The organism is Acinetobacter sp. 'aerobic (ED)' (genome assembly GCF_904886855.1).
Taxonomy (GTDB): domain Bacteria; phylum Pseudomonadota; class Gammaproteobacteria; order Pseudomonadales; family Moraxellaceae; genus Acinetobacter; species Acinetobacter courvalinii.
Genome location: NZ_CAJHGI010000010.1, coordinates 1 through 57,671, shown reverse-complemented (window position 1 = coordinate 57,671; position 57,671 = coordinate 1). Strand labels below are relative to the sequence as shown.

The following is a 57,671-nucleotide window of genomic DNA, read 5'->3' as shown; positions in this document are numbered from 1 at the left end:
ATTAACCTGCATGTGAATATTCCCTGACTGTGCTTATTTATATTGGCGCGGTAAAAATTCCACTTCCGGGTTTTTATCCTTCTTACGCGCAAGACGACTATTCTTACCTAATATGAGTTTAAGTTGCCACAGCTTTTCCAGACGTAATGCTTTTTCCGGTTGGTGTTCCATTGCATCCAGCACGCGTTTTGCAGCCATAATCGCATCGGGTGAACGCTGTAATATTTCTTCGGCAATCAGCTTGGCTTTTGCCAATGGATCGTTGTCTAAATGCGTCACCAGACCGATTTGCTTGGCATATTCGGCATCAAAGATGCGTGCGGTCAGCGTCAGTTCTTTGGCAAGATCAACGCCAATCAGACCTTTCAGGGAACGGGTCAGTCCCATATCCGGTACAAGGCCCCAGCGACTTTCCATAATCGACATTTTAGTGCTTGGTGTTGCGATGCGAATATCTGCGGCAAGTGCCAGTTGCATGCCAGCGCCAAAGCAATAGCCTTCAATGGCTGCAATCACAGGAATCGGCAGCTTCTGCCAGATTAAAAATGCTTTTTGAAACAGGCTCTGGCCCGGCTTGATCAGTTCCCATGCTGCAAATGCGGTATTCTTCGGATTATTTAGATCAGACAGGTCGATGCCAGCACTAAATACATTGGCTTCACCCGTTAAGATGACACAGCGGATTGAACGGTCTTTTTCAATTTTTTTGGCGGTGGCCACCAGTTCTTTTAGCAAGGCAAAGCTCATTGCATTGCGTTTATCTGGTCGGTTTAAAGAAACGGTCGCAATTCCATTGTTCTTTTCAACGCGTAAAAGTGCCATCTGTCTTACTCTTATTGTGTTCGATGAGGCAGCATAACATGAGTGTCAGGGCTGAAACATGACACCCCAGTCACCTTAACTGTCGTGCGCATGCAAGATCAAATGTGCTGCCTGTCTGACCTGTTCAATCGCTGTATTGAGCTCACTGAAACGATGATTGGTTTCACGGATAAATTGATCATCTGCTTTACGGCGCTCTTTACGTAAGGTCGAGACAAACTGTTCAAACTCACCTGAGACCTGTTGCAGATTCGGTGTACCGACATAGCGGGTTGCGCCATACAGACGGTGCAACACATGCTCAAGCTGTGGAAAATCTTCCATTTCAATCAACTGCTGCATTTCTGCAAGTTCGGTATCGAAACTGTCGACCAGCATATTCAACAGGTCTTGCGCCAAATCTTCTTTGTTCGCAGCCAACTGCACGCTTTGTTGCCAGTTCAGAATATGAGGGTCAATGGACTCGACTGGACGCTTTTGTTCAATATTGACTGGCTGGGCACTAAAGTTATTCTTGGTCCAGTGCGTCAAGATCTGGATGATCTGTTCCATCTGAATCGGTTTGGTGACATAGTCATTCATCCCCACTTTAAGTAACTTCTGCTTTTCATCTGCCAGTGCGTGTGCGGTGAGGGCAATGATAGGCAGTTGCATGCCATTATCAAGCGTCGATTCCAGAGAGCGGATGGCGCGCGTGGTATCAATCCCTGACATGACCGGCATTTGAATGTCCATAAATACCAGATCAAATGGTGGTGATTTTTGCTCGATACGCTCCTGAATAATATCAATGGCTTTTTGTCCGCTGAGTGCTTTGGTGGTGGTGACATTGAGTTCACCCAGTAACGCTTCAAGTACAATCAGGTTGGGTAGATGATCGTCAACTGCCAGAACGTGTAGACCTTGACCATTAAAGTCTTCAGGTTCCTGTTCAAAAATAGGCTGGTTACCGAGCAACTGAACCAGTTCGCGACGACTAAGTGGTTGATACAGCGGACGCGCGCGATATTCATTCAGCATATTCGGATCAAGGCTCATCTGGTAACCATACACCGCAAGGTTACCGTGATAACGCTGACGAATTTCTTTTAACAGGGCTTCGGTATCGCCGCTATGGTCCACAATCAGCCAGGTGCTTTCTTGCTGATTGAGATGATTTAAACGGCTAAACAAGTCCAGAATGGATTGGGTTTCGATATGGGAAACCCGATAATTTTCCAGATAGGAGCGTAACACGCTGGCCGTCGCAGGGTGGGCCAGATAAGACACCACCTGTAAATGGTCAAAATGAGGATGCTCGACAAACTCATCCTGTTCTTCCACTTTAAAGGATGCGGTAAACCAGAAGGTCGAGCCTTTCTCTGTAGGTGCGCGCTCCTGATTATCCTCAAAGCCAATCTGGCCATGCATCAGGTGTACCAATTGCTTGGAAATGGCCAGACCGAGTCCGGTTCCGCCAAATTGACGGGTAACCGAAGCATCCCCTTGGGAAAAGGATTCAAATAATTTTTTACGGTCAGTGCCGCTTAAGCCAATGCCGCTGTCCTGTACGCTGAAATGCAATAAACATTGTCCAATTTCATCATCTTCCATCCGCACCCGCACGATGATCTCACCGTCAGGGGTGAACTTGATCGCATTGGAAATCAGGTTGGTCAGAATCTGTTTGAAGCGTAGCGCATCACCGACCACATGCTGTGGTATGTTTTCAGCATAATAGAAGGCCATATTGATATGCTTTTGTGCCGCCAGCGGCGAGAGCATATCCATCACATCAAAGATGGCTTCTTCAAGATCAAACGGGGCGGTTTCGAGTTCCAGTTTACCTGCATCAATTTTAGAAAAGTCCAGTACATCATTAATCAGTGCCAATAAATGCGCTGAGGATTTTCGAATGGTTTGCAGATACAGGTTTTGTTCATTACTCAGGTTTTGTTGACGTAAGAGCAAATGAATAAAGCCATCAATACTGTTGAGTGGCGTTCTGAGCTCATGACTGATATTGGCTAGGAAAACCGACTTGGACTGATTGGATGAAATCGCCTGATCACGTGCTTGACGATAGGTAATGTTCTGAACTTCCAAGGTATCTAGAGTCCGGCGTAAATCTTCTTCGGTCTGTTCGGTATGTTCTTTTAATTCGAGAAAGCTAAAGTGCAGGCGTTTGACCACGTTGGCAATGTCACGCTGTAGTAACCGCAGTTCACCGGTACTGTTCACCACAATGTGCTGATCGAGGGTGTCGGCATTGAGTCGTTGCATCTGCATACGAATCTCGTAGATCGGGGCCAGCCAGCGACGGGAGAACACATTCAGGCAGAACAGTAAAATCAGGATGGTCAATAAACCGGTGACCACCAATGAAAGTAAGACTTTATAGCGGGCCAGTTCCAGTGGTTGATTGTCCAGTTCAATCATCAGCCAGACCGAATCAGGATTACCATTGTCCAGTTTTGCGCCGTAAATATTGTTGTGGTTATGCGAAATCGGGCCGAAAAAATTACTGTTATTGGGGAAGTTAGGCCAGAAGCGGTTGTTTTGATAACCGACACTTAAATAGGTCTGTCCTTTATTATCAATCAGCACGGCACGTTGTAAATTCTTTTCATCAAACATTTTTTGCATGATGTTTTGCGCACGGTCATATTGATCGGGCTGCTCTTGCACCAGCTTTAATAAATCATTCGCGGTTTGATGATAACGCGCCAGAATCGCCGAGGCATCTGAGCGCTGTTGCTGTTTGGCTGAGTTGGTGGTTTCGGCTAAAACCCAGAGAATTCCTACACTTGTCAAAATTGCAATTGGCACAAGAATCAGTGCAATCAACTGCCCATAAGCATGATTGAGGCGTAAACGTTTCGATATGGTCTTATTGAAATTTGACATAGTTCGGTCAGATTTATCATTCTGCGCAATATCTTAGCATGCTTTCTGATAAGCGCAGCGATCTGCTTGCCAATAAAAAGCAGAGTGAAATGGTGCAGTATTTCTGTTTTTTTCATACAATAGTCGCCACCTTAATATCGGTGTCGATCATGACGAATACGCAAACTGATTTTTTAGCAGATGAATTTTTACTGGATGAGTATGTCGGTAAAACCCCTTTAGTACGTTTGCAGCGTTTAGCGTGTCATACCCAGGCCACGGTATTAGCCAAATTAGAAGGTAACAATCCGGCAGGCTCGGTCAAGGATCGTCCTGCCTATAACATGATTGTACAGGCCGAAAAACGTGGACAGATCCAGCCAGGCGATACCTTGATTGAAGCGACCAGTGGTAATACCGGTATTGCTTTGGCGATGGTTGCGGCCATGCGCGGCTATAAAATGAAGCTGATCATGCCGAACAACATGAGTCAGGAACGTAAAGATGCCATGCTGGCTTATGGTGCGGAGTTGATTGAAGTGACTCAGCAGCAAGGCATGGAAGGCGCGCGTGATCTGGCGATGCAGATGCAGGCAGAAGGCAAGGGTTTTGTACTGAACCAGTTTGGTAACCCGGACAATGTCGAGGCCCATTACCTGACCACAGGACCTGAAATCTGGAAGCAAACAGGCGGCAAGATTACCCATTTCGTTAGCTCGATGGGCACCACAGGTACGATCATGGGGGTTTCTAAATATTTGAAGGAACAAAACCCTGATATTCAGATTGTCGGTTTACAACCTTCGGACGGTTCCAGCATCGCGGGGATTCGCCGTTGGCCTGAAGAATATTTGCCAACCATTTTTGATCGAAGTCGTGTCGACCGTATTATTGATATTCCCCAGATTGAAGCAGAAAAAACCATGCGTAAGCTGGCACGTACCGAGGGGATCAGCGCGGGTACTTCTTCTGGTGGTGCAGTTTGGGCATCGGTTAAACTTGCTGAAGAAACTCCTGATGCCGTGATTGTCTGCATTATCTGCGACCGCGGTGACCGTTATTTATCAACGGGTTTATTTTCAGTTCAAGATGAAGACTAATCTCCCGTCGGGCGCTGTTATAATGACAGCTCACCCTTGGTTCAAGGGAGCTGTTTCGCTCCGTAAGGGAATTCTGAAATGAATTTACGCTTTCCGATTTTAGTGTTTGATATTGAGACCCTGACTGATCTCAAGGCCGGGGCACATCTCCATGATCTGGACTTGCCAGCAGCCGATGTAGAACAGGCGCTGACCAAGATTCGCCGCCAGGAATCAGGTGTAGAATTTCAGCGTCTGCCTTTACATGAGATTGTCTGTATTTCTGGATTATGGATTGATGAAAAAGGCTTTCGCCTGTTTTCATTCAGTCAGGAGCAGAATAGCGAAGCAGAAATGCTGGCCAAGTTTCTGTCTATTTTTGACAAGAAACAGCCGACACTAGTGAGCTGGAATGGTTCGCAATTTGACTTGCCTGTGATTCTGTTCCGTGCCATGTACCACGGCCTGTCTGCGCCGAGCCTGTTTGATCAGGGCGAAATTGACCAGCAGAAGCGCTACAACAATTATCAGAATCGCTATCACCATCGTCATGTTGACCTGATGGATGTGATGGCCATGTTTAATGGTCGTAATTTCCAGAAGCTGGATGATATTGCCTGTTTGCTGGGTTTTCCGGGCAAACGTGGTGAAGTTGGCTATCGTGTGCCAGACTATGTCCGTACTGAACAATGGTTAAAACTGACCAGTTATTGTGAAGGCGATGTGCTGAATACATGGCTGGTCTATATCCGCTGGTTGTTGCTAAAAGGTCAGCTCAATCAAAAGGATCATCAACAGTTGATTCAGGCAACGATTGATTATTTACAAACTCAAACGCAACAAACTGAATTTTTACAGGTATGGCAACAAACATCGCAATATACTGTATTTACCGCACCCACTTTTGCGCCAAAAAATTAGGTTCATCTTTTGAAACACAAAGCGAAACATCGCCCCGCCCAATATCCAACCTATACCTTTCAAATCGAAGCGTTTTCTCATGAAGGGCGCGGCATCGCGCATTATGGAACGCATCCTGATCATCCTAAAGAAAAGCATGGCAAGAAAGTCTTTATTCGCTATGGTCTCGTCGGTGAAACGGTACAGGCAAAGATTACCAACCAGACTTCTCGTCTGGAAGAAGCCGACATGATCAAGCTGGAAGGTGAGGCGGCTGAAGGTCGTGTCGATCCGATCTGTCCTCATTTTGGGGTATGTGGTGGCTGTAGCCTGCAACATATTCATCCTGACCAGCAGATTTTGTTGAAACAGAATGTGTTGAAGTCGCATTTACAACATTTTGCTGGTTTAGAGCCTGAGCAATGGCTGGCACCGATCCGTTCGGTAAAAACCGATTATCGCCGTCGTGCCCGTATCGGGGTGCGCTATATTGCCAAACAGAACCGTTTGGTGATGGGTTTTCGTGAGCATCATAGTAATCACCTCACTGCCATCCAGCAGTGCAATGTATTGGATCAAACTTTGTCCGAAAGCTTGCCTGAACTTAGAAAATTACTCGAAAGTCTTACAGGCAAAGCCCATATCGGTCATATAGAATTGGCCATGGGCGATACCGAGGTGGCATTGCTGATTCGTCATCTTGATGAATTAAATGTGTCGGATGTCAACCAATTACGTCAGTTTACGTTACTCAAGGGATGGCAGTTGTATTTGCAGCCCAAAGGGGCAGAGAGTTTACATCGTGTAGATGATGCTCAGGCACCGATGCGCTTGCATTACAGTCTGGATGATTTTGCAGTCAAATTTGCATTTTCACCTTTAGACTTTACCCAGGTGAACAGCGCTGTAAATGCACAGATGATTCACTTGGCATGTGAATTGCTTCAGTTACAGCAAGGGGAGAGAGTGCTTGACCTGTTCTGTGGATTAGGCAATTTCTCGCTCCCGATTGCACGTCGTGTGGGTGAAACGGGTCAAGTGGTGGGTGTTGAAGCAAGTGACGAGATGGTGCAACGGGCAACTGAAAATGCGAAAGCCAATCAGTTGTCACAAGCGATGTTCTTTTCACAAGATTTAACAAAAGACTTTTCGCATCATTCTTGGGCGAAACAGGGATTTGATGCATTATTAATTGATCCTCCACGATCGGGTGCGTTTGAAGTCATGCAATATGTACCTAATTTTGGAGCGAAAAGAATCGTTTATGTATCATGTAACCCATCAACACTGGCAAGGGATGCAGGTGTACTGGCACAATATGGCTATCGGTTAAAGAAAGCTGCGGTGATGGACATGTTTACGCATACTGAACATGTTGAATCGATTGCCCTGTTTGAGAAAATTGAGAAGCTGGAAAAAATCGAAGAGATAAACGATTAAAAAATGAGTTACATATCCAGAGGAGAAAGGTATGGTCACAGTACGTGAACAGTTACCTGGACGACTCCAAGAGTTGTCTGAGGAAGCGACTGTAGAACATGCCGCTGAAGCGCAAAGTAGTCTGGTCTCCTGGCTAGATCGGGTGCGTGGTATTTTGGATGGGGCTGAGCTGAAACAACTTCAAAAAGTTGCCGAGCTGACCTTAGCAAAAGAGTTGCAAGCGACGGATCATCGTATCAATACCTTTAGTACAGGTATTGGTATGGCAGATATTTTGGCCCATTTGCATGTCGACGAAGACACGCTTTCAGCGGCAGTGTTATATCGTAGTGTACGTGAAGGTCTGATTACTTTAGAGGACATTCAACAGCAGTTTGGCGAGCAGGTTCTGGCTTTGGTAAAAGGCACACTTGCAATGGGTAAACTGTCGGAGTTGATTGAAAAGAATAAGCGTTTAGAAGACCATTTTAATAATAATCAACGTGAACATCTAAACGGCATTTATAAAATGCTGATTTCAGTGACGGAAGATGTTCGGGTTGTGCTGATCAAGCTGGCAGAACGTACCTATGCCTTACGTGAGTTGGCAACCGCCAGTAAAGAGCGCCAAGAGCGTGTGGCACGTGAGATTCTGACCATTTACTCGCCGCTTGCGCATCGTTTGGGGATTGCCCAGCTCAAATGGGAGCTGGAGGATCTGGCCTTCCGTTATCTGGCCCCGGAACGCTATAAAGAAATTGCGTCTTTGCTGAATGAAAAGCGTCTGGAGCGTGAGCAATATATTCAGTTTGTGATTGATAAGCTGAAAACCGAACTGGCTGCATATGATATTCAGGCGGAAATCACTGGGCGCGTGAAGCACATTTATTCGATTTATCGAAAAATGAAAAGCAAGAACCTGAGCTTCGATCAGCTGTATGATATTCGGGCAGTGCGTGTACTGGTCAAGAGCGTTCCAGATTGCTATCACGCTCTAGGCATCGTGCATCAGATCTGGCGCCATATTCCGAACCAGTTCGATGACTATGTCACCAATCCGAAAGCCAATGGCTATCGTTCATTGCATACCGCGGTAATTGCTGAGAACAAGTCATTGGAAGTACAGATTCGTACTTTTGAAATGCATAACGAAGCTGAGCTTGGGGTGTGTTCGCACTTTAACTATAAAGAAGGCGCCAAGAATACCGATCATTCCTTTAATGACCGTTTGCATTCATTACGTGCGGTCCTTGAGCATTATCAGGAACGCACTGAAACCACGCCACATGCTGAAGATGAAGAATCGAATGGCATTGATCAGATTCAGGATTTTGAGAATTTTGAAAAGATCTATGTGTTTAGCCGTGATGGGGATATCAAGGAATTACCACGTGGTTCCACTGTTCTAGACTTTGCCTACCATGTGCATACCGAGGTTGGAAACAAGTGCTATGCAGCACGAGTGAACCAGCGTTATGTGCCTTTGACCTATATGTTAAAGACCGGTGAGCAGGTTGAGATTTTAACCAAGAAAGATCGTGAACCGAACCGTGACTGGTTAGTGAATTCGCTGGGTTATATCAAGACTGCACGTGCACGTGACAAGTTACGTCACTGGTTTAGGCAGCAAGACCGTAGCAAGAATGTCGAAGTCGGGCGTGAGCTACTCACTAAAGAGCTGGCGCGTTTAGCCATTCATCCCAAGAGTATTGACCTGAAGGATTATTCATCTCATTTCAACCTGAAATCGGGTGATGATATTCTGGTGGCTTTGGTCAGTGGTGATATCAGCCTGCATGCCCTGATGAATCAGGTCAACCGACAGATGCATCTGGATCAGGATGAACCTGAACTGGTGCTGAAACCGGCGTTAAATCCGCGTGCCAGCCATACGCTATCTGCGCATGGCATCTTGATTGATGGGCTGGACAATGTCGAGCTGCATATTGCGCAATGTTGTCAGCCAGTCCATGGTGAATCGATTGGCGGTTATATCACCTTGAATCGTGGTGTCAGTATCCATAAGGTTGCATGTCCAGATTACCTGCGCATGACTACACAAGAGCCTGAACGCGCGGTTGAAGCGGACTGGGAAATGCAGCCAACCCGTGGTCAGAGTGTTCAGATCGTGGTGGAAGCGTATGATCGTCGTGGTTTGCTCAAGGATTTGACCCAAGTGATTTTCTCAGACCAGATCAATATCCGTCAGGTCAATACCATTTCTGAGGCAGATGGTATTGCCAATATGAAGTTATTGATTGAAGTCAAAGGTTTGGCACAGTTGTCCAGATTGCTGGCTCGTCTGGAGCAGCAGCCCGGGATTATCAGTGCCAGACGTCTGGTACAAGGCAGTTAAGCTGGTCAACGTAAAAAGCTGCATTTCGATGCAGCTTTTTTATGCCTAACGTTTGGATAAAAACAGATTGGTCCAGCGATTCAGGAACTGCGGACTAATGCTGGATAACTGATAGAGCAGTCTGGTTTTTATGCCGACAGGCGTATGTGTGGGGAGCAAGGCATGATCTTTGTGTCGTGCCAAATCTAGAACCTGTTTTGCGACATCGGCAGGAGTCAAATCCACACCCATATTCTGGATACTGCCTGCATCCATATTTTTCACCATGTTGGTTTGTACAAATAAAGGCATCACATCCAGAACACGAATTTTATATTTTTGCCATTCGACATCCAGAGCCTCGGTTAAACCGCGCACCGCAAATTTACTGGCGGAGTAAGATGCCAGATCAGCTTGACCATAAATCGCTGAGGCAGAGGAGAGGTTGATGACACGGGCAAAACCGGCCTGTTGCAGGTGCGCTAACGCGGCATGGCAGCCATTGAGCATGCCTTTGATATTGATATCAATAATGCGGTGATGCGATTGAATATCCGTATTTTCAAACGCCCCTGAATAAAGAATGCCGGCATTGTTAATGAGCAAGTTAAGTTCACCAGCCCAGTGAGTAAATTCCTGCAATGCTGTTTGCCATTGTTGGTAATCGCTGACATCCAGATAACCGGCTTTGGCATACATGCCCAGTTCTGCAGCTAAAGCCTGTGCCTGCTGTTGATTGATGTCATAGATCCCCACTTTGAAACCTTGCTGGTAGAAGAGGCGGGCGATTTCAGCACCGATACCTTGGGCAGCCCCACTAATAAAAACACTCTGTTGCATTGCCTTCCCTTGCTTTATATTGATAGTTTTTGCGTGCGTGTATATTACGCATAAGCGTATTCGGGCTGCAACACGTTGCTTCGATCAAGTGTGGAGATCATCATGGAAAAGTTATTGGCAATCATGCAAGAGTTAAGACAAAAGTGTCCATGGGATCAACAGCAAACACCAGAAAGCTTAACCCGTTATGCCATTGAAGAAGCTTATGAAGTCGAGGCAGCAATCCGTTCGGGAGACATCGACGAAATCCGCAATGAACTGGGGGATTTACTGTTGCAAGTGGTTTTCCAGTCGCAAATGTTTGATGAAAAAGGATTATTTGATTTTCAGGATGTGATAAATGCAATCAGTGAAAAATTAATTCGCCGTCATCCTCATGTTTTTGAGGCGGAAAAATATCAAAATTTGAGTGCTGAGCAAGTCAGTGCATTATGGAAACAGATTAAAAAACAGGAAAAACAGGGTAAAGTACAGTCTCGGTTAGATGAGATCAAGCATGCACCTGCACTGGTACAGGCACATGAAATTCAAAAAAAGGCAGCACAGCTGGGTTTTGATTTTGAATGTGTTGAAGACGCTTATGGCAAACTGGATGAGGAACTCGAAGAGTTACAGCAGGCGATCAAAAGCCACAATAGCGATGATATTCAGGAAGAGTTTGGAGATTGCTTATTCTCACTGATCAATGTGGGAAGAAAGCTTGGCGTGTCGAGTGAGAGCGCCTTATTGGCGACGATCCATAAATTTAGAAGCCGTTTTGCTTTTATTGAGCAGCAGGCACAACGACAACATAAAGACTTGCAAGACATGAGTTTGGCTGAAATGGATGAGCTCTGGGAGCAAGCAAAACGACAATTAAAAGCTCAGGAGAGCCACCATGATATTGCAGCAAGTATGCCGCAAACATAAGTTTTTTCTATTCATTATTTTGTGCTTGGGGTGTGTATCACCTCTTAAGGCACAGCAGTTTGACCAGGCCTATCAGCAATGGAAAACTCAGCAACAGCTACGTGACCAGCAGTTAGCGAATCAGGCAAATAATAATTATTATTTATCCCGGCCCACTCAGCAGGCGCCACAGCGGCTTTCATCTTCTGTAAATATTCCGGGCGATAAGATTAGCTTGAATCAGGCCAGTTTGCAGCAACTCCAGATGTTAAATGGGGTAGGTGAGAAAAAAGCGCAAGCAATTATGGAATATCGGCAAAAAAATGGCGGTTTTAAAAGCGTCGATGAGTTGATGAATATCAAGGGAATCGGGCCAAAATTGTTAGAGAAAAACAAAGCAAGGCTGATGTTATAAACCTGATATTGTCATAAAGTGATGAATGAGGCAGACAGATCTGTTGAAACTTGCAACAGAATAAATTGCCCTTTGTGTGTGTTAGAGCTATGATTAGCGACAAATTGTTATTTACGTCCTGACGTAGGAGACAGTGTCTTTTGCAAACTTTGCGTGCGTCAAAATGTGGTTTGTCCACAACTCAACTTCCTTCCTCAATTCTAGATGTGATTGATAGTCTGACTAAAGCAGGCTACGAGGCATATATTGTGGGCGGTGGTGTTCGAGATATGATGTTAGGTCTTAATCCAAAGGATTTTGACGCGGTTACTAATGCTACACCAGCTCAGGTGAAAGAAGTATTTGGTCGACGTTGCCGGATTATCGGACGACGTTTTGAGCTGGCACATGTTTATTCCGGTCGTGAACTGATTGAAGTGGCGACCTTCCGTGCCCCACCGAAAAAAGCGGTCACCAGTGCTTCCGGGATGATTCTTCGTGATAATAACTGGGGAACGATTGAGCAGGATTTTGCTCGCCGAGATTTTTCGATCAATACCCTGTATTACCAGCCACGAAAAGGGATCGTACTTGATTTCTGCTATGCGGTAGAGGATATCAAGACCCGCACCTTACGTTTTCTGGGTGAGCCGGCACAGCGTTTTGAAGAAGATCCTGTACGGATGTTACGTGCATTGCGTTTTGCTGCAAAACTGAACTTCCAGATTGATCAATCCATTCTCGATGTGTTTAATGTTGAAATGACGCAATTATTGCGTGATGTCTCACCCCATCGTTTATATGATGAATCACAAAAACTGTTCACCATGGGGCATTTGACCCGTGTCTTGCCGATGTTGATCGAGTTTGGTGTGTGGAAGCAGCTGTTTGCCGAAATTCAGCCTAATATCACGGCATTTATTGACCGTGCGGCACGAAATACCGATCAGCGTATTCAAGTGGGCAAAACCATCAACCCGGCATTTTTCTATGCAGTCCTGTTATGGAAACCATTTTTAGAACGTTGTGATTTCTATCTGAACAAAGGGGTGGTGCCCGCGGAAGCACGTGCACAAGCTGGACTTGATGTATTAAAACGTCAGGCGACCCGGACCATTATTCCGCGTTTTGCGGAAACCTTTATCCGTGAAGTCTGGGAAATGCAGACCCGTTTACTCAATCCAAAGCCGCAACAGATTGAGGCTTTAGCAGGTCATGCCCGTTTTCGTGCCGGTTTTGACTTCTTGCTGTTACGTGAGAAGTCTGGCGATAGTAGTACCGAAGGGATGGGCGTCTGGTGGGAAAGCTATCAGGAAATGACCACGGATCAAAAAGAAGCGGCAATCCGTCAATACAATCGTCAACGCAGCAAGACACGTCGTAAGGCGGTCGAAGCAGATGAGCCGAAGACGACTGAAATTGAGCCTTTGGTCAATGTCCCTGAGCCAAGAAGCCGTCGTGGTAAAAAAGAACGGGTTAGAGCGGATGAGTCTGCGAGCCGTTTTATTGAAAAAGCGACGACGGGTTCGGTTAATGCGGATCACCCGATCCTTAAGCGTAAACGCGTACAACGTGATTTAAGCCAAGTGGTTTTTGGGCCAACGCAATGACGATTCGTAGCTATATCGGTCTTGGCAGTAATTTAGGCGATTCGCAGCAGATTCTGAGTGAAGCTGTTGCGAAGCTGACAACACTAGGCGCTGTACAGGTCTCCCGACTTTATCAAAGTCCACCGATGGGGCCGCAAGACCAGCCGAATTACCTCAATGCAGTTGTGCAACTGGATACCGACCTTGCACCGCTTGCGCTGTTAGATCAATTACAACAATTTGAGCAAGAAGCAGGGCGTGTCCGTTTACGACGCTGGGGAGAGCGCACGCTTGATCTGGATTTGTTGATCTATGGTCAGGAGCAGATCTGCAATGAACGCTTAACCGTGCCACATGTGGGTATTTTAGAGCGTAATTTCGTCGTTATTCCCTTATTAGACCTAGATGCCCATTTACAATTAAATGGTCATTCTTTAAAAGATTTAGAACTGGTACAGCAAGCAAACTTGACTGTAATAGCAGACCAGTCTTGGGCAATCGCTTAAGACTGTTTCGTTCTGGAAACGCCTGTAGAGGACATCATCATGATTAGTCTAAGTGACTTAAGAAAATTTAAAGCCGAAGGACGCAAGTTCTCATGTCTTACTTGTTACGATGCAAGTATGGCTAAAGGGATGGAGTTGGCTGAAATTGATACGATTTTAATCGGTGACTCTCTTGGAATGGCGATTCAAGGCAGAGACTCTACACTTCCTGTGACGGTTGAAGATATGGCTTACCATACGGCTGCTGTACGTCGTGGTAATGCGCATGCCCTGATTATGACTGACTTGCCATTTATGAGCTATGCCACGCTTGAAGATGGTTTGAAAAATGCAAAAACTGTCATGCAAGCTGGCGCACAAATGGTCAAGATCGAAGGCGGTGCCTGGCTCAGCGAACTGGTTACCGTGTTGACCCGTAATGGTATTCCTGTGTGTGTACATTTAGGTTTAACGCCACAATCTGTAAATGTGTTAGGCGGCTACAAATTGCAAGCAAAAACACGTGAAGCCGCGGATCAGCTGATTGCCGACTGTCAGGCGGTGATTGATGCCGGTGCAGCAGTATTGGTACTTGAATGTGTGCCTGCACAACTGGGTAAAGAAATTGCAGAATTGTTCCCGAATACACCCGTAATCGGAATTGGTGCAGGGCATGAAACAGATGGGCAGGTATTGGTGGTTCAGGACATGCTTGGTCTGACCTTTGGTCGTGTTGCGCGTTTCGTTCGTAACTTCATGAAAGAGCAATCTGGCGAAACTGCCATTGTCGATGCGTTTAAAGCCTATCATGCTGCTGTGCAGGACCAGTCGTTCCCAGCCAAAGAACATACTTTTCAGGTTGAGCTTTAATCCATGAAAACTGAAACAACGATACAAGGCTTAACTGCGTCACTTTCTCCTGCGCGTAGTTCAAAGAAACTGATTGGTTTTGTACCGACCATGGGCAATCTGCATGAAGGTCATTTGACCTTGGTTCGTGAAGCAAAAAAACTGTGTGATGTGGTGGTGGTCAGTATTTTCGTCAATCCAATCCAGTTTGGTGCCGGTGAGGATTTTGATAGTTATCCACGTACATTAGAGCAAGACAGCCGCTTATTGGCGGATGTGGGCTGCGATATTATTTTTGCACCCACTGTTGAGCAAATGTACGGTACACAGCCGCGTTTGACCAATATCAGTGTGGGTCAGATTACCGATGACCTGTGTGGAAAATCACGTCCAGGACATTTTGATGGCGTTGCAGTTGTGGTGACCAAGCTATTCAATATTGTACAGCCTGATTTTGCATTCTTTGGCCAAAAGGACTATCAGCAACTGGCTGTCATTCGTCAGCTGGTACAAGACCTGAACATGCCGCTTGAAGTGATTGGTGTGCCGATTGTACGCGCCGAAGATGGTTTGGCTTTAAGTTCTCGTAATGGTTATTTAACCGAAGAGCAACGGGCAATTGCACCGACCATTTATCAATCGCTCAAACAGGCTGAACAGCAGTTGCATGAAGGGCAGGCACTCAACCAAGTGTTAGCAAATATCTCGACGCAATTGACACAGGCTGGCTTTGTTGTGGATTATGTGGAAGCTCGTCAGACCAACTTGCAACCGATTGCGCAATTTGATCAGGACCTTGTTGTTTTTGTTGCTGCAAAACTGGGTGCAACCCGTTTGATTGATAATCTACAAGTTGACTTTAAAACATAAAAAATGAAGGGCAAAATGCCATGAAGCGTATTCTTATCGTGACAGGACAATCAGGCTCAGGCAAATCATCTGCATTACAAGTGCTTGAAGACTTGGGCTATTATTGTATAGATAACTTACCTTTGGCATTATTGCCTGAAATTGTGGCGAAACTGGATCACGAGAATAATCTTGAACAGTTGGCACTGGGCGTAGACATCCGCAGTACCCGTGCCGATATGCAAGAGTTCGATCATGTGTTTGAGCAATTACAACGCCATGGTTCGGTGGATATTATTTATCTGACCACACAGGATCAGGATTTGATTGCACGTTTTAGTGCATCACGTCGACCGCATCCGTTGGCTAGCCGCTTCAATAGCCTGTTGCAATGTATTCAGGAAGAGAAGCAACTGCTGATTCCGATCCAGTTTCGTTCTACCGTCCATATTGATACCACGGATAAAAGTGTCCATGATTTAAAACATATCCTATTGTCTAAACTAGGGCAGTCGGATAACTTAATTGTAATTTTACAGTCTTTTGGCTATAAGCACGGTATTCCACTCGATGCGGATTATGTATTTGACGTACGCCATTTACCAAATCCACATTGGGACTTAGAATTACGCCGTTTTTCAGGTTTAGATGAACCTGTGCGCCGCTTTTTAGAAGGCAGTCAACAAACCAATGAAATGTTTGAAGATATTTATGGCTTTCTTGATAAGTGGTTACCCGCTTTTGCTGAAGGACATCGCCATTACATGACCATTTCCGTGGGATGTACGGGCGGGCAGCATCGTTCGGTTTATATCGTGGATAGACTCAAACAGGCCCTTGAGGCAAAATGGGCTGTCCAAATCTTACATAGAGAAATGAAGCACTGGTCATGATAGACACAACAATTGATGTAATTAATAAACTCGGCTTACACGCTCGCGCATCTGGTAAACTGATTGAAGTGACGACAAAATTTCGTTCTTCTATTCAGATTGGTAAGGGCGATAAGTTAGTTGATGCAAAAAATATTATGTCATTGTTGATGTTGGGTGCAGGTAAAGGCACCACATTAAGACTGGTGATTGAGGGTGCTGATGAAGACAAGGCACTGGAAGAAATTCAAACGCTGTTCGCAGCAAAATTTTACGAGGCAGAGTAATAGTGGCACGTGGTCCCCAACGTTATACAGATGAAGATTTTGAGTCATTAGAAGGGCGTGCGAGTCGAACTGAGCAAAAAAAGGCAGTTCAGCGCATGGCCGCTTTGGGTGAGCAGTTGGCTCAACTGAATCCAAAGCAGATTCAAAAACTTCCTGTCGATGAGCGTTTAATTGATGCCTTGCTTGAAGTGCAGAAAATTAGCTCATTTGAAGCGCGTCGTCGTCAGTTCCAACGCGTTGGTAAGTTATTGCGTAATGAAGATGAGAGCACAATTTTATCTTATCTTACACCGCAACAGGGCGCTAAAAAACAAATGCAATTGATGCGTTGGGTTGATCGTATGATTGATCAGGGCGACCCAATTATTAATGAGTTTAGTAAAGTATTTAACGCTTCTGAACGCCATACCTTGCGTCAGCATGTATTACGTATTCATCGTGATATCAAGCAGCAAGTCAGTGAAGAAGAGCTTGAAGCCTCGAAACGTAAGTTCGTCAATTATGTTCAACAGGTCGCGCTGTTATCTGAGCAGTAAGGTTTAAAATAAAAAAGAAGTTTCCCCGGAAACTTCTTTTTTTTATCTGCTGTATTAATTTCCGAATTCGCCAGTGGCTCGTTGTTTGGCCCATTCCCTTAAAATAAATTTCTGCAATTTTCCGGTCGAGGTTTTTGGAATCTCGGCGATCACCAGATCTTTTGGAACTTTAAAGCGGGCCAGTTGTTGCTGACAATGCGCAATAATCTCTTCAGGGGTTGCGGTTGCTCCCTGTTTGAGTTCAATAAAGGCACAAGGCACTTCCTGCCAGCGTTGATCCGGTTTTGCCACGACTGCAGCAGTCAATACAGCAGGGTGGCGGTAGAGTACATCTTCCACTTCGAGCGATGAAATATTCTCTCCGCCTGAAATAATAATATCTTTTGAGCGATCTGTGATCTTGGCATAACCATCGGGATGGCTCACCGCCAGATCTCCGGTATGGAACCAGCCGTCTTTAAAGGCTTCCTGCGTGGCTTCGGGATTTTTTAAATAGCCTTTCATGACAATATTGCCACGGAACATGATTTCACCCATGGTTTGTCCATCATTGGGAACCGGTTGCATGGTTTCTGGATCAAGTACCCGCATACTGTCCTGTAAGGGATACGGCACGCCTTGACGTGAATGCAGTTGTGCCTGTTCCTGAATGGATAAATCATTCCAGCCTGCCTGTGAGGCACATAAGGCCGAAGGACCATAGGTTTCAGTCAGACCATAAACGTGATTTACATTGATGCCGAGATGATGCATCCCTTCAATAATCGCCACGGGTGGAGCAGCGCCAGCCACCATGACTTCGACATGATGATCAAATGAAGTTCGCTGTTCTGAGGGAGCATTAATCAGCATGGACAGTACAATTGGTGCGCCACAGAAGTAATCAACTTTATATTGCGCAATATATTTAAAAATCAGGACAGGATCAACGCGACGCAGACAGATATTGGTCCCGCCACTGGCCGCGATAGACCAGGCAAAGCACCAGCCATTGCAATGAAACAGCGGCAGGGTCCATAAATAGACTGCACGCGGTTTCATGCCGCAGGCCAGAATGTTGCTGGCTGCATTCAGGTAAGCACCACGGTGATGATAGACCACGCCTTTAGGATTGCCAGTGGTGCCTGAGGTATAGTTGAGACTGATCGCATCCCATTCATCTTGCGGCAGTAACCATTCAAATTCAGGATTTCCTTGAGCAAGCCATGACTCATATTCATATTGTCCGATGGCAATCTGCTCGCCTTCAAACTCGGAATCAAATACATCAACCACCACGATTTCTTGCGGCACCAGTTTAAGTGCTTCTGCCGCGACTTTACGAAATTCAGGATCAACCAGAAGTACCTTGGATTCAGCATGTTCCAGCATAAAGGCAATGGTTTTGGCATCAAGGCGGGTATTTAAGGTATTGAGTACGGCACCCGCCATTGGCACGGCAAAATGTGCTTCGATCATGGCAGGAATATTGGGCAGCAACACGGACACAGTATCGTTTTTTTGAATTCCCAGTTTTGCCAGTTGATGTGCAAACTGGCGGCAGCGTTGATAGGTGTGTTGCCATGTGATTTGACGGTCGCCATGAATAATTGCAGCTTGACGTGGGTAAATATAAGCTGCACGTTCTAAATAACGTAACGGGGACAGGGCTACAAAATTGGCAGCTGTTCGTGGTAATTCGTCGTATGCACTGACCATGTGTATTGCTCCATTTTATGTTGTTTTCATTATTGACTAAACTATTCTGTCATCGAGTCTAAATCATTTAGGCTTTAGTCGGAGGGGAATCGTAAGAGATATCGGGTTTTTCTGGTCCAAAGGTTTCATCCACAGCTAAACCCGTGTAAAATCTTGGATACTTTTTTATCCGCCGTTTTTTATCTTTTGAGGCCTCGCCTCAATACATAATCTCGCGGTGATATGCTCCTTCGTATAGGGCATCACTCCTTAAGGATTTTTTATATGCCAATCATTACTTTACCAAATGGTGATCAGAAACAGTTTGATCAGCCAATTTCCGTGATGGAACTTGCTCAGAGCATTGGTCCGGGTCTTGCAAAAAATACAGTTGCTGGCCGTATCAATGATCGCTTGGTGGATGCTTGTGATTTAATCACAGAAGATGCGACAGTTCAGATTATTACCCCGAAAGATGAAGAGGGTTTAGAAATCATTCGTCACTCTTGTGCGCATTTGGTCGGACATGCGGTTAAGCAGTTGTTCCCGGAAGCGAAAATGGTGATCGGTCCTGTGATCGAAGAGGGTTTCTACTACGACATCTGGATGCCACGTCCATTTACCCTGGATGATATGGCAGCAATCGAAGAGCGCATGAAAAAGCTCATCGATCAGGATTATGACGTTGTTAAAAAGATGACACCGCGTGAAGATGTGATTGCAGAATTCACAGCACGTGGCGAAGAATATAAGTTACGCTTGATTGCAGACATGCCGAATGAAACTCAAATGGGCTTGTACTACCATCAAGATTATTTAGATATGTGCCGTGGTCCACACGTACCGAATACCAAATTCTTAAAATCATTCAAGCTCACTAAAATCTCTGGTGCATACTGGCGTGGTGATGCGAAAAATGAACAATTACAACGTATTTACGGTACAGCATGGGCTGACAAAAAACAGTTAGCGGCTTATATCAAACGTATTGAAGAAGCTGAAAAGCGTGATCACCGTAAAATTGGTAAAGCGCTAGATTTGTTCCATATGCAAGAAGAAGCACCAGGTATGGTGTTCTGGCATCCGAACGGCTGGACCATTTATCAAGTCCTTGAACAATACATGCGTAAAGTTCAGCAAGACAATGGTTATCAGGAAATCAAGACACCGCAAATCGTAGATTTTACGCTTTGGGAAAAGTCTGGTCATGCGGCAAACTACGCTGAAAACATGTTTACGACTCATTCGGAAAGTCGTAACTATGCAGTTAAGCCAATGAACTGCCCATGTCACGTACAGGTCTTTAACCAGGGATTGAAATCTTACCGTGATTTACCAATCCGTTTAGCTGAGTTTGGTTCTTGTCACCGTAACGAGCCATCAGGTTCTTTACACGGTATTATGCGTGTTCGTGGCTTTACCCAAGATGATGCCCATATTTTCTGTACCAAAGAACAGATTGGTAAAGAAGTTGCAGATTTTATTAAGCTGACTTTAGACGTTTATAAAGACTTCGGTTTTGAAGACGTACAAATGAAGCTCTCTACACGTCCAGAAAAACGTGTGGGTGATGATGCACTTTGGGATCTGGCAGAAAAATCTTTGGCAGATGCGCTTGATGATGCTGGCTTGGCATGGGACTTGCAACCTGGTGAAGGTGCGTTCTATGGTCCGAAAATTGAATTTTCATTGAAAGACTGCTTAGGCCGTATTTGGCAGTGCGGTACCATTCAATGTGACTTCAACTTGCCGATCCGTTTAGATGCTTCTTATGTGACAGAAGACAATGAGCGTGACCAACCTGTGATGCTGCATCGTGCAATTCTTGGCAGTTTCGAGCGTTTTATTGGTATACTAATTGAACACTATGCGGGTTTCATGCCACCGTGGCTTACACCAATTCAAGCGTGTGTCATGAACATTACTGATTCACAAGCAGAAGCAAGTGAACAGGTGGTCGCAAAACTCAAAGAAAATGGCCTTCGTGCTATTTCCGACTTGAGAAATGAAAAAATCGGATTTAAGATTCGTGAGCGTACCCTAGAGCGTATTCCTTACCTTCTAGTTCTTGGTGACCGAGAAGTTGAAGAAGGTACAGTTAATGTGCGTACTCGCTCAGGAAAAAATTTAGGTACTATGTCAGTAGATGCATTTATTGACTTAGTGAAATCTGCCGTTGCCGAACGTGGCCGGTACATTGTGGAGTAATAAAGATTAAACAGCCTGACCGTAACCAACAACAAGGTGCTAAAAGTAACCGTCCTGCAATCAACGATGAGATCCGTGCGAAAGAAGTACGCCTCGTCGCTGCAGATGGGGAGCAAAAAGGTGTTGTTTCATTAAATGAAGCATTGCGTGCTGCAGAAGAAGCCAATCTTGACCTTGTTGAGATTGTTGCTAATGCAGAACCGCCTGTTTGTAAAATCATGGACTACAACAAGCACTTATTTGACTTGAAACAAAAGCAAAAAGATGCGAAGAAAAAACAGCATCAAGTGCAAGTGAAAGAAATCAAGTTACGTCCTGCGACGGATGTAGGTGATTATCAGGTAAAATTGCGTGCAATTTTACGTTTCCTTGAAGAAGGAAACAAAGTGAAAATTACCTTGCGTTTCCGTGGTCGTGAGATGGCACATCAACAGCTTGGTTTGGCTCAATTACAAAAAATTGAAGCTGACGTTGCTGAGTTTGGTGTTGTTGAACAAGCGCCGAAGATGGAAGGCCGTCAGATGGGCATGTTACTTGGTCCGAAAAAGAAAAAGTAATTTTTTCTTGATAAAAAAGCACCGCAACAGGCGGTGCTTTTTTATGTCTGAATCGGCAATGGTTTGTTAAAAATCTGCTTAGTCTCATTCCCCGGCGTAAAAACAGGATATGATAAGATTGCTTGATAATTACACGATATAAAAACTGGAAAAATTCATGTCTACAATTAAAGGTACTCAAGAACTCTCGGAAGTTAATCAAAAAGTGGTACAGGGGGGAGAGGTTCTGCCACAAGTGAAGCTGAAAGATGGTAGCCGTGTCCAGACAGGTACCGTGGCAACCATGCTACACAATATCAATCTTTATAATGCAGGTGTGCGTGGGGCGATTGAAGAAGAGCTGGCCTTGGCGGTCCCAACGTTATTTAAAGTCGGTATGTTCGATCTGTTTTCGGTAGAAGAGTGGATTAATGGCACAAATGCGGGGAGAAAATTTGTTGGTGAAAGGGCTCGGGAATTCCAGCAAAAGCAAAACGAATTGTCTGATCGTTAGCTTTAAAACACGGCACGATTGTTTCTTTTCGTGCTTATGTGCTGATCAAGATAAGCCAAGTGTGCTATAACGCAACAACAGTCAAGATAACGATCAAACAGGACAACATAAATGATTGACTTATACTACTGGGGTACGCCCAATGGACATAAAATAACAATTGCCTTAGAAGAAATGCAGCTGGAATATCAAATTTTTCCCATCAATATTCTTGAAAACGACCAGTTTCAGCCAGATTTTCTGAGAATCTCTCCAAATAATAAAATCCCTGCAATTGTTGACCAAAATGGCCCACGTGGCGAACCGATTTCCGTATTTGAGTCGGGTGCGATCTTGCAGTATTTAGGTAGAAAAACTGGATTATTTTATCCAACTGACGAGCAGGAACGGGTTGAAGTTGAACAATGGTTGATGTGGCAAATGGGTGGCTTTGGGCCAATGCTGGGACAGAATCATCATTTCAATAAGTTTGCGGCTGAAAAAATTCCCTATGCGATTGACCGTTATGTAAATGAAACCAAACGTCTTTACAATGTCTTAAACAAGCAGTTGATTGGACAGAAGTTCGTGGCTGGTGAATATTCCATTGCAGATATGGCGATCTTGCCTTGGGCATTACGTTATGAATGGCAGGGCATTCAACTTGAAGATTATCCGTATGTAAAAGATTATATTGAACGCTTAACCGCCCGCCCTGCGATACAGAAAGCCTTGTCGATCAAGGTGGGATGAGCTATTGGCTGGACAGCAGTACTATTTAAAACATTGGATCATTGCGATGGGATTGTTGCTAGTGACAGCAATCCTTTGCGCTCAGTTGCAAATGCTTTATTCAGAAAGTCATTTAGCCGGTTTAGTATTTGCTTTCATTACCATTCTAGGGCTTTTCTTTGCTACACTTTTTTCTTGGCTACAGCTTGAGACCAGAAACTCATATTTGAGCACGTGGTTTTTTACTGGGTTTTTAAGCCTCTCATTAGTTTTATGCAGTTATCTTGACCATCAGGTTTATATGGATTTGGCCGCAGTTTCAAATACGGCGTTACAACTGAGTCTATATCAGAAGATTGTAAGTTCTGATCTTACATTCTGGCTCTTATTTCTTTTTCCCTTTCTCCTTTCCATCTTACATTTCTTGATTCGATCTAGAACAGTGAAAACTAAGCATTAATCGTTGGCGTAATTATCTTCTTATTGCTATAAGCAGGACTCTTTTATAATTGTGTAATTTTTCATCTTGTCTTGGCACGATCAAGTTACGATGATCTAAACTCATCAAAAATAAAGATTATGCAATCAACAATTTCAGCGGATTATTTAAGAAAGCTTGGTTTTGAAGGTGATTTTTCACCTACTTTGGCTCATCTAAACACCTTATTGAGTCTGCATGTGCAGAAAATTCCTTTTGCTAATTTTTCTTCTTTTTTGGGTGGAGAGGTTTTATTGGAATCTGATCAACTTGCTCAGAAGTTATTGAGAAATGATCAAGGGGGGTATTGTCTAGAGCACAGTACCTTAACCAGAATTGCGTTAACCGAACTGGGATATGAGGCTTATAACGTGTTAGGACGGGTTTATTACCAAGGCACACCTACTCGTACGCCAGTACGGACTCATTTGGTCACATTGGTGCATATTGATCAGCAATTGTTTTTATATGATCCCGGGTTTGGTGGTATGACACCAACGATGGTTTTAACGCTTGACCAAATCGGCGAAACACAGCAGACACCATTAGAGCCTTTTAGGTTTGTTGAAGTTGCCCAGAGTGGTTTGGATACGACTGTACTGACAGAAATGAAATATATGCTGCAAGTCTGTATTCATGATCAATGGGTCAATGTCTATGCAATTAACCCCGAACAGCAGATTGCACATGCTGATACACAGGTCGCAAACTACTACATTTCGACCTCACCAGACTCCTTGTTTACTCAGCACCTAATGTTATCGACTGCCAATAGCGAAATGCGGGTCACGTTAAAAGATCGGGTCTTAAAAATGCATGGCAAAGGGGATTCTAATAAAAAACAGTTAAGCAATTTTGATGAATTTGAATGCACCATTAAGACCGTTTTTCAAATGAATATCAGTGATGAGCAATTACAGGCTACCTGGCAAAAACTGGCACTGACTCAATAATTTCAGCTTATAGTGATATAGGCTGCTATGCTTTAATTGATATTGTGTGATCCCTTTAAATTGATGTCTTATTTTTTACTATTTCTCTCGGCTTTTGGTGCCGCGACGTTATTACCCCTACAGTCTGAAGCGGTACTAATGACCTTACTGGTACAAGGTTTATCTAATCCGTTTTATCTGATCTTGGTTGCGACCATTGGTAATGTATTGGGTTCCTGTGTGAACTGGTGGCTTGGCCTGAAAATCGAACACTTTAAAGATAAAAAGTGGTTTCCTGTTTCTGAGCAGCGTTTAAAACAAGCCCAGCAGATTTATCATAAATATGGTTTCTATTCGCTGTTGCTGAGTTGGACACCTGTGATTGGCGACCCGATTACCCTGATTGCAGGCTTGATGAAAGAGAACCTTTGGCGATTCTTCTTGATTGTCACAATCGCCAAAGGTGGGCGTTATTTAACTTTATATGCTTTGTATGTTGGCATCTTTTAAAAATAAGGAGGAAGACAAATGCTTCCTCTCAGCTCTATTGATCTGAACCTTTGGTAATATCGACCTTGAATAAGTCACTGGTTTTAAACCAGCAATAACTCACCACGGCAAGGGTCATACAACCGCCAAAAATGGTGGCGGTGATGGTACCGAGATATTTGGCTGCCAGACCGGATTCAAATGCGCCCAGCTCATTGCTTGAAGAAACGAACATCCCATTCACAGCAGCGACGCGACCTCGCATATTTTCAGGAGGAAAGATTTGCAGCACGGTTTGACGAACCACCACCGAAACACTGTCACAGGCACCGGTCATGGCAAGGGCAAAGAGTGACAGCCACATATTGTTGGAGAAGGCGAACAGAATGGTAAAAATACCAAAGCCAGCGACGGCTAACAGCATATTGCGCCAGGCATGGTGCATTGGCGGGAACTTGGTCAGTACAATCATGGTAATCAGTGCACCGATAGAAGGTGCCGCACGTAAGTAGCCTAAGCCTTCGGGGCCAACTTTTAAAATCTCTTCCGCAAAAATCGGCAATAGCGCAATCACACCGCCAAATAGTACCGAGATCAGATCCAGTGAGATGGCCCATAACACAATCTTGGTTTTCCAGATAAAACGGAAACCATCGGTCAGGCTTTGTAGCACATTCTCGGTTTCCATTTTCGGAAAAGTTCGCTTCGCTAGACAGTTAATTAAAATGAAGCAAACCGCCAATAATGCGGATACCGCAAACAGACTGGTTTCACGACCTAAAAAAGCCAGCATAAACCCACCGAGCATGGGGCCAATAATGACCCCGCTTTGCCAGCCAATCGTGGTCCAGGTTGCACCATTGGCATACAGGTCACGTGGAATCAGAAAAGGCTTGAGTGAAGTTGCGGAGGGATTGTAAAAGCCGCGAATGGTACCCAAGGCGAAAATGACGGCATAAATGCCCCAAGAGAGTGTGGTAGTGCCAATTTTTTCTAAACCATGTAAATGGAACAGTGCCCAAAGTACCAACGGCAGGGGGATAGAAAAGAACAAACAGACTTTCATGATGCTCTGTTTATTCAGTTTATCTGCAAAATAACCGCCCCATAAAGACAGGGTAATGAAAGGGATTGCCTCTGCCAGACCAATAAAGCCGAGCGTAAGCGGATCACGGGTAATCTGATACAGTGAATAGGCAACGATGATTTCCTGAATCAGGATAGCCAGTGTCAAGCAGAACTGATTAACAGTCACGATAGAGAAATCCCGATACCGCAAGGCGGCAAAAGCATCATTCTGTATATTCATATGGATGGGTGTTTAAGAATTTGATTCTATTATAGGCGCTGATTTTGTGTATGTTTCTCATAATTTGAGAATTAATTATGGAAAATAACGTTTGCGGAAAACATCTCTATTTCTATCAAAAAATGAGCATTTTACTTTTGTTTTAGCGATAGATGCTATATCATACTGCCTTCCTTACCTGCAGGTCGATTTGCAATCGTGCAAACGTGCCGAACAGGTGCCCAAAAGAGGTTACTATGGCTAAGTTAAAAACTCGCCGTGGTGCAGCTAAACGCTTTAAAGCGACTGCAAACGGTTTCAAGCGCAAACAAGCATTCAAGCGCCACATTTTGACCAAAAAATCTGCTAAGCGTATCCGTCAATTGCGCGGTTGTGTAATGGTTCACGTAAGTGACGTTGCATCAGTTCGTGCTATGTGCCCATACATCTAAGGAGATTATAAATGGCTCGTGTAAAACGTGGTGTAGTGGCTCATCGTCGTCACAAAAAAATTCTTGCTCGCGCTAAAGGTTACTATGGTGCTCGTTCACGCGTTTATCGCGTAGCGTTCCAAGCGGTAATCAAAGCTGGTCAATACGCATACCGTGACCGCCGTCAAAAGAAACGTCAATTCCGTGCTTTATGGATTGCGCGTATCAATGCTGGTGCTCGTCAAAACGGTTTGTCTTACAGCCGTATGATCGATGGCTTGAAAAAAGCTCAAGTGATCATCGACCGTCGCGTATTAGCTGACATCGCTATGCATGATGCAATCGCATTTGCTGCTTTAGCTGAAAAAGCTAAAGGCGCATTAGCTGCATAAGCTTAGAGATTCAAAAGAAGGCCGCTTTTTAGCGGTCTTTTTTATATTTATAACTTTTCACTTCTATCAATCACTAGAGACAGGAGTTTGCTTCTATTCCTCCTATAAGCGTTTGAGTGATTGATGGAAGTTTAATAATTTAGGAGCTACTATTATGGGCTTCTTTGTCAGCTAAGTTTTTAAGTACTTTATAGATTGCATAAAACAGTGCAAGAATCAGAATAAAAAGATTGCCCCAATGAACTGCAAAATAAGCTAAGGTCCATAAAGCACAATAACACCATAACATTGACCATAAAAATTTCACGATCCCTAACCAACGAAAGTGTGGTTGCGGTTCGATAGGTGAGGTCGTTTCATGTTCGGTAAGTGGAGTTGTGATAGGGGAGAAATCGGCTGAGTTTTGGGTTTTTGGAGTGAATTTAAAAGCAGTGAGTTGTTCTTGATGATTATTGATGTTGGAGCTCTGATATTGATTGGCAGCGTATTTTAGGATAAGTACATGGAATTCGTCGAGTATATTACGCACAGTGTCAAATTCTAATCTTTCATTTTCAGTCATTTGCCAGTAATCACCATTATCATTTTTAATATGGGATTCATTATCCAACTGATTTTTTAAACGAGCAGCGTTGAGCATGAGAATACTGGCATAATTTTTTTTGAGGTTATAAGGCAAAACTGGAAACTGTTCTTCTAGTCTATACATGTCACCTTCATAACAATTATTATCAGTTAAAGGAATAGGGTAGCTACCAAAGCGTTGGGCTACAGCAAAATTATAAATTTTTTCTTGGTATTCATTGAAAAAGCTTTGCCAAGAGATCGGTTTTAAGTCTTCAGTAATATAAGATACAACCTCTACAGGAAGATCTTTCAATACATAATTTTCAACACTATCGTGATAATTATTATAGTCTGAATACAATGGATATCCATCGTTGTCGTAGCTTTGCCAAGATGGTTTTTCTTCACAAGGTAGGAGCACTTTCAATTGTTGCTGGGAAAAATGGCAAATAATGCAAAACTCATCCTCAGCTTGAAAGAAATTAAAAAGTTCTGATTCTCCGAGATAATTCGCAATTATTGAGGTTGAATGTAAACTGATTTTCTCTAGGCCTAGACGTTTAAGATAACTTAAAAAATGTGAGGCAGAGCCTGCGAGTAAATTACCCTGATCAATATTTCTTAAAATAGGAAAGTGAGTAAAGAGTAAGGGGTGGCGGTCTAAAAGTTCGGAATCTACACCTCCTGTTAAAAATTCGTTTCCATAACTGACTAACGCGATTTGACGGTATATTCTTGGTAAATACATCTATGCTGTTCTTCCTATTATAATCATTGTAAATAATAGATAGATTGAACAAAAACGCATGAGAAAACAATATCACTTTAGACAAGTGGGTCATGATACTTATATTTGGGATGTACATCATCTGGTTGAGCTAACCAAAACTTTTGTGATCAAGAAAGTTACACTTGCTGATATTCGAGAACTCAACGAAGCCTATTGGTTTCCAGATCAATTTCCGACGACACAGCAAATCATAGAACATTTTCAATTGGTTCAAGACGCTGATCTGAGTTATCCCATTATTTTATGTGCCGAAGGTCGGGTCATGGATGGCATGCATCGTGTTGCCAAAGCAAGTTTATTGAGACATAGCCATATTCTTGCCGTGCAATTTGAACAAACACCTGAATCCGATTTTATCAATGTGGATGAAGAGGAGCTGGATTATGATGATTAAATCAATCTTTTGATTTAATTCAAGATTACATAACCCAAACATGTTGCAATAGACTTTTCTCCCTGAATCTTTTTACAGTAAAGAAAACAAGATCGGGATAAAAAGTATGCGAGTGAGTGTAGAAGGTTTAGAACAAGGCGCGATTGAAACAGAATTAAGTATTTTGCCTAGAAAAGGTGAAACTATCCGGATCTTCTATGGTCCTGATGCGGAAGTAGAGGGCGAAATTGAAAATATCCATCATATTGTCAATCAGCATGATGGCGGGCATAAAGTTGTTATCAAAATCAGGCCAACTTTTTAAATTGATAAAAACCTAGATCAAGTGATCTAGGTTTTTTTATTTAATCTATCGCTATAAGCCAAAATAATACGCACACACGCAGATGATAAGGGTGAGTAGAATCAATTTGATCACACCTGAAGCACCAACTTTGTGATGTTGCTGGGTATTGTTAAGTCGTTGTGGAATTTCCATGGTCCGGTCGATGATTTCGGGTTCTTCCGCTGTCAATTGAGCGCTTTGATAATGATTGGCGGTTTTCACAATCAATTTGGCAAATAGGTCATCCGCTTTTTGCAAAAAGTTGCGCACATTAATTTGCTCTTCGGGGCTTAGCAATTCACCAGCTGTAGTGTAAGGGTGCTTCTTTTGCTGTTCCAAATGCTCTACCAATGCCTGGGTGCGGTGCAATAAGCGGTGTGCACAATCTGCTGGATAGTCGGTCGGGATCAAGGCCAGTTGCTGACTAGAAAGGTCGTCTGGATCGACTGCATAACCGTAGAAAGGAAGGTCCTGCTGTTCAGGTTCTATAAAGTTGTCCGCATATTTGCTATTAAATAATTCTCTTTCCAGAAAAATAGCAACTTCATTCCAGTTGACTTTTTTGAGATCTGCATCGATTTTCTTGGCGAACTTATCATTTAGCTGGTAACGCCAAAGATCTTCTTGACGTAGCGTTGATTGCTGAGAGGCGGGTGTTTGAAATTCACTGTCGCTATTGTCCCATTCCGCCAGTTCATGTCCACAGATCCAGGCCGTTTTTTTGTTGGCTTGATGGCTTACGATAAAATGTGTGAAGGGAAGCAGTTCAACATTGGCATTTGGATTCTGTTCGTCATTGAGCAGGCTAGATAAATGTAGACTCAGCTTTTTCACGCCTTGTTTTTTTAAGCCTTCAAGCCAGATCTGGAAATGTTGAGCCAGTAGATGCTGTGACAGTAAATCTCTGAAGATCAGGCGATTCTGAGCAAAAACCGGATGTTCAATCCAGCGATTGAAATTGAGATTTCCTGCAAGGTATTCATTGCCATAGGTGACAAGGGCAAGTTGCTGTTTCCAGATTTGATCGAGCGCCATCGTTATTCTTTCTCATTGACGAATTAGGGTTTATTGATATTTCACAGATGCTTGCGACAGTGGACATTTTTTTGATGCTACAAGGCATGTCTTATGTAATTTAGTCATTCTAAATAAATAAGATATAACGCAGTAGCGGCAAAAAATGTCCCTGTCCCATAGGGTTATGGCTAAAACTTCCCTAAACTGTGTTATGAAACTTGACAAGGGGTTTGCCATTGTCTGCGTTTCATGCCTTGTTTATGTCGTTTTAGCCGATAACGCAAGGCATGGTTGAAATGTCAATAGACCCTAGTATCTTATCCATTTTATTCAATTATTGATCATTTTTTTCAAAAATTAATCAACCTGTTTCATTCTCCTGTGCTTTTATCCTCAACTTGCTGCACAAAAAAACAGAAGATTTAAAGCTGGGTTTTGCTTCATAAAATGGATGAAAAGCTGATAAACTATAGCGTTTTCTTATATTTCTATATTTTGTTGCTTTGAGAGTTACTATGTCACTGGAAGCCCTGACCACTGAAGCGCTTGCTGCCATTGCAGCGGCTCAAGACCTTGCTGCACTCGACCAAGTACGTGTGCAATTTACAGGGAAAAAAAGCCAGCTTGCAGAGCAGTCGAAAGCACTTGGAAAGATGGATCCTGAACAACGAAAAGTACAAGGTGCTGCCATCCATGCTGTTCGTGAAGCAATCAATAGCGCTTTGACCGAGCGTCAACAGTCATTACAACAAGCGGAACTTGCAAAGAAACTGGCAAGTGAAACCATTGATATTACCTTGCCAGGCCGCGGTCAGCGCATGGGTAGTATTCACCCTGTTACTCAGGTTCAGGAGCGTATTTGCCAGTTCTTTACCAAAGCCGGTTTCCAAGTTGCACATGGTCCTGAGGTTGAAGATGACTATCACAACTTCGAAGCCTTAAATATTCCTGGGCATCACCCGGCACGTGCCATGCACGATACCTTCTATTTCGACGCAACACATTTGCTGCGTACCCATACATCGGGTGTGCAGATTCGTATCATGGAAACCAGTCAGCCACCGATTCGTATTGTGTGTCCAGGCCGTGTTTACCGTTGTGACTCGGATCAAACCCATTCGCCGATGTTCCATCAGATCGAAGGTTTATATGTTGCAGAGAACACTAGCTTTGCCGAGTTAAAAGGTTTGTTAATTAACTTGCTTAATGAATTCTTTGAAAAAGATTTGAAAGTACGTTTCCGTCCGTCTTATTTCCCATTCACAGAGCCAAGTGCCGAAGTGGATATCATGGATGAGCGTGGTCGTTGGTTAGAGGTTTTAGGTTGTGGCATGGTACATCCAAATGTACTCCGTGCTGCAGGCATTGATCCTGATAAATACAAAGGTTTTGCCTTTGGTTTAGGGGTGGAGCGTTTTGCAATGTTGCGTTATGGCATCAATGATTTGCGTATGTTCTATCAAAATGATGTGCGTTTCTTACGCCAGTTTGCCTAGACAGATTTGGACCTCTCCCTAACCTCTCCTAAAAGGAGGGGGAACAAAAGTAGATTTATAGGTTTTTAATAAAATGAAAATTAGTGAAAATTGGTTACGCACCTGGGTCAATCCAGCAATTGATAGCGATACATTGTCTGATCAGTTAACTATGCTTGGTCTGGAAGTGGATGATTTGGCACCTGTGGCGAAACCCTTTACTGGTGTGGTTGTGGGTGAGGTACTCACAGTTGAACAGCATCCAGATGCAGATCGTTTACGTGTGACCACGGTGAATATTGGTTCAGGTGAGCCATTACAAATCGTTTGTGGTGCACCGAATGTCCGCGTGGGCATGAAAGCGCCTGTTGCCACTGTTGGGGCGGTATTGCCAGGTGATTTTAAAATTAAAAAAGGCAAACTGCGTGGTGTTGAATCACATGGCATGTTATGCGGTGCTTCTGAAATTGATTTAGAAGACAAGATTGACGGTTTATTGGAATTACCTGCTGATGCGCCAGTGGGGATCAATATCCGTGAATATTTAAAACTTGATGACAATGTGATTGATATCAGTATTACCCCAAACCGTGGTGACTGTTTCAGTATCCGTGGTATTGCACGTGAAATTGCAGTCATCAATCAGTTAAAGATGAATGAGCCTGAAATTCAGTCAGTTGCTGCAACCATCACTGATGAAAAAGCAGTGACGATCACGACTGAGGGTACGCCACGTTATTTGGGTCGTATTGTTAAAAATGTCAATGTCAAAGCGGCAACACCAGACTGGATGGAACAAGCACTAGCGCGTTCAGGTATCCGTACGCATAGCATTCTGGTGGATATTACTAACTACGTATTACTTGAGTTAGGTCAACCGATGCATGCTTTTGATCTGGCGAAAATCGAAGGTTCAATCCAGGTCCGTCAAGCGCAGCCTAAAGAAAAATTGATGTTGCTCAATGATCAGGAAGTTGAGCTACAAGATGACATCATGGTGATTGCTGATGATCAGAAAGCCTTGGCCATTGCCGGTATCATGGGCGGTCTGGACTCATCGGTAACCGATGATACGCAAGATATCTTCCTTGAAAGCGCTTTCTTTGCGCCGTTAGCGATTGCTGGCCGTGCACGTCGTTTTGGCTTGCATACCGATTCATCTCAACGTTATGAACGTGGGGTTGATTTTGAACTGCCAATGATTGCCATGCACCGTGCTTCTGAATTGATTCAGGCCTTTGCTGGCGGTGAATTTGGCCCGATCACGATTGCTGAGCAAGCGGCTTTATTGCCAAAACGTGAAGCGATTGTATTGCAACAGGCGCAAGTTGATCAGTTACTTGGATATCAAGTAGCGGGTGATTTTATTGCTGATGCATTAACACGCTTGGGTTGTGTGGTGACCGCAATCGCTGAAGGTGAGTGGAGTGTTGTCCCACCTTCGCATCGTTATGATATGGCGATTTATCAAGACTTGATTGAAGAAGTGGTACGTATTGATGGTTATGACAATATTCAAATCAGTTTGCCAAAAATTGATGTCAAGTTAGAGAAATATCAAGACCGTTTTGAAATTGCGCAATTACGTCAAACGATTGCAACATTGGGCTATCAAGAAGCGATCAGCTTTAGCTTTGCCGATGCAAAACTGGAAAAACAGCTGAATCCAGCGGTACAGCCATTGATGCTGGCAAACCCGATTTCAAGTGATCTGGCTGCAATGCGCAGTACCTTGCTATCGAGTCTGATTCCTTGTGTACAGTACAACCTAAACCGTCAACAGCCACGTGTACGTTTCTTTGAGTTAGGTTTGCGTTTTGACTATCAGAATGCCCAAAGTATTCATGATCTTAAACAGATCCCGACGTTGGCCTTGATTGCGGTTGGTCCACGTACGCCTGAATCCTGGCACGCCAAACCTCAGGCCATAGATTTCTTTGACTTTAAAGGTGAGGTTGAAGAGATTCTGGCAGCAGGCCGTATTGCTGTTGAGTTTGCCCGTAGTGAACGTGCATGGTTACATCCAGGGCAGTCTGCGGAAATTTTAGTCGCTGGTCAATCGATTGGATATCTCGGTCGTTTGCATCCATCACTGGAAAGTGAACTCGATTTGGGCACAACTTGGGTGGCAGAACTGGATCAGCAGGCTGTTTTGCAATCTTATGTATCTAATTTTACAGAATTATCACGTTTTCCATCGGTTAGACGTGATATTGCGCTTTTAATCTCTGATAATATTGAGGTAAGAGATATTCAGCGGTTAATTGAGCAAACTGGTGGAGAGTTACTCGACTCGACATGGTTGTTCGATGTGTATACGGGGCAAGGAGTTGAACAAGGCAAACGCTCTCTCGCTTTTGCAGTGTTATGGCAACATCCAACTCGTACGCTTGAAGATGCTGAAATTAAATCTGGTATGGATAACATTATTCAAGTGTTGGAAGACACTTACCAAGCGACATTGAGGGCCTCATGACAGCATTAACAAAAGCAGATATGGCGGACCATTTAAGTGAGCTGACTAGCTTAAATCGCCGCGAAGCAAAACAAATGGTCGAGTTATTTTTTGACGAAATCAGCCAGGCATTGATTGCGGGTGAGCAGGTCAAACTTTCTGGGTTCGGTAATTTTGAGTTGCGTGACAAACGTGAACGTCCAGGACGTAATCCTAAGACGGGTGAAGAAATTCCGATTTCTGCCCGTCGTGTAGTAACGTTCCGAGCGGGTCAAAAATTTAGACAACGTGTTGGAAATGAGCAGATCGATTGATCTGCTTTTTTTATCTTTGTATTTTGTTTGAACTTTAAAATATTTAGGCATAAAAAAAAGAGAACCGATAGGTTCTCTTTTTTTCGATAATCTAAAACTAGATTATTGTGCAGCAGAAGCTGGAGCAGAAGCAGCAGCTGGAGCAGCTTCAGAAGCAGCAGTTGCTTCAACAGCAGCAGTAGTCGCTTCAGAAGCAGCAACAGTTGCTTCAGAAGCAGCAGCTACAGCTTCAGAAGCAGCAGCGTTAGCGTCAGCAGCTGGAGCTTCTTCTTTCTTAGAGCAACCAACGAAAGCTAAAGTAGTAGCAATAGCAGCAACAACAGCGAATTTTTTGAATAACATGGCATCACTCTCATAAAATTGTGAGATTAAAAAAAACCTTAAGTTAGTCTGTTTGTGCTTTTATTATTCCTAAACGCTTTAGGTAACAACGCAGGGAGCAGCCTAACTGGTCTGAGGCTATCCTATCAAAGCAATTCATGAATTACTACTGTTCTGTCCAACAAAACGACAAAAATGGGCAAAATTTGGCTGTTTTTTGATAGAAAATAACTATGGATTATAAATTTTAAATCGGTAAGTTGCGGAAATTAAATAAGTTATTTTATAAATATATAAATAAATCAATAGAATAGTGTTTTTAGTAACTTTTTTAAAAAAATGTAAATGTTATGTAAGTTTGTCAACCAAATAAAAAAAGCTACCATTGAGGTAGCTTTTTATTCGACTTTAGGTCGAGGCTTTTCTTTTCATCTGATCGAAGAAATCATCATTGGTTTTGGTTTCTTTCATACGATCCAGTAAGAATTCCATGGCCGCAAGCTCATCCATTGGGTGTAGGAGTTTACGCAGAATCCAGACTTTACGCAGATTTTCTTCGCTCATGAGGCGTTCTTCACGGCGAGTACCTGATTTCTTGATGTTCATTGCCGGGAATACACGTTTCTCTGCAATACGACGATCAAGCGTGATTTCCTGGTTACCTGTACCTTTGAATTCTTCGTAGATCACGTCATCCATCTTACTGCCAGTTTCAATCAACGCAGTTGAGATAATGGTGAGTGAACCACCTTCTTCAATATTACGTGCCGCACCAAAGAAACGTTTTGGACGTTCTAAAGCATGCGCATCCACACCACCAGTTAATACCTTACCTGAGGATGGAATCACGGTGTTGTAGGCACGGGCAAGACGGGTAATCGAATCGAGCAGAATCACTACATCTTTCTTGTGCTCAACCAGACGCTTGGCCTTTTCAATCACCATTTCGGCGACTTGCACATGGCGGGCAGGGGCTTCATCGAAGGTTGATGCCACAACTTCACCACGAACAGTACGTTCCATCTCGGTTACTTCTTCCGGACGTTCGTCAATCAGAAGCACGATCAAGAACACTTCCGGGTTGTTACGGACAATGGATTGCGCGATATTTTGCAATAACATTGTTTTACCCGCTTTCGGCGGTGCCACAATGATTGAACGTTGACCTTTACCAATCGGGGCAACCAGATCGACTACACGGGCAGTTAAGTCTTCAGTTGTACCATTCCCGAGTTCCATAATCAGTTGTTCGGTCGGGAAAAGTGGGGTCAAGTTTTCAAATAAAATCTTGTTGCGCGAATTTTCAGGGGTATCGTAGTTAATCTGGTTAACTTTTAATAGGGCAAAATAACGTTCACCTTCTTTCGGTGGACGAATTGTACCGGTAATGGTGTCACCGGTACGTAAGTTAAAGCGACGGATTTGTGATGGACTGACATAGATGTCATCTGGTCCAGCTAAATATGAACCAGCCGCAGAGCGTAGGAAGCCAAAACCATCAGAAAGAATTTCGAGAACACCATCACCAAAGATTTCTTCGCCATTCATGGCATGGCGCTTTAAAATGGCAAAAATAATATCTTGTTTACGGTTACGTGCCATGCCTTCAAGGCCCATAAACTCCGCAATCTTAATGAGTTCGCCAATGGGTTTTTTCTTGAGTTCAGTTAAGTTCATAAGTGGTCAGACAGAATGGAATAAGTGGAGGACTACGTTAGGGAAAGAATAAAAATCGACCGCATACATACATGCTGATGTAATTGTATTTACACAACCACAATTCAGTAGTCTGGTTCATTGTTTCAGAGAGAAATGTGAAAACAATTGTTTATTGCCGAGCGGCGATCTTATGTTTTGTGTCTTGTAAGAAGCGCAATGAAGTAGATTCCATTCAAAGCTTCTTGATCCAGAAATATAGATGAAATCAGGGGATTTGTCAATTTTTAACTGGAAATACACGATTCAGTTGAGCGTGTATTTCCAGTACTGACAATTCAACAGTCTTATTAGATGTTTTGGTCAATAAATGCTGCAAGTTTTGAACGTGGTGCTGCGCCAACCTGTTGAGCAACAACTTCACCATCTTTAAACATCAATAATGCTGGAATATTACGGATATTATATTTCACCGCAGTGTCTTCGCATGAAGTCACATCAACTTTAACGATTTTCACTTTACCCGCGTATTCGTTTGAAAGTTCTTCAAGAACAGGGGCAATTGCTTTACATGGTGCACACCAGCCAGCCCAGAAATCTACAAGTACAGGCGTTTCAGCATCTAAAACATCTGCTTGGAAGTTTTCATCAGTAGTATTAACAATAGTCGCAGACATAAGGTTGCTCCAAATTTAAGAAATAAAGTGCGAATTTAAACATCATCACGATGAATATTACATTGCCGCTTTATTCAATGTAAGGGTTTGTTCCGATTATTCAAGTTTGAAAATGAAAAGTCTAATGGATGCTCACGATGTTGATCATCGACTTCTACAATGATTTAGGCATGAAAAGCATAAATAGCTCACTTTTATTGATGAAAATGACTTTAAAATTGTAAGCATGTGAATTACTCTAATGCGTGAATTGAGCATGGGTTTATATGAATAATGTCTGATTTTCTGATTGATGAAGAATTACTTGCTGCGATTGATATGGGATCGAACAGTTTCCATCTAGCGATTGCTCGTGTTGATCATGGCGAGGTTAAAAAAGTCGCTTCAATGTCAGAAAAAGTTCAGTTAGCCGCCGGACTGGATGAAAACAAGAATTTAACAGAAGCAGCACAACAACGCGGACTGGCATGTTTAGCCCGTTTTGTCGGGCGTTTGAGTTCGGTACAACCGAACCGTTTAAGAATTGTAGCGACCAATGCCTTAAGACAGGCGAAGAATGGTCATGAATTTATCCAGAAAGCAGCTGAAATTTTACCCAAACCGATTGAAATCATTGCCGGTCGAGAAGAAGCACGCCTGATTTACCTAGGTGTTTCGCATACCATGGCCAATGGCGGTCGCCGTCTGGTGGTGGACATTGGTGGTGGATCAACAGAATTTATTATCGGCGAAGAGTTTGAGCCACTGCATACCGAATCTTTACAGATGGGATGTGTGGCCTATAGCAAAACCTATTTCGCTGACGGCGAGATTACCAACAAGGCATTTGACAAGGCGGTTGTTGCAGCGCGTAAAGAGATGTCAGGCATTGCCAACACTTACAAATCTGTCGGTTGGGATACGGTTGTTGGTTCGAGTGGAACGATCAAGGCCTGTCGTCAGATTGCAGTTAATCTTGGGTTGAGCGACGAACAGGAAAACCTGACCCGTGATGGCCTGTATAAGTTAAAAGACCGGTTACTGAAATTTAAACATATCTCTGAAATTGATTTTGAAGGTCTGCGTGAAGATCGTCGAGCAGTTTTGCCAGCTGGTCTTGCAATTTTATTCGCCATTTTTGAAGTTTTAGATATCGATAAATTGGCATATTCTGACGGTGCGTTACGTGAAGGGGTCATGTATGACTTACTTGGACGTTTCAAACATGAAGACATTCGTGACCGCAGTGTGCAAGCCTTGATGGGCCGTTACAATGCCGATCCGAAACAGGCCGAGCGTGTCGTTAATACGGCTCAGCAATTGTTTGATGGCGTAGCACAAGCGCTGAATTTAACTACTGAAGACAGTGACTTACTGCGTCGTGCCGCTTATTTGCATGAAATTGGTCTGGCGATTAGTCATGGCGGTTATCATCGTCATGGTGCTTATTTATTGCAGCATTCCGACATCCCTGGTTTCTCGCAAATTGATCAAAACCATTTGTCTCATCTGGTTTCACATCACCGTCGCAAGTTGCGCGCAGATGCAAAAAATGACGTTTTAAAGGTCGGTGGCAGTCATTTACTTGATCTCTGTTTATTACTGCGTCTGGCGGTTTTGCTGAACCATAGTCGTAGTGATCAGATGCTTCCTGCCATTGAACTCAGTGTTGTAAATGATCAACAATGGCAACTAAGCGTATCTGGCGATGCTAAACAATGGCCTTTATTGGTTGCTGACCTGCATGATGAACAAGTGCAGTTCAAGCATTGGGACATTGAGTTAAATATTCAGTCAGACAAATTTGTTGATTAACCATATTATTATGGACCATTCTTGACTTATGAAAAATAAAGCGACTCAGTCCAAGGCTTGGGCTACGGTTCAAATTGCACGACATCCTGAACGTCCGCAATTTCTAGATTATGTCAGTGAAATCTTTACTGAATTTGATGCACTTCATGGTGACCGTTTATTTGGTGATGACGGTGCCATGATTGGTGGCCTGGCACGTTTTGACGGACAGCCCGTGATGGTAGTGGGTCAACATCGTGGTCGCAGTACCCGTGAAAAGTTACAACACAACTTCGGTATGTGTAACCCGGAAGGCTATCGTAAATCACAGCGTTTATTGGATATGGCTGAGCGTTTCAATTTACCTGTCTTTACTTTTGTGGATACCATGGGTGCTTATCCGGGTGTTGGGGCAGAAGAACGTGGTCAGGCTGAAGCGATTGCAACCAGCTTGGCGCAACTTTCAAGCTTAAAAGTTCCTGTCATTGCCACTGTACTAGGTGAAGGCGGTTCAGGTGGGGCATTGGGTATTGGTGTGGCTGATCGTGTGATTATGCTGTCGCACAGTATTTATTCCGTGATTTCACCAGAAGGTTGTGCCTCTATTTTGTGGAAAACTGCTGACAAAGCGGCGCAAGCAAGTGAGGCACTGGCTTTAACCGCAGACAAGCTCAAAGCTTTGGGTATTGTGGAATATGTGGTGGATGAAGGTGAGGGTGCACATTTGCAACCTGAAAAAGTCATGCATGATTTGAAAGATGTGTTAAAACAAGCACTAGATGAATTGCAACCGATGGATGCCCAGGAACGATGCGACGCACGTTATCAACGTTTAATGAAGTTTGGCAGCAGCAATTTAGGCATCGCGTCTTAGCACAAACACAGCATTTTTCTGAACAAACCCGATTCCTGATCGGGTGTAGCGGCGGCATGGATTCCATGCTGTTGCTGTATCTGATGGCTGAAATATTTCCACATCGAGTTCGTGCCATTTATGTCGATCACCAGCTGCAAACGTTAAGTGCTGGCTGGGGAATGTTCGTCCAACAACAAGCTGAAGCACTTAATATTCCCTCTATTCTGCAAAAAGTCACGGTTGAAACTGGCAATCTCGAGCAGCAGGCGCGACAGGCCCGTTATCAAGCTTATCAGCAGCATTTACAGTCCAACGAAATTCTTGTTTTAGCCCACCATCAGCAAGATCAGGCTGAAACGCTGTTATTGCGTTTATTTTCTGGAGCGGGAGTCACTGGGCTCGCTGCCATGCAACAGCTTGATATCCGTCAGGATATGACCATCTGGCGACCATTCTTGGATTTGAGTCGGGAACAGATTGAGCAGTGGTCACAACAACTGGCCTTGGACTATGTTACTGATCCAACCAATCACGATACCCATTATGATCGGGCATGGTGTCGGGAACAATTATGGCCGATGCTCGAACAGCGCTTCCCTAAAATGCAGGCCGCTGTGGCACGCAGCAGTTATCTGATGCAAGATGCAGCGGAAATCCTCAATGATGTGTTGCAACAAGACTGGCAAGATTGCGCAACAGATCGTGAACTCGATTTAATCCAACTGGCTCAGCTCTCAACTGCGCGGCAACGGCAGCTTTTATCTACCTGGATTAAAGGCACAGATCAATATCGACCAAGTTACGCTATGGTGCAGCGCCTGCAAAATGAGGTCATTCTGGCCAAAGCGGATGCACAGGCAAGCTTGCATATTCACCCGCATTATTATGTGCGCTATCAGAAAAAATTATATCGTTTAAGCCATGATGAGCTGTATGCACAACAGCAGAAGTCGGTTGCCAATGTCATACTACAACACTATGCAATTGGGCAAACTGTCGAGGTCGCAGCAGGGCAATTTAAAATCCAATCCCAGACAATAGGGCTTTCTACACAACTGTTAGGGCGGGAGTTGAGCTTGCTTAAACGTCAGGGTGGAGAAAAAATCCATCTTTATGGGCGTGTTGGACATTGGCCTCTGAAAAAAGCCATTCAGGAAGCACAGATTTTGCCTTGGTTACGTCATACAATTCAAATATTAGTCGTGGATAATGTTATGCTTGGGGTTTTTAGCCCAAAAGGTTTTTGGTTGGCGCAATCTGAGTATGTAGAGCAAGGTGGTTGGCAACCAAGTTTAATTTCTGACTGTAGTTTTCAGCAGTCTTTTTGATATGACGAGTAGGACATGGCGACAGCATTGAATAAAAATATTTGTTTTATTGGCGGCGGTAATATGGCCCAGGCCTTGATTGGTGGCTTACTTTCTCGTGGATTACCGACCACACGCATTACCGTTTCTGATCCTGTAGAGCAAATTCGTCACGTATTAGAAGAAAAAGGAATTCAGACTACGACTGAGAATGTTGACGCAATCAAGCATGCCGATGTCGTGGTGTTGGCGGTAAAGCCGCAAGTACTGGCAACGGTATTACAACCATTAAAGGGCCTATTGTCAGATAAACTGGTAATCTCGATTATTGCAGGGGCTGAAATTCAGACCATTTCAGATTTGATTGGCGGTAGTCAGCGTATTGTCCGTGTTATGCCGAATACGCCAGCGCTGGTGCAGACGGGTGCCCATGGGATTTATGCACCTGCAGCAGTTGATGCCCAAGACCGTGAATTGACCAGTCAGATTCTTGCAGCGACAGGTTTGACCCTCTGGGTAGAAAATGAAGCACAGATTGATGCAGTAACTGCAGTATCGGGTTCTGGTCCTGCATATTTCTTCTATTTGATGGAAAGCATGATTCGCGCTGGTAAAAACCTAGGGCTGGATGAAAAGGTTGCAACTGCATTAACCTTGCAAACAGCTTTAGGTGCGGCACAAATGGCAATTACCAGTTCAAATTCTCCCGCAGAATTACGTAAAAATGTGACCTCTCCCAACGGCACAACCCAAGCAGCTTTAGAGGTGTTTGACCGTGCCCAGATTTCACAAAATATTCAAGCAGCGCTTGCAGCAGCTCAAAAGCGTAGCCAAGAGCTTGCGCAAGAGCTGAGTGACAAGACTAAATCGGTTTAAGTAGGATAAGACAATTATGGGTGCAAGTTCTGCGCTAATTTTTGGTGTTTTGATCAATGTTGCAATTTTATTGGTCTTTTTCCGTTTTTTAATGCAATTGGCGGCAGTGAGTCCATACAATCCGGTGGTGCTTTCGACAGTGAAAGCAACCAAGATTGTAGATATTTTTAGTCGTATTTTTCCAACAGTAGGTAAAGGTCGTGTCAATTTAGCGGCAGTAGCTTTGTTGCTGGTGCTATATTTACTGAAAATGTTCGGCCTGATGTATTTATCAGGGCAGATGCCACACAGCGCCGTGTATCTGGTGGTGACCACCTTTGTGACCATGATTCAGGACCTGATCCGTTTCTGTCGTTATTTGATTTTTGCCACCATTATTTTAAGTTGGGTGGTGATGTTTACCCAGTCACGCTCGCCATATATCGAAGTGATTCAGGAGCTGGCTGAGCCTTTACTTGCACCTTTCCGTCGTATCATGCCGAATATGGGAATGATTGACCTTTCTCCAATTCTGGCATTTCTGGCGCTGTATGTGGCTGAGATCCTGATGAATGAAGCAGCTAAAGTCCTGTTAACGGGCCTTTAAGCGAGTTTGATTCAATAAAAAATGGGCGTCATGTCCATTTTTTATTTCTTGATCAAGCGTTGTCGTATGGCTCGATTTAAGGGATTGGAAAAGTAGCGCGCAATCAAGGCACCTAATCCAATGGCGAGGATAAGATAGACTAATAATAACACCAGTTTAATATTACCCTCGGTCAGTGCTGGTGTATAAAACAGTTTGAAAAAACCTAAAATAATCAGATGGAATAAATAAATTTCATAACTGTTCTTACCAATCTCTTGCAGCCACTTCAAGCGCTGGACCTGTATAACCTGCTCATGTGCGACATTCGCAAGAATGACGATTGCTGTTGCCAGTGCAAATAGACTGATACCCCAGATACAGTTTTGTTTAATCGGGGCAGAAAAGTAGATGATAAACATGGTCGCAATCGCCATATATTTCAGGACTAACCAGTTTTTGGCTTGCAGCTTCAGTTGCGGTGCTAGCAGCGCAGCCACACAGCCAAAAGCAATCCCGTCAAAGCTTGAAAAATAATGGTATAGGTAAGCACCACTTTCTTCACCATAGTGCAAAGATCTAAAATAGGGTGCAAATAGAATTAAGGCGAAACATGCCAATAGAAAGTAGGGTTTTCTCTTAAACAGCAGCGCGGTCAGCGGAAACAGCAAATAAAAGACTTCTTCCACAGATAATGACCATAACACGCCAAGTGCATAGTTGACCCAGCCATTTTCGATAATCAGCAGATTCATCCAGAAGGTCAGTGCTGCCAGATTGACGGTGGATTGAGCCACGACGATGCCATTTGGGGCTTGCGTCATAAAAGGCTTGAGCTCAAATGCACCGAGAAGATTGACCACACAAATCAGCAGAATCAGGGTCGGCATGATGCGTGCAAATCGTGATATATAAAAGTCGCGGGTATTGATCTGCTGCAATGCTCCCCAACGCTTGATGGTATGGGAGGTGATGAGATAGCCGGAGATCACGAAAAACATGGTAACGCCGTAGTTACCATTGCGGGCTAAAAGCGTGGTGATGTTTTCGCCAAAAACCTGAAAGTTAATGGAAGTATCAAATAGTTTGTAAGGAATATTGAAGTGATGCAGTAACACCAGAAAGATTGAAATACAGCGTAATGAATCAATAGAGTGAAAACGCTTGAATTGGACTTGATTAAAGGACATGTTGCATTCCTTTCTCCTATACGAATTAATTGTTATCGGCTATTCTTTATTATTGTGTTCTTGTAGCGCAGGGGAGTTTATCCCCTGTCTGCAAGAAACATTTTGTTTTTGTGCAATCAGGCTAGCTTAATGCGCAGCATCCCAGTTTAGACCCTGTCCGACTTCCACCACAAATGGCACCGAAATCTCTAGTACCGATTGCATCACTTCCGCAATTTGTTTGGAAAGCTCATCGGCGATTGCCACATCTGCTTCAAATACAAGTTCATCGTGGACCTGTAATAACAGCTTGGCCTGATCTTTCGGCAGCATTTTATCGACGGCGATCATGGCCAGCTTAATAATATCTGCCGCACTGCCTTGTAACGGGGCATTGATTGCTGCACGTTCAGCCGCCTGTTTGATCATCTTGTTGCTCGCCATAATGTCAGGCGTATACAAACGTCGACCTAAAATGGTTTCCACAAAGCCTTGCTCACGTGCGATCTGGCGGGTACGTTCCATATAATCCAGTACCCCTGGGTAGCGTTGGAAGTAACGTGCGATATAGCTACGCGATTCTTCACGGCTAAAGCCAAGCTGACGGGTTAAACCGAATTCAGACATCCCATAGAGCAGACCGAAGTTGACCGCTTTGGCCTGACGACGTTGGTCATTGGTAACATCTTCAATAGCAATACCTAGTACTTCGGAAGCGGTACGGCGGTGTACGTCCTGACCTTGCTGGAAAGCATGCACCAATGCATCATCTTGCGAGAAATGCGCCATCAAACGTAATTCGATTTGTGAATAATCGGCAGCGAGTAACACGCGACCTTCAGGCGCAATAAAGGCTTTACGGATCTGACGGCCAATCGGAGTACGGATTGGAATGTTTTGCAGGTTTGGATCGGTTGAAGACAAACGACCTGTTGCGGTTAAGGCCTGGTGATAGCTGGTATGTACCCGGTGGGTTGCATCATTTGACTGCACAATCAGGCGATCGGTATAGGTATTTTTCAGTTTCGCCAAACCGCGATGCTCTAAAATCACTTCAGCCAATGGATGTTCAATTTTCTCAAGAATACTTTCACTGGTGCTGTATTGACCGGTTGCCGTCTTCTTGCCACCTTTAAGTCCAAGCTTTTCAAACAGCACTTCACCGACCTGTTTTGGAGATGCGACATTAAACGCTTCACCTGCGAGTTCGGCTGCCTGTGCTTCAAGAGTCTGAATGGTTTCGGAAAACTCTACGCTGAGTTGATCAAGGAAAGCATGATCCAGTTTAATCCCATCTTCTTCCATACCCGTGAGCACGCGCGCAACAGGCATTTCAATGTTATGCAGGATATTCACCAGTTCCGGATGGTCTTTCAGTTTTGCTGCAAGCACTTCGTATAAACGATAGGTAACGTGCGCATCTTCAGCGGCATAATGCGCTGCCACTTCAAGCTCAATCTGGTTAAAGGTTTTCTGTTTGGCGCCTTTACCGGCAATCTGTTCAAAAGTCGTGGTCAAATGACTGAGATAAAGACGGGCAACATCATCCATGCCATGTCGTGTTGCTGCTGCATTAAATACATAAGACGCCAGCATGGTATCGAAATACCAGCCTTGAATGCTGATACCGTGATTGGCAAAGATGTGGGCATCATATTTTAGATGATGACCAATTTTCTTGACCTGTTCATTTTCAAGAATCGGTTTGATCTGGGCCAGAAGCTGTTCACGATTCAGTTGTTCTGGCGCACCTTCATAATCATGGGCAACCGGAACATAGTACGCATCATTGGCATCAAAGGCGACCGAGAACCCGACCAGCTCAGCAAAGCGGTAGTCTAGATTGGTAGTTTCAGTATCAATCGCAAAATGATCTGCTTGCTGCATACGTTGCAATAATGTATCCCAATCCTGCTGGCTTAGCACGGTATGGTAGGTCGCTGTACCCAGTTGATCATCCTGACTCGACAGACTGGCATGATCTTCAATCATCACCTGCTCAGTTTTTTGTTCTGCTTTGGCAATACTTTGTGCAGCCTGTTGATAAGCAGGGCTATTCGGGTTGTTGGGATGATCCAGCGACTGTAACTGGTTACGGAATTCAAGCTCGGTATACAGGTGACGTAACTGATCTACATTTGGATTGGTGAGTTTCAGGTCATGCCAGTCTAAAGCCAGATCAAGATCACAAACAATGCTTGCCAATTGATGGTCAATCTTGATGTTGTCTAGATTATCTTTAATGTTCTGGCTGATTTTGCCTTTCAACTGATCGGCATTGGCAATGATATTGCTCAAGGTGCCGTATTCATTTAACAACTTGGCTGCTGTTTTTGCACCCACACCCGGCACACCCATGATGCCGTCAGACGCATCTCCCATCAGGGTCAGGTAATCGATGATCTGGTTGGGATGAACTCCAAATTTCTCGAAAACACCTGCTTCATCTAAAACACGTTCTTTGAAGCTATCTTCCAGTTTGACGTGTTCATTGACCAGCTGCGCCATGTCCTTGTCACCGGTGGAAATCAGGACATGGTGACCTTCCGAAAGCGCACGTTTGGTGAGTGTGCCAATGATATCATCCGCTTCCGCCCCTGGAAGGCTATACAACGGAATACCCTGTGCTCTGATCAATGCATGTAAATAAGGAATTTGCTGAGACAACTCCTCAGGCATACTTGGTCGATCACCTTTATAGATCGGTGATAACTTATGGCGGAAAGTCGGTTCCGGCGTATCGAAAATCACTGCCATATGAGTCGGTTGGGTACGACGCATCAATTTCTGGATTGCTGAAATTGCACCACGTATTGCATTGGTATGTAAGCCAGTAGACGTCGTTAATGGCGGTAAAGCGTGAAAAGCACGAAATAAGAAATAAGACCCGTCAACCAAGACAAAAGGTGGCATTGCGCAAATCCTAATTATAAATTAGTCGGTATTTTACGTGAAAAAGCGGTGGCTGTCTTATCTGAACTGGAATCTGTAGCAGGGGAACTGTGGTTTAAGATTTGCAGTATTTTGTATGTGAAAATACCTGCTTATGCAGTGATCAAGTAAGATACCAGCAATGAAGCTGTCATAATTGATATAAGTCTATGTATAAAAAAGACAAACAGGGAATAGTCGTTGTCCTGATTGCTTTGACGGTGTTGCTTGCTTGTGCGGTTGCATTCAAATGGCATGCGACTGTTATTGCCGCGACAATCGGGCTGACCGTTGTTATTGTGCACATTCTGTCTGAGATTCATCAGCGTTTGCTACAACTTGAACAAGCAAGCGGGAATGGTTTTGTGCCGGCTACAGGGATGGCTGTCCAGAAAATTGTGATTTATAGCGCGGCATTGGTGGCCCTGTTTGCCTATGCCAATACTTGGATGTGGCTGGCGGGCGGGGCTTTATTGGTGTTGCTGTTGTGCTTGATCCAAACGATTAGTGCATTTCAGACCCGTTTATTGCATCTGGAACAGCATGCGATTCAACACCATCAGATTCAGGTCGAGCGCGCCGCTCAAGCCCAGTCAACTCCGCTGGATCAGCAGCTTGAACACACAACTACAGCTTCCTCTAATCCTCTTGACCCCGTGCAGCATCCGGCATGGATGCTGCAAACAACTGAATCCGTTGCAGCACCAGTTGAGCAGACCTCGACGCCAGTGACTCAAGTCACCAAGCCGAATACACCAAGTTGGTGGCAGCCCGCACTGGACTGGATGATACACGGCAATCCGATTCTGCGTGTCGCTGTCGCGGTACTGATGGTCGGTGTGGTTTTACTCTTACGTTTTGCCAGTGAACATTGGCAACTCAGTCTGGGTGTAAAACTGGGCTTTATTGCCAGTGCCGGTATCGCGACGACTGTGGCGGGGTATTGGCTGCAACGGAAAAATCAGCTCTTTGCCGTCGTGTTGCAAGGCGTAGGGCTGGCAGTCGTGTTCCTGACCTTGATTTTCTCTCATCATTTTGCCGTGATTGCCAGCTTAAGCACAGCCAGTATTTTATTTGTGATTTTATTATCGGCTACGGTTTATCTGAGTTTAAAGCAACACGCCCTGTATTTGGCCATGTTGGCATTGACCATGGCTTATCTTGCACCGTTGGTGATTCCACAAAATCATCCGGATGTAATTTTTCTGTTTGGCTATTACTTTGTCATTAACTTGGCTGTGGCAGCGCTAAACTTTATTCAACCCTGGAAAATCCTGCATCAGATTGCGTTCTTTGCCACCATGTTTATTGGTGGTTCTAGCATCGGGGTGTATGCCAAGACGTCGCAGTTCGATACTTTGGATGTGATCCTGTGGTTGCATATCGCTTTATTTATCTGGCTGAGTATCCGTTATAGCCAGTTAATGCTACGCGCTCAAAATCAGCAACCAACCGATCAGTCATCTGAGCGCTTACAGCCGATTCTGGATGTCGGCCTGATCTTTAGTGTGCCTGTGCTGGGCTTTTCCTTGCATGCCTATTTAATGCATAACTCGACCTCAGCACTGACATGGGGAGCCGTTGCACTTGCCGCGACTTACATTGCCTTAAATCTTTGGATTAAACGCCAGTATCCGCAACTTTCAATTTTAGCCAAAAGCTTTTTTATCCTTGCGGTGGTATTCGTTGCATTAATTTTCCCACTGGCCAAAGGGGCGCACTGGACCTCAACCGGCTGGGTGATTCAGGGCACGGCATTAATCGTTTGGGGTGTCACCGAGCGATACCGTTTAAGTCGTTATGTGGGCGTCGCCCTGGTCTTGCTCAGTTCGGTAGCATTGCTGTTTCAGGTCTGGTCAAATGATCATTTTCCGATTTTAAGCACCGCGATTTTTGCATTAGCACAATTTATTTCGGCTTTTTATTTGTTGCATTATCAGGAAGTCGAAAAATATTTCAGTGCGCGCATGCTCAGCGGCGTGTTTTTAGCACTTGGATTATATTCTGGAGCGATTGCTGCGGTTGAATTGATGCAATGGCAACAACATGGGCTGAGTCCATATCTCGCGGTCGCAGCTATCTTGCTGGCTTTGTTTAGTCTGGCCGTACAGCTTAAATCTCGATTGCAATGGGGCAGTGTACAACTCATCTTGTTGGCTGGCTTATTAGCATTGCTCTACGTGGAAAGTTTTGCTCAAAATGTGTATTCGGTTTGGCATTGGTCGAGTAGCTTAAATCAGGTCAGCTTTGCTGTAGCGTCGATTGCCATGACCTTGATCCTGATGTTCTTGAGTGATAACAGATCTAAAGCATCGCTCATGCTGTGGTCAGGTTTGCTCTGGCTTAGTCTTGCTAGTATTGGATTGGCTATTTTTCCAATCATGCCGCTTGTTGCACTTGCGATTGTCCCTGCGGTTTATAGTCTTTGGCAATTTATATCGAAGAACACCCAATTGCTACATCAGGTTCCGATCTGGTGCTTAACCCTGTTCTGGTTGGTATTGATCAGTCTGGACCCTTATTCTGCGCAGCAATATTATGTACTACCGCTATTTAACCTGACCGATATTCTGTCTGTATTGATGTTCTTTGGCCTGATCTGGATGATTTATCATCATGATTTTAGTGCTGAACGGTCGATTGAATGGAGCTTTAAAGTCACCACGATTTTAATTGGGCTATTGGTGCTGAGTAGTGTGGTGGTGCGCGCCATGCATCATTATCTGGGTACGCCATTTTGGGGCACAGCCATCTGGTCGAATGGTGATGTACAATTGAGTTTAACGCTGCTGTGGGTGATTCTGGCGTTTATTCTGATGACCTTTTCCAGTCGCCGTCACATTCGTCAAATCTGGTTTGTCGGTGCGGCTTTATTGGGAATCGTGGTGCTGAAACTCCTGTTATTAGACTTATCGCAAAGTGGCACCTTAACCCGTGTGATTTCGTTTATCGGTTCGGGAGCGGTGATGCTGGTGATTGCTTATTTGGCACCGTTGCCACCTGCGCTAAGTGGAACAGAGAAAGAAAGCTAATTATCTTTCTTTCTCGTCTTTTTTCAGTTCTTTCTGATTGGCATATTGATCGATTTCATCATTTTCCAAGGGGAGAGGTCGATCAATCAGGCCCATTTTCGGCACAGGAATCTCGATTTCATTTTCCAGAAAGCCATTACGAATCCGTTCCTGCATTTCATCGCGGACTTTGAGTGAGTTTTCCTGACGGCACCACACTGCAAATAACAGCTCAATGGAAGACTCCCTGAACGCTGTTACCGTCACTGTTGCTTTCGGATCATCCATCACCAGTGGATATTTCGCTGCAACATCTAACAAGACTTGCCGAACTTTGATGATATCTTCATGGAAGTTAATCGCCAACGTAATCGGGATCCGCCGTATCGGATATTTGGATAAGTTCATCACGGGCGTTCGAATCAGCTGTTCGTTCGGCAAGCGAATATAAACATTGTCCAGCGTCAAAAGTTTGACTGAGAGTAAGTCAATCGAAATCACTTCACCTTCAATGGTTTGCCCCCGAATCAAGGTAATCTGAATGGTATCGCCGACTTCAAAGGAACCTTCGCCAATCAGGAACAAACCGCTGATCAAGTTGGTTGCTGAAGTCTGAGAAGCGAAACCCAAGGCCACGGTCAAGATCCCCGCTGCTCCGAGAAAGACACTCAGTTTAAAACCTGCTTCCCTTAAACTGGTCATGATGAACAGCAAGAAAATAAAGTAAAAAATACCTCGACGCCATAATAAGCGTTGATGGGCATTAAAACGGCTGCCAATGGTGCGGATAAAGGCATTGGATACCAGTCGCGCAATCAGGAAGCCGATAAAACATAAAATAATGGCGACCACGATTTCGCTGAGGCGCTCAAAATTAATGTTGGTAAAAACACTGGTCAGGCTGCCAGCAACATCTTTTGGAATATTTGAATTCGGCATGGCAACCCCTTAGAAAAATGAATCAAACATATTGAATAAGGTGCTACCTGGGGCTCGAGGGGGATGTACATAGGTGACTTCACCAGCCTGAGTCGGGGTTTTGTTTTCGATGCGAATACGGGCCGGATGATCGGTTCCTTCGTAATAGACCTTGATTTGCGAGGTCCATAAGCGTCCTGTACTTTCACTATAAAATAATGGCAGGGCAGGCACCGGTACATTCATACGGTCAAAACGCAATTGATGATGACTGGTATTGTGAAACTCAATTGGCGTGACTGCTCGGAAAGCACGTGGTTTTAGCAGATTCAAATCAATACGCCCGTCGACTGAGGTGGCGTAGCAAATCTCACCATTTTGCGGGTCTTTACCAAACCAGGTGTCTTTCGGTTGAATCACGGGAATATCAAAAAGCGGTTCAGAAAGACCATCTACCAGACCAGCGATCCACAATGGCGTACTGATATATAAGGTGCCACGCTGACCCGCGGGAATATAAATCGGATCCACAGGACGAATCACCACCGAGCGATCAGCTAGCCGTGGCATCAAATGAAAGGTACTGTTGGTTTTATGGAACATGTAGCGTTCAATTTTTGCTGGAGGCGGCATAGCAAATTCGATATCGTTCAATATCCGCCATTGTTGTTCGTAGTCATACTGAAATTGAGGACGATGATATTCCAGCCGCCATTCTTTGATGCCGCGAGTCAGACGAAAGAGCAATGAACCGAATTGCCAAGCTTTGGCCTGTTGAAGTTCGAATTGTTGTTCGCCCCACCATTTCAATGTATTGGAAGGCGGTGGTTCAAATTGATTATTTTGAGACAAGATGCAAAATTCCTTTGTGAGTATGCTAAACAGACTTCACGCTGTAATCTGCTTAGAGTACACTCAATACTTTCTCTTATCATTATTTGTGTGATGCAAATACTTAAACAAATACAAATTCCTTATAGTTTTGCGAAGCGACATGGCGTTTTATTGCGCTATGAAGGTGATCAAATTTTTATTGTACGACGCAAGGACACTGCGCGTATTGCGTTGCAGGAAGCGCGTCGAATTTTGGGGAAATCTGCCCACGATCAATTGTGTAGTGATCAGGAATTTCATGCCTTACTCAGTTCTAGTTATGCGGGGGATACCGGCGAATCGCAACAGGTTGCAGCAGGGCTGGAAGATCATCCCGATTTATTGAGTCTGGCCGATCAGGTCCCTGAAGCCGAAGATCTGATGGATCAGGAGGATGATGCGCCGATTGTGCGTTTAATCAATGCCTTATTATCAGAAGCGATTCGGGTCAGTGCTTCGGATATTCATATCGAAGCCTTCGAGAAAAAACTGTCAGTACGGTTACGTGTTGATGGCCAATTGCGTGAGATTGTTCAGCCACGTCGTGAGCTGGCACCGCTGTTGGTCTCACGGATCAAGGTCATGGCCAAACTGGATATTGCCGAAAAGCGGGTCCCGCAAGATGGCCGTATTTCATTGCGTCTGGCTGGACGTGAAGTAGATGTCCGTGTTTCGACCTTACCTTCTTCACATGGTGAACGTGTGGTGATGCGTTTGCTGGACAAGCAGGCGGGGCGTCTCAACATGACCCATTTGGGCTTGATGAAAAATGACTACGAGCGTTTAACCCAACTGGTGCATCGCCCGCACGGCATTATTCTGGTGACCGGGCCAACCGGATCGGGTAAAACCACGACCTTGTATGCGGCATTGTCTGATCTGAATGACAATACCCGTAATATCCTGACTGCTGAAGATCCGATTGAATATCAACTGGAAGGCATTGGACAGACACAGGTCAATACCAAAGTGGATATGACCTTTGCGCGTGCCTTGAAGGCGATGTTACGTCAGGACCCTGATGTGGTGATGGTCGGTGAGATTCGTGATCTGGAAACTGCTGAAATTGCAGTTCAAGCTTCGTTAACGGGTCACTTGGTACTGTCTACCTTGCATACCAATACCGCAATTGGGGCAGTAACCCGTTTAAAAGATATGGGAATCGAGCCATTCCTCTTGGCCAGTTCCTTAATTGGAGTGATTGCCCAACGTTTGGTGCGTACCTTATGTCCGCATTGTGTGACATGGCGAGCGGCAGATGCTTTTGAGCGTCAGGTTTTTCAGCATCTTAAAGCCGATGAAGCTATGCAACTGCCTGAACCGAAGGGTTGCGAAAAGTGTTCACATGTGGGTTTTAGCGGTCGAACGGCTATTTATGAAATCGTGCCAGTCGATGAGTCGATGCGCCGTTTAATTCATGGCAATGCGGCTGAGTATGAACTGGAAAATCATGCACGCCGTCATGCAGCGTCCATTCGTGATGATGGTTTATTGAAAGTCCTAGCAGGAAAAACCACATTGGAAGAAGTACTTCGTGTCACCAATGAAGCTGCTGAAGAATAAATTTAGGCTTTGAAATAAAAACAGCATGCAGATCGCATGCTGTTTTGTTATGGTCGTTCAAATTATGCAGCAGTCACGATATTAAAATTCACATCAATATTGTTGCGGGTTGCATTTGAATACGGGCAAACAATGTGTGCGGCAGCAACCAGTTGTTCTGCTTCCGCTTGTTCCATACCGATCAGATACACATTTAAAGTAACTTCGATCCCAAAACCTGTTGGAATGGGGCCAATACCGACCTCACCTTCTACATAGGCATCTTTGCTGATATTGAACTTATCGCGGTTGGCAACAAACTTCATTGCTCCCAAGAAACAGGCTGAATAGCCGGCAGCAAACAGTTGCTCCGGATTGGTGACTTCGCCGCCCGCACCGCCCATTTCTTTAGGTACGCCGAGTTTTACATCTAAGACACCGTCAGAAGAGGTTGCACGGCCATCTCGACCACCAGTTGCTTTTGCTTTCGCACGATAAACCACTTTTTCTAATGACATGATAATGATCCCTGAATATTATTGAATGCAATTTGATCGTACTGATTCTGAAGCAAAATACAAGTCAGTAAACGTTGCCGATCTTGCCCTCTTTGCTTGTTATACGTGTAGGGTAAATGCCGGTTTGTTGTCGGTGCCATGGTTGTTAGATGTGGGGAGTCCGGTTGTTGCTCGTTTAGTTTGAATAGGCGTGTACGTAGGGCGGGCTGAACAGTGGGAAAATATTATCGATTATAAAAAACAAAAGGCATAAGTAATCAAACTTATGCCAAGGCTAGAAACGTGTTCTGTTAGTGAATTACCACAGATCGGCAATTTTTTTCATCAGACGGGCACGATAACGCGCTGTCGGGTTGCTAAGATTATTTTGGGCTTCAAGTTCAAAATGTTGCTGCCAGGCCTTGATCATTTCCAGCGTGGTACCTTTTTGCTTAATCACAGCAACATCTTCACGTTGAATATTATCTAGACGTTGACGGGCACCTTCTGGACCTGTTCCCCAGCCAATAATCCATTGACCAAACGCATTTAAGGATAAATTCTGCGGGGTAGACAAGATCGTTGCTGAAGTTGCCGATTCCTCGATATTTGCATCAACTGTCATTGCATGAAGTGATGCAGTGGTCCCCAAAAAAAACAAAGCAGCGATAAATCTAAACATGAATAAAGCTTAATAAGAATCAGTTGATGATGTTACATCATGCCTATCCCAAAATCATTCGAATTTGTTCGATCATGATCAAATAAATTGTATTAAATCATGAATCTAGAAAAGCTACATTGTTAAAAATTGAACAATACGGTCAGCACATGTGCTGTTGCCGTTATTTTGTGCAAAACCAACATTGAAAATGTTGCGATTATGGCATTTTTAATAATTAATTAATTTGCGATGTTGCATCAGTGGCATAGAAGCACGTATAGCATTTTGTTCTTCAAGATCAAATGCACTGGTGATGAGACCATGACCTTCAGTCTCGATCATCTGAAGCAGCTGGCCACGACTATTGGTAATCCCGGCATGCCCCCAAGTTTGACGTTTTTCACCATGCCAGCCTTGCTGGGCAGCACCTAAAACATAACATTGGCTATCCATGGCCCGCGCTTGTAGTAGCAACTGCCAATGCATTTGACCCGTCGTATAGGTAAAGGCAGCAGGGGCGGTTAACATATTGGCGCCTTGCTGGCGCAGGGTTAAAGCCAGTTCCGGAAAACGTAAATCATAGCAGACCATCAGGCCGATATTACCAAAAGGTGTTTTGGCAACGATGACCTGATCACCCGGTTCGAAAAATTTAGATTCCTGATAACCGCCAACGGCATCACTGACTTGCACATCAAACAAGTGAATCTTGTCGTAGCGTGCTTCGGTACCTTCAGGACTGATACATAAACTGACGGTTCGAACCCGGCCATCCTGAATGATTGAACCATCTGGACGGAAAGGGCATGGGAGTGTGCCTGCAACAATCCAGATTTGATAACGATGTGCTAATTGTTCTAAACGTGCTTGAATTACTTCGAATTGAGCTGCGGTTTCACGCTGTTTACCCGCAGCAAAGCAGACGAAGTTTTCAGGAAAAACGATCAGTTCAGCTGCCTGAGCTTTACTCTGTTGAATTAATGATTCAATGACAACGAAATTGGCTTCGATATCATTTTGGGAGTTCATTTGTACAACAGAGAGTAAAGTCATATAGGCGCCGCGTTATCAGGTTTAATGATCAAGCGTTTTGTTTATGTGCATCGAGATTGAGGCAATCTTGTTCTTTTTGCAATTGTTTAACCAGAGGTTCAAACATATTCTGGTTATTTTCATTTAAACGCATCAGTGTTTTATGTGCATCGAGCACAGTATTGAGCATGGCACTATGAGTGACATGTTCATCGGTAAGCTCTAACGTACATACACTCGGATCGCCACAGTAATTTAAAATCACAAATACCTGACCTAGCCCCATGCTGTTGGCCAAGGTGGTAATATCCGGATTTGTTGACAGCATGACTGCTTGGATCTGATGAACTTGCTTTAGCTTTAAACCCAGTTTTGCCAGAATGCCTAAAACGGTACTGTCAATAAACGTGGTTTCAGTTAAGTCAACGATTGCACCAACAACATTTTGCTGTTGTTCAATTCGGTTGAGCAGTTTGTCTAGACTTATACAAGAGTGAGCACGCACTTCGCCAATAAGCTTGAAAATATGCGTTCCGTTCAAACTTGCATATTCAACATGACCTGTTGACATATAAATGCCATTTTCAGAGAAAGGATATAAAATTATCCCATAGTGATATTCCAGACACAAGTGGGTGGATGCCTGGATTTGGTTAAGTTAATGATATTTAAATTAATTCATTCGGCGAAGGCTGAGTATTGCAATGTCATCCGCGACATGGTCGGGTGCTTTAAAGGCATCATTTTGCAGGTGTTCGACCAGTTGATTAAACTGATCATTCAGGCCACCATCGAAAGGTTCAAGCGCACCATCCGAACACACAATGAAGCGTGCCTGAGGGCTTAATACACAGCGATGCTCTTCAACTTCCAGTTCCTCGGTGAGCCCTAAGGGAAAGCTACTGGTGGTTAAAATCTGTGGAGGCTGGTTCGGTTCAAAAATGATTGGAGGTGGGTAATGTCCTGCACTCGACCAGCGTACTTCATGGGTCGCCAGATTTAAAATACCAGCCACCATGGTGATATGCTTTTCAATATTTTCTTGCACCAACATGGCATTGAGTTTCTGAATTAATTGTCCTGGTGTTTTTGAGCGACCATGAAAGGCGGCCATCCAAGAGGTTAATAGGCTACTGGTGACACCATGTCCTGATACATCTGCCAGATAGAACAGCACTTCTTCATCATTCAAACGCCAATAGTCATACCAGTCGCCCGACAAATAAGCCGAAGGCTGAAAGAAAGATTCAAACTGGTAGTTCGACAGCTCAATCGGGTTTGGCAACAAACGTTTTTGTAATTCGGCCGCCGAAGGTAAGTCACGGCTATCCTGATTACGTTTATATTGCGCGTCGATCTTGAATAAAGAATGGATTGGATTCTTGGGTAAGCTATCCCAAATCCAGCCCGCCAAGGCTCCCAGTTCCCATGCTTGCGCCAAAGCCGCACCTTCATGTTCAAAGGCAAGTACCACCGTCGGCAACTTCCATTGATACTTTAAAAAATCTTGTACGTCGGCAATCGCAATAATGGTTTGATCATACAAGTCCAGATCATCAACTCGAATGATCTGCAAACTTGGTAACTCGGTTAAAGCTTGATCTAGACAGGGTATGGCGCGTGTGGGTTGAATGAAATACATAGATGAATAGTCAATCCTTTGTATGATCATTTTTAATTCATCATAGATGAAAGATGACCTATAACTATAGTATTGCCAGAGTTTAAATTCCCTGACAATACATAAGTTTGTAAAACATTATTTTAATATGATCATTTTTCGTCAGAAGATGAGTCGTCAACATCATCTGCATCACCAACAAAAGAGACATCATCAGAGTCACCACGTTTCTCTGAAATCTGGAAAGCTTTACGCTGTAAATAGAAATCACGGATCATGGAATATTTATCACCTTTCAGGCTTTCTTCAATATCCAGAATTTGTGAACGTGCATCAACGGCTTGTAATACATTGGTAGACCAGTAAATCCCGTCTTGATCATCCAGTAAATATTTTTGTGGACGTCCAAAACTGTCGGCTGCCAAGCCAAAACCATCACGGAAGGTACTTGGTCCAAAGAAGGGCAACATCACATAAGGGCCAGAAGGTACACCATAATAACCCAGCGTCACGCCAAAGCTTTCTTCTTCTGTGTCTAAGCCCAAACGACGCGCAGGATCAGCAAAACCTAAAGTGGTTAACGTATTTACTGTAAAACGACCTAAAGTTTTTGCTGCTCGGGTAGGGCGGCCTTGAATGAGTTGGTTAACCGCATTCCATGGCTCACCCAGGTTTTTACGGAACTGACGATAAGGGCTACGCACAGGTTCAGGAACTTTAGCCACATATTGAATCGCAACTGGCTTTAACAAGTTACGGTCTAACATGTCATTAAAAGCGTAAATCTGACGATTTAATGGCTGTAAAGGATCTTTCACTGCATCCGGTTGTGCAGCATTGGCATTTACTTTTAAATCATTCTTGGTGAGATGCTTTAAGTCTTTTATGGCTTGAATGGTGGAAACCTTTTGCTCAGAAGTAACCTGTGCTTGTGATGTCGCAGTTTGAGCAGCAGACTCAGTTAGAGTCTCTTGCGCAAATACTGATGAACACGCTCCAGCAGTTAACAACCCAAGCAAGATAAAATTCGAGTAATGCATATAAGTCCTTAATCGCTGTGAGAGCGAAATAATACAGTCATTAAAATGATTGCGTCACTTAACGCAAAACATAGATATCGAGAGTACAGTTTAATTGTTCTTATCGTATTAAAACAAATTCGGTCGAAAAATATAAGAAAAAATGTAATTTTGATCTAAAAATATACACTCGATCAAATAAATCAAATAAATTTAAAAAAGGGTGTTGCATTGGGTTGGGAATGCTGTAGAATGCACATCCATCGGCGGTGATGCAGATAAAAACTTGTTGAGAAACAAGGGTTTGGCTAAAATGGTTAGATTCTTGAGTTGGTTGATAAGTTTGCTAAATATCTAAATT

The 57,671-nt window shown here is 44.0% G+C and carries 55 protein-coding genes (1 of these 55 running past the window's edge); 34 read left to right on the top strand and 21 right to left on the bottom strand.

The features are described from left to right. From JO943_RS17085 to JO943_RS17075, 3 genes are all read right to left on the bottom strand, one after another. On the bottom strand, nucleotides 1–12 hold the 5' end (the start) of the coding sequence (locus JO943_RS17085) for an NAD(P)-dependent oxidoreductase (RefSeq protein ID WP_202741381.1). It extends 855 nt beyond the left edge of the window; the window shows 12 of its 867 coding nt (coding positions 1–12); the start codon lies at nucleotides 10–12; its stop codon lies beyond the left edge, outside the window. Between the two features lie 21 nt (nucleotides 13–33). Next, the gene (locus JO943_RS17080; protein ID WP_005228732.1) at nucleotides 34–822 is read right to left on the bottom strand and encodes a crotonase/enoyl-CoA hydratase family protein; all 789 of its coding nucleotides are present in this window, start codon (nucleotides 820–822) and stop codon (nucleotides 34–36) included. A gap of 75 nt (nucleotides 823–897) precedes the next feature. Beyond that, on the bottom strand, nucleotides 898–3,708 hold the full coding sequence (locus tag JO943_RS17075; protein ID WP_005228733.1) for an ATP-binding protein: 2,811 nt from the start codon (nucleotides 3,706–3,708) through the stop codon (nucleotides 898–900). 149 nt (nucleotides 3,709–3,857) lie between these two features. Between JO943_RS17075 and cysM the strand changes: the two genes are divergently transcribed. The 4 genes from cysM (at nucleotide 3,858) to JO943_RS17055 (ending at nucleotide 9,441) form a co-directional block, all read left to right on the top strand. Next, nucleotides 3,858–4,787 (top strand): cysteine synthase CysM, encoded by a 930-nt coding sequence (gene cysM, locus JO943_RS17070; protein WP_032875944.1) that lies wholly within the window; start codon nucleotides 3,858–3,860, stop codon nucleotides 4,785–4,787. Between the two features lie 78 nt (nucleotides 4,788–4,865). Further along, complete coding sequence (locus tag JO943_RS17065) at nucleotides 4,866–5,687, top strand: 3'-5' exonuclease (RefSeq protein WP_005228735.1); 822 nt, start codon at nucleotides 4,866–4,868, stop codon at nucleotides 5,685–5,687. 9 nt (nucleotides 5,688–5,696) lie between these two features. Further along, the gene (rlmD, locus tag JO943_RS17060; protein WP_005228736.1) at nucleotides 5,697–7,106 is read left to right on the top strand and encodes a 23S rRNA (uracil(1939)-C(5))-methyltransferase RlmD; all 1,410 of its coding nucleotides are present in this window, start codon (nucleotides 5,697–5,699) and stop codon (nucleotides 7,104–7,106) included. A gap of 31 nt (nucleotides 7,107–7,137) precedes the next feature. After that, nucleotides 7,138–9,441 (top strand): RelA/SpoT family protein, encoded by a 2,304-nt coding sequence (locus tag JO943_RS17055; RefSeq protein ID WP_005228737.1) that lies wholly within the window; start codon nucleotides 7,138–7,140, stop codon nucleotides 9,439–9,441. 45 nt (nucleotides 9,442–9,486) lie between these two features. Here JO943_RS17055 and JO943_RS17050 read toward each other — a convergent pair whose 3' ends face one another. Next, on the bottom strand, nucleotides 9,487–10,260 hold the full coding sequence (locus JO943_RS17050) for an SDR family oxidoreductase (RefSeq protein WP_005228738.1): 774 nt from the start codon (nucleotides 10,258–10,260) through the stop codon (nucleotides 9,487–9,489). 102 nt (nucleotides 10,261–10,362) lie between these two features. Here JO943_RS17050 and mazG point away from each other — a divergent pair, with 102 nt between their 5' ends. The 9 genes from mazG to yjgA all read left to right on the top strand — a co-directional run bounded on the left by mazG (nucleotide 10,363) and on the right by yjgA (nucleotide 17,009). Beyond that, nucleotides 10,363–11,169 (top strand): nucleoside triphosphate pyrophosphohydrolase, encoded by an 807-nt coding sequence (mazG, locus tag JO943_RS17045; RefSeq protein WP_005228740.1) that lies wholly within the window; start codon nucleotides 10,363–10,365, stop codon nucleotides 11,167–11,169. Further along, nucleotides 11,138–11,563, top strand: a complete 426-nt coding sequence (locus tag JO943_RS17040) for a ComEA family DNA-binding protein (protein WP_005228743.1) — start codon at nucleotides 11,138–11,140, stop codon at nucleotides 11,561–11,563. The genes mazG and JO943_RS17040 overlap by 32 nt, the downstream gene beginning before the upstream one ends. 140 nt (nucleotides 11,564–11,703) lie before the next feature. Further along, the gene (gene pcnB, locus JO943_RS17035) at nucleotides 11,704–13,152 is read left to right on the top strand and encodes a polynucleotide adenylyltransferase PcnB (protein ID WP_005228745.1); all 1,449 of its coding nucleotides are present in this window, start codon (nucleotides 11,704–11,706) and stop codon (nucleotides 13,150–13,152) included. Then, a complete protein-coding gene (gene folK / locus JO943_RS17030) occupies nucleotides 13,149–13,637 on the top strand; it encodes a 2-amino-4-hydroxy-6-hydroxymethyldihydropteridine diphosphokinase (RefSeq protein WP_005228748.1) in 489 nt (162 codons plus the stop codon). Before pcnB ends, folK begins: the two co-directional genes overlap by 4 nt. A 39-nt stretch (nucleotides 13,638–13,676) precedes the next feature. Continuing rightward, a complete protein-coding gene (panB, locus tag JO943_RS17025; RefSeq protein WP_005228749.1) occupies nucleotides 13,677–14,486 on the top strand; it encodes a 3-methyl-2-oxobutanoate hydroxymethyltransferase in 810 nt (269 codons plus the stop codon). Between the two features lie 3 nt (nucleotides 14,487–14,489). After that, nucleotides 14,490–15,335 (top strand): pantoate--beta-alanine ligase, encoded by an 846-nt coding sequence (gene panC, locus JO943_RS17020; protein WP_005228751.1) that lies wholly within the window; start codon nucleotides 14,490–14,492, stop codon nucleotides 15,333–15,335. Between the two features lie 20 nt (nucleotides 15,336–15,355). Next, nucleotides 15,356–16,207 (top strand): RNase adapter RapZ, encoded by an 852-nt coding sequence (gene rapZ, locus JO943_RS17015; protein ID WP_005228753.1) that lies wholly within the window; start codon nucleotides 15,356–15,358, stop codon nucleotides 16,205–16,207. Beyond that, complete coding sequence (locus JO943_RS17010) at nucleotides 16,204–16,473, top strand: HPr family phosphocarrier protein (RefSeq protein WP_004804467.1); 270 nt, start codon at nucleotides 16,204–16,206, stop codon at nucleotides 16,471–16,473. Before rapZ ends, JO943_RS17010 begins: the two co-directional genes overlap by 4 nt. Before the next feature lie 2 nt (nucleotides 16,474–16,475). After that, nucleotides 16,476–17,009, top strand: a complete 534-nt coding sequence (gene yjgA / locus JO943_RS17005) for a ribosome biogenesis factor YjgA (RefSeq protein ID WP_005228754.1) — start codon at nucleotides 16,476–16,478, stop codon at nucleotides 17,007–17,009. A gap of 54 nt (nucleotides 17,010–17,063) precedes the next feature. On the opposite strand, the gene JO943_RS17000 is transcribed toward yjgA, so the two are convergent. Beyond that, a complete protein-coding gene (locus tag JO943_RS17000; RefSeq protein WP_005228755.1) occupies nucleotides 17,064–18,707 on the bottom strand; it encodes an acyl-CoA synthetase in 1,644 nt (547 codons plus the stop codon). A gap of 264 nt (nucleotides 18,708–18,971) precedes the next feature. Here JO943_RS17000 and thrS point away from each other — a divergent pair, with 264 nt between their 5' ends. The 7 genes from thrS (at nucleotide 18,972) to JO943_RS16970 (ending at nucleotide 24,575) form a co-directional block, all read left to right on the top strand. Continuing rightward, nucleotides 18,972–20,894, top strand: a complete 1,923-nt coding sequence (gene thrS / locus JO943_RS16995; RefSeq protein WP_005228756.1) for a threonine--tRNA ligase — start codon at nucleotides 18,972–18,974, stop codon at nucleotides 20,892–20,894. A gap of 5 nt (nucleotides 20,895–20,899) precedes the next feature. Next, nucleotides 20,900–21,451, top strand: a complete 552-nt coding sequence (gene infC, locus JO943_RS16990; protein WP_079281829.1) for a translation initiation factor IF-3 — start codon at nucleotides 20,900–20,902, stop codon at nucleotides 21,449–21,451. 157 nt (nucleotides 21,452–21,608) lie between these two features. Beyond that, a complete protein-coding gene (locus tag JO943_RS16985) occupies nucleotides 21,609–21,944 on the top strand; it encodes a hypothetical protein (RefSeq protein WP_202741380.1) in 336 nt (111 codons plus the stop codon). A gap of 111 nt (nucleotides 21,945–22,055) precedes the next feature. Beyond that, nucleotides 22,056–22,676, top strand: a complete 621-nt coding sequence (locus tag JO943_RS16980) for a glutathione S-transferase N-terminal domain-containing protein (protein WP_005228758.1) — start codon at nucleotides 22,056–22,058, stop codon at nucleotides 22,674–22,676. Nucleotides 22,677–22,722: 46 nt separating this feature from the next. Further along, nucleotides 22,723–23,115, top strand: coding sequence for a hypothetical protein (locus JO943_RS18580; RefSeq protein WP_227555852.1), 393 nt, complete (start codon nucleotides 22,723–22,725; stop codon nucleotides 23,113–23,115). A gap of 119 nt (nucleotides 23,116–23,234) precedes the next feature. Further along, complete coding sequence (locus tag JO943_RS16975; protein ID WP_202741379.1) at nucleotides 23,235–24,086, top strand: arylamine N-acetyltransferase family protein; 852 nt, start codon at nucleotides 23,235–23,237, stop codon at nucleotides 24,084–24,086. 63 nt (nucleotides 24,087–24,149) lie between these two features. Beyond that, complete coding sequence (locus tag JO943_RS16970) at nucleotides 24,150–24,575, top strand: YqaA family protein (protein WP_202741378.1); 426 nt, start codon at nucleotides 24,150–24,152, stop codon at nucleotides 24,573–24,575. 34 nt (nucleotides 24,576–24,609) lie between these two features. On the opposite strand, the gene JO943_RS16965 is transcribed toward JO943_RS16970, so the two are convergent. Beyond that, nucleotides 24,610–25,863 (bottom strand): MFS transporter, encoded by a 1,254-nt coding sequence (locus JO943_RS16965; RefSeq protein WP_202741377.1) that lies wholly within the window; start codon nucleotides 25,861–25,863, stop codon nucleotides 24,610–24,612. Between the two features lie 236 nt (nucleotides 25,864–26,099). Here JO943_RS16965 and rpmI point away from each other — a divergent pair, with 236 nt between their 5' ends. Together rpmI and rplT are read left to right on the top strand one after the other, a co-directional pair. Then, on the top strand, nucleotides 26,100–26,294 hold the full coding sequence (rpmI, locus tag JO943_RS16960) for a 50S ribosomal protein L35 (protein WP_004637967.1): 195 nt from the start codon (nucleotides 26,100–26,102) through the stop codon (nucleotides 26,292–26,294). Between the two features lie 11 nt (nucleotides 26,295–26,305). Beyond that, nucleotides 26,306–26,665: a 50S ribosomal protein L20 gene (rplT, locus tag JO943_RS16955; RefSeq protein WP_004655655.1), complete on the top strand. Its 360-nt coding sequence runs from the start codon at nucleotides 26,306–26,308 to the stop codon at nucleotides 26,663–26,665. 139 nt (nucleotides 26,666–26,804) lie between these two features. Here the strand turns inward: rplT and JO943_RS16950 are convergent, their stop codons facing one another. Further along, entirely contained in the window at nucleotides 26,805–27,980 is a 1,176-nt protein-coding gene (locus JO943_RS16950) for a hypothetical protein (protein WP_202741376.1), read from the bottom strand. A 58-nt stretch (nucleotides 27,981–28,038) separates the two neighbouring features. Between JO943_RS16950 and JO943_RS16945 the strand changes: the two genes are divergently transcribed. Then, nucleotides 28,039–28,416 (top strand): hypothetical protein, encoded by a 378-nt coding sequence (locus JO943_RS16945; RefSeq protein WP_202741375.1) that lies wholly within the window; start codon nucleotides 28,039–28,041, stop codon nucleotides 28,414–28,416. A 106-nt stretch (nucleotides 28,417–28,522) separates the two neighbouring features. After that, nucleotides 28,523–28,720: a hypothetical protein gene (locus tag JO943_RS16940; RefSeq protein ID WP_005228775.1), complete on the top strand. Its 198-nt coding sequence runs from the start codon at nucleotides 28,523–28,525 to the stop codon at nucleotides 28,718–28,720. A gap of 51 nt (nucleotides 28,721–28,771) precedes the next feature. Here the strand turns inward: JO943_RS16940 and JO943_RS16935 are convergent, their stop codons facing one another. After that, on the bottom strand, nucleotides 28,772–29,776 hold the full coding sequence (locus JO943_RS16935) for a hypothetical protein (RefSeq protein WP_005228778.1): 1,005 nt from the start codon (nucleotides 29,774–29,776) through the stop codon (nucleotides 28,772–28,774). Between the two features lie 497 nt (nucleotides 29,777–30,273). Here JO943_RS16935 and pheS point away from each other — a divergent pair, with 497 nt between their 5' ends. From pheS to JO943_RS16920, 3 genes are all read left to right on the top strand, one after another. Further along, nucleotides 30,274–31,254 (top strand): phenylalanine--tRNA ligase subunit alpha, encoded by a 981-nt coding sequence (gene pheS, locus JO943_RS16930; protein ID WP_202741374.1) that lies wholly within the window; start codon nucleotides 30,274–30,276, stop codon nucleotides 31,252–31,254. A gap of 73 nt (nucleotides 31,255–31,327) precedes the next feature. Further along, complete coding sequence (gene pheT / locus JO943_RS16925) at nucleotides 31,328–33,709, top strand: phenylalanine--tRNA ligase subunit beta (protein WP_202741373.1); 2,382 nt, start codon at nucleotides 31,328–31,330, stop codon at nucleotides 33,707–33,709. Continuing rightward, nucleotides 33,706–34,002: an integration host factor subunit alpha gene (locus JO943_RS16920; RefSeq protein ID WP_000126166.1), complete on the top strand. Its 297-nt coding sequence runs from the start codon at nucleotides 33,706–33,708 to the stop codon at nucleotides 34,000–34,002. The genes pheT and JO943_RS16920 overlap by 4 nt, the downstream gene beginning before the upstream one ends. Before the next feature lie 102 nt (nucleotides 34,003–34,104). On the opposite strand, the gene JO943_RS16915 is transcribed toward JO943_RS16920, so the two are convergent. From JO943_RS16915 to trxA, 3 genes are all read right to left on the bottom strand, one after another. Continuing rightward, nucleotides 34,105–34,344: a hypothetical protein gene (locus JO943_RS16915; RefSeq protein ID WP_005228789.1), complete on the bottom strand. Its 240-nt coding sequence runs from the start codon at nucleotides 34,342–34,344 to the stop codon at nucleotides 34,105–34,107. Nucleotides 34,345–34,731: 387 nt separating this feature from the next. Next, nucleotides 34,732–36,000: a transcription termination factor Rho gene (gene rho, locus JO943_RS16910; protein ID WP_004664227.1), complete on the bottom strand. Its 1,269-nt coding sequence runs from the start codon at nucleotides 35,998–36,000 to the stop codon at nucleotides 34,732–34,734. Between the two features lie 329 nt (nucleotides 36,001–36,329). Continuing rightward, nucleotides 36,330–36,656 (bottom strand): thioredoxin, encoded by a 327-nt coding sequence (gene trxA / locus JO943_RS16905; RefSeq protein WP_004774726.1) that lies wholly within the window; start codon nucleotides 36,654–36,656, stop codon nucleotides 36,330–36,332. A gap of 273 nt (nucleotides 36,657–36,929) precedes the next feature. Here trxA and ppx point away from each other — a divergent pair, with 273 nt between their 5' ends. Genes ppx through JO943_RS16880 form a run of 5 tightly spaced genes read left to right on the top strand, consistent with a single transcriptional unit; the run spans nucleotide 36,930 to nucleotide 42,054 of the window. After that, on the top strand, nucleotides 36,930–38,450 hold the full coding sequence (gene ppx, locus JO943_RS16900) for an exopolyphosphatase (protein WP_005228790.1): 1,521 nt from the start codon (nucleotides 36,930–36,932) through the stop codon (nucleotides 38,448–38,450). A gap of 28 nt (nucleotides 38,451–38,478) precedes the next feature. Next, nucleotides 38,479–39,303, top strand: a complete 825-nt coding sequence (locus JO943_RS16895; RefSeq protein ID WP_005228791.1) for an acetyl-CoA carboxylase carboxyltransferase subunit alpha — start codon at nucleotides 38,479–38,481, stop codon at nucleotides 39,301–39,303. A 56-nt stretch (nucleotides 39,304–39,359) separates the two neighbouring features. Further along, on the top strand, nucleotides 39,360–40,613 hold the full coding sequence (tilS, locus tag JO943_RS16890; RefSeq protein ID WP_376746130.1) for a tRNA lysidine(34) synthetase TilS: 1,254 nt from the start codon (nucleotides 39,360–39,362) through the stop codon (nucleotides 40,611–40,613). Nucleotides 40,614–40,628: 15 nt separating this feature from the next. Next, on the top strand, nucleotides 40,629–41,468 hold the full coding sequence (gene proC, locus JO943_RS16885) for a pyrroline-5-carboxylate reductase (protein ID WP_005283449.1): 840 nt from the start codon (nucleotides 40,629–40,631) through the stop codon (nucleotides 41,466–41,468). 16 nt (nucleotides 41,469–41,484) lie between these two features. Then, on the top strand, nucleotides 41,485–42,054 hold the full coding sequence (locus JO943_RS16880) for a YggT family protein (RefSeq protein ID WP_005228797.1): 570 nt from the start codon (nucleotides 41,485–41,487) through the stop codon (nucleotides 42,052–42,054). Nucleotides 42,055–42,095: 41 nt separating this feature from the next. Here the strand turns inward: JO943_RS16880 and JO943_RS16875 are convergent, their stop codons facing one another. Then, a complete protein-coding gene (locus JO943_RS16875; RefSeq protein WP_202741371.1) occupies nucleotides 42,096–43,223 on the bottom strand; it encodes an acyltransferase family protein in 1,128 nt (375 codons plus the stop codon). A 126-nt stretch (nucleotides 43,224–43,349) separates the two neighbouring features. After that, on the bottom strand, nucleotides 43,350–46,115 hold the full coding sequence (gene polA, locus JO943_RS16870) for a DNA polymerase I (RefSeq protein ID WP_202741370.1): 2,766 nt from the start codon (nucleotides 46,113–46,115) through the stop codon (nucleotides 43,350–43,352). 188 nt (nucleotides 46,116–46,303) lie between these two features. On the opposite strand from polA, the gene JO943_RS16865 reads away from it, so the two are divergent. After that, complete coding sequence (locus JO943_RS16865) at nucleotides 46,304–49,165, top strand: DUF2339 domain-containing protein (RefSeq protein ID WP_202741369.1); 2,862 nt, start codon at nucleotides 46,304–46,306, stop codon at nucleotides 49,163–49,165. Here the strand turns inward: JO943_RS16865 and JO943_RS16860 are convergent, their stop codons facing one another. Both JO943_RS16860 and JO943_RS16855 read right to left on the bottom strand, forming a co-directional pair. Next, entirely contained in the window at nucleotides 49,166–50,083 is a 918-nt protein-coding gene (locus JO943_RS16860; RefSeq protein WP_004774742.1) for a mechanosensitive ion channel family protein, read from the bottom strand. A 9-nt stretch (nucleotides 50,084–50,092) separates the two neighbouring features. After that, on the bottom strand, nucleotides 50,093–50,914 hold the full coding sequence (locus JO943_RS16855; protein WP_202741368.1) for a hypothetical protein: 822 nt from the start codon (nucleotides 50,912–50,914) through the stop codon (nucleotides 50,093–50,095). A 93-nt stretch (nucleotides 50,915–51,007) separates the two neighbouring features. On the opposite strand from JO943_RS16855, the gene gspE reads away from it, so the two are divergent. Beyond that, the gene (gene gspE, locus JO943_RS16850; RefSeq protein ID WP_005228804.1) at nucleotides 51,008–52,498 is read left to right on the top strand and encodes a type II secretion system ATPase GspE; all 1,491 of its coding nucleotides are present in this window, start codon (nucleotides 51,008–51,010) and stop codon (nucleotides 52,496–52,498) included. 62 nt (nucleotides 52,499–52,560) lie between these two features. On the opposite strand, the gene JO943_RS16845 is transcribed toward gspE, so the two are convergent. The 6 genes from JO943_RS16845 to JO943_RS16820 all read right to left on the bottom strand — a co-directional run bounded on the left by JO943_RS16845 (nucleotide 52,561) and on the right by JO943_RS16820 (nucleotide 57,331). Beyond that, nucleotides 52,561–52,995 (bottom strand): organic hydroperoxide resistance protein, encoded by a 435-nt coding sequence (locus JO943_RS16845; RefSeq protein WP_005228806.1) that lies wholly within the window; start codon nucleotides 52,993–52,995, stop codon nucleotides 52,561–52,563. A gap of 298 nt (nucleotides 52,996–53,293) precedes the next feature. Next, nucleotides 53,294–53,656, bottom strand: coding sequence for a DUF4951 domain-containing protein (locus tag JO943_RS16840; protein WP_005228808.1), 363 nt, complete (start codon nucleotides 53,654–53,656; stop codon nucleotides 53,294–53,296). 210 nt (nucleotides 53,657–53,866) lie between these two features. Next, nucleotides 53,867–54,691, bottom strand: coding sequence for a carbon-nitrogen hydrolase family protein (locus JO943_RS16835; RefSeq protein ID WP_199975264.1), 825 nt, complete (start codon nucleotides 54,689–54,691; stop codon nucleotides 53,867–53,869). Between the two features lie 28 nt (nucleotides 54,692–54,719). Beyond that, on the bottom strand, nucleotides 54,720–55,241 hold the full coding sequence (gene gigB, locus JO943_RS16830; protein ID WP_004774748.1) for an anti-anti-sigma factor GigB: 522 nt from the start codon (nucleotides 55,239–55,241) through the stop codon (nucleotides 54,720–54,722). 102 nt (nucleotides 55,242–55,343) lie between these two features. Beyond that, nucleotides 55,344–56,312, bottom strand: coding sequence for an RsbU family protein phosphatase GigA (gigA, locus tag JO943_RS16825; protein ID WP_202741392.1), 969 nt, complete (start codon nucleotides 56,310–56,312; stop codon nucleotides 55,344–55,346). A gap of 131 nt (nucleotides 56,313–56,443) precedes the next feature. Continuing rightward, nucleotides 56,444–57,331, bottom strand: a complete 888-nt coding sequence (locus JO943_RS16820; protein ID WP_202741367.1) for a VacJ family lipoprotein — start codon at nucleotides 57,329–57,331, stop codon at nucleotides 56,444–56,446. Between the last annotated feature and the right edge of the window lie 340 nt (nucleotides 57,332–57,671).

What these genes read in the sequence shown, in the direction of transcription:
- cysM (WP_032875944.1), top strand. Translation starts at nt 3,858, where the DNA reads ATGACGAATACGCAAACTGATTTTTTAGCAGATGAATTTTTACTGGAT.
- JO943_RS16880 (WP_005228797.1), top strand. Translation starts at nt 41,485, where the DNA reads ATGGGTGCAAGTTCTGCGCTAATTTTTGGTGTTTTGATCAATGTTGCA.
- gspE (WP_005228804.1), top strand. Translation starts at nt 51,008, where the DNA reads ATGCAAATACTTAAACAAATACAAATTCCTTATAGTTTTGCGAAGCGA.
- JO943_RS16950 (WP_202741376.1), bottom strand. Translation starts at nt 27,980, where the DNA reads ATGTATTTACCAAGAATATACCGTCAAATCGCGTTAGTCAGTTATGGA.
- JO943_RS16980 (WP_005228758.1), top strand. Translation starts at nt 22,056, where the DNA reads ATGATTGACTTATACTACTGGGGTACGCCCAATGGACATAAAATAACA.
- JO943_RS16820 (WP_202741367.1), bottom strand. Translation starts at nt 57,331, where the DNA reads ATGCATTACTCGAATTTTATCTTGCTTGGGTTGTTAACTGCTGGAGCG.
- JO943_RS16975 (WP_202741379.1), top strand. Translation starts at nt 23,235, where the DNA reads ATGCAATCAACAATTTCAGCGGATTATTTAAGAAAGCTTGGTTTTGAA.
- JO943_RS16970 (WP_202741378.1), top strand. Translation starts at nt 24,150, where the DNA reads ATGTCTTATTTTTTACTATTTCTCTCGGCTTTTGGTGCCGCGACGTTA.
- mazG (WP_005228740.1), top strand. Translation starts at nt 10,363, where the DNA reads ATGGAAAAGTTATTGGCAATCATGCAAGAGTTAAGACAAAAGTGTCCA.
- JO943_RS16945 (WP_202741375.1), top strand. Translation starts at nt 28,039, where the DNA reads ATGAGAAAACAATATCACTTTAGACAAGTGGGTCATGATACTTATATT.
- trxA (WP_004774726.1), bottom strand. Translation starts at nt 36,656, where the DNA reads ATGTCTGCGACTATTGTTAATACTACTGATGAAAACTTCCAAGCAGAT.
- JO943_RS17080 (WP_005228732.1), bottom strand. Translation starts at nt 822, where the DNA reads ATGGCACTTTTACGCGTTGAAAAGAACAATGGAATTGCGACCGTTTCT.
- JO943_RS16860 (WP_004774742.1), bottom strand. Translation starts at nt 50,083, where the DNA reads ATGCCGAATTCAAATATTCCAAAAGATGTTGCTGGCAGCCTGACCAGT.
- JO943_RS17010 (WP_004804467.1), top strand. Translation starts at nt 16,204, where the DNA reads ATGATAGACACAACAATTGATGTAATTAATAAACTCGGCTTACACGCT.
- JO943_RS16875 (WP_202741371.1), bottom strand. Translation starts at nt 43,223, where the DNA reads ATGTCCTTTAATCAAGTCCAATTCAAGCGTTTTCACTCTATTGATTCA.
- gigA (WP_202741392.1), bottom strand. Translation starts at nt 56,312, where the DNA reads ATGTATTTCATTCAACCCACACGCGCCATACCCTGTCTAGATCAAGCT.
- JO943_RS17055 (WP_005228737.1), top strand. Translation starts at nt 7,138, where the DNA reads ATGGTCACAGTACGTGAACAGTTACCTGGACGACTCCAAGAGTTGTCT.
- panB (WP_005228749.1), top strand. Translation starts at nt 13,677, where the DNA reads ATGATTAGTCTAAGTGACTTAAGAAAATTTAAAGCCGAAGGACGCAAG.
- JO943_RS17075 (WP_005228733.1), bottom strand. Translation starts at nt 3,708, where the DNA reads ATGTCAAATTTCAATAAGACCATATCGAAACGTTTACGCCTCAATCAT.
- JO943_RS16985 (WP_202741380.1), top strand. Translation starts at nt 21,609, where the DNA reads ATGTCTACAATTAAAGGTACTCAAGAACTCTCGGAAGTTAATCAAAAA.
- JO943_RS16935 (WP_005228778.1), bottom strand. Translation starts at nt 29,776, where the DNA reads ATGGCGCTCGATCAAATCTGGAAACAGCAACTTGCCCTTGTCACCTAT.
- JO943_RS17040 (WP_005228743.1), top strand. Translation starts at nt 11,138, where the DNA reads ATGATATTGCAGCAAGTATGCCGCAAACATAAGTTTTTTCTATTCATT.
- JO943_RS16915 (WP_005228789.1), bottom strand. Translation starts at nt 34,344, where the DNA reads ATGTTATTCAAAAAATTCGCTGTTGTTGCTGCTATTGCTACTACTTTA.
- rplT (WP_004655655.1), top strand. Translation starts at nt 26,306, where the DNA reads ATGGCTCGTGTAAAACGTGGTGTAGTGGCTCATCGTCGTCACAAAAAA.
- JO943_RS16835 (WP_199975264.1), bottom strand. Translation starts at nt 54,691, where the DNA reads ATGACTTTACTCTCTGTTGTACAAATGAACTCCCAAAATGATATCGAA.
- panC (WP_005228751.1), top strand. Translation starts at nt 14,490, where the DNA reads ATGAAAACTGAAACAACGATACAAGGCTTAACTGCGTCACTTTCTCCT.
- rpmI (WP_004637967.1), top strand. Translation starts at nt 26,100, where the DNA reads ATGGCTAAGTTAAAAACTCGCCGTGGTGCAGCTAAACGCTTTAAAGCG.
- proC (WP_005283449.1), top strand. Translation starts at nt 40,629, where the DNA reads ATGGCGACAGCATTGAATAAAAATATTTGTTTTATTGGCGGCGGTAAT.
- JO943_RS16940 (WP_005228775.1), top strand. Translation starts at nt 28,523, where the DNA reads ATGCGAGTGAGTGTAGAAGGTTTAGAACAAGGCGCGATTGAAACAGAA.
- tilS (WP_376746130.1), top strand. Translation starts at nt 39,360, where the DNA reads ATGGATTCCATGCTGTTGCTGTATCTGATGGCTGAAATATTTCCACAT.
- rapZ (WP_005228753.1), top strand. Translation starts at nt 15,356, where the DNA reads ATGAAGCGTATTCTTATCGTGACAGGACAATCAGGCTCAGGCAAATCA.
- gigB (WP_004774748.1), bottom strand. Translation starts at nt 55,241, where the DNA reads ATGTCAACAGGTCATGTTGAATATGCAAGTTTGAACGGAACGCATATT.
- rho (WP_004664227.1), bottom strand. Translation starts at nt 36,000, where the DNA reads ATGAACTTAACTGAACTCAAGAAAAAACCCATTGGCGAACTCATTAAG.
- JO943_RS16920 (WP_000126166.1), top strand. Translation starts at nt 33,706, where the DNA reads ATGACAGCATTAACAAAAGCAGATATGGCGGACCATTTAAGTGAGCTG.
- JO943_RS16965 (WP_202741377.1), bottom strand. Translation starts at nt 25,863, where the DNA reads ATGAATATACAGAATGATGCTTTTGCCGCCTTGCGGTATCGGGATTTC.
- thrS (WP_005228756.1), top strand. Translation starts at nt 18,972, where the DNA reads ATGCCAATCATTACTTTACCAAATGGTGATCAGAAACAGTTTGATCAG.
- polA (WP_202741370.1), bottom strand. Translation starts at nt 46,115, where the DNA reads ATGCCACCTTTTGTCTTGGTTGACGGGTCTTATTTCTTATTTCGTGCT.
- JO943_RS17050 (WP_005228738.1), bottom strand. Translation starts at nt 10,260, where the DNA reads ATGCAACAGAGTGTTTTTATTAGTGGGGCTGCCCAAGGTATCGGTGCT.
- JO943_RS16840 (WP_005228808.1), bottom strand. Translation starts at nt 53,656, where the DNA reads ATGTTTAGATTTATCGCTGCTTTGTTTTTTTTGGGGACCACTGCATCA.
- JO943_RS17065 (WP_005228735.1), top strand. Translation starts at nt 4,866, where the DNA reads ATGAATTTACGCTTTCCGATTTTAGTGTTTGATATTGAGACCCTGACT.
- JO943_RS16895 (WP_005228791.1), top strand. Translation starts at nt 38,479, where the DNA reads ATGAAAAATAAAGCGACTCAGTCCAAGGCTTGGGCTACGGTTCAAATT.
- JO943_RS18580 (WP_227555852.1), top strand. Translation starts at nt 22,723, where the DNA reads ATGGGATTGTTGCTAGTGACAGCAATCCTTTGCGCTCAGTTGCAAATG.
- pheT (WP_202741373.1), top strand. Translation starts at nt 31,328, where the DNA reads ATGAAAATTAGTGAAAATTGGTTACGCACCTGGGTCAATCCAGCAATT.
- pheS (WP_202741374.1), top strand. Translation starts at nt 30,274, where the DNA reads ATGTCACTGGAAGCCCTGACCACTGAAGCGCTTGCTGCCATTGCAGCG.
- folK (WP_005228748.1), top strand. Translation starts at nt 13,149, where the DNA reads ATGACGATTCGTAGCTATATCGGTCTTGGCAGTAATTTAGGCGATTCG.
- ppx (WP_005228790.1), top strand. Translation starts at nt 36,930, where the DNA reads ATGTCTGATTTTCTGATTGATGAAGAATTACTTGCTGCGATTGATATG.
- JO943_RS16845 (WP_005228806.1), bottom strand. Translation starts at nt 52,995, where the DNA reads ATGTCATTAGAAAAAGTGGTTTATCGTGCGAAAGCAAAAGCAACTGGT.
- JO943_RS17000 (WP_005228755.1), bottom strand. Translation starts at nt 18,707, where the DNA reads ATGGTCAGTGCATACGACGAATTACCACGAACAGCTGCCAATTTTGTA.
- JO943_RS16865 (WP_202741369.1), top strand. Translation starts at nt 46,304, where the DNA reads ATGTATAAAAAAGACAAACAGGGAATAGTCGTTGTCCTGATTGCTTTG.